Genomic DNA, 55,420 nt, shown 5'->3' with positions numbered 1-55,420 from the left:
TGACCAGCAGGTCTTCACCGTCGACCTTGACGGTGTTGCTGCCGGAGTAGGGGCCGAATACCACCTTGTCACCGACCTTGACGGCCAGCGGACGGACTTCGCCGTTTTCCAGAACCTTACCGGTACCGACGGCAACGACTTCACCCTGGTTCGGCTTCTCGGCGGCCGAACCCGGCAGCACGATGCCGCCTGCGGTTTTGGTCTCTTCTTCGCTGCGACGGATCACGACGCGGTCATGCAGAGGACGAAGCTTCATTGTCGATCTCTCCTAACAATTGAATGGCCAACTTGCCGACTCTTGCTTGGTCGGCGGGTTTGTAAAATCCGGCGAGGCCGGGCGCGGCACGCTGGGCGCACCGCGAAAGTCGGACTGCCTCAGGGGCAGGCACCTTGCGGTGACTGCTACATGTGGGCGGGCAAGGGCATTTCAAGGGGCGGGGATGAAATTTTTTGCGCAGCGCAGGGGGATATCGCACAGAGCAGTTCGTTGCCAGCGTTGCGCTTGAGTAGAAGCCGACTTGCCGGCGATCAGCCAGGGAGATCGCCGGCAAGCCGGCTCCTACAGGTGCTTGGAGATCAGTCGCGACGCTCGTACTCGCCCTCGAGAACATTGGGGCGGGTTTGCCCGGAGCGGGCGGCCTGGTCATCGAAGAAGGCGCGCTGGCGCAGGGCCTGTTCCTCGGCGCGGCGGCGAATCTTGCCGACCAGCAGGCGACGGGTGAAGGGAATCAGGCAGAGCGCGCCGAAGACGTCGCTGATGAAACCCGGCAGCAACAGCAGGCCGCCACCAACGGCGATCAGCAGGCCTTCGAGCATTTCCTGCTCGGGCAGCTCGCCGCGCGACAGTCTTTCCCGGGCGCGCCAGGCGGTAGCGACGCCCGCCACGCGCAGCAGCACGCTGCCGAGTATGGCGGTGCCGATCACCAGCATCAGCGTCGGCAGCACGCCGATGGCGCTGCCGACCTTGATCAGCAGGGCCAGTTCGATGATCGGAAACAGCAGAAAGAGGAACAGAAACGCGCGCATGAGTCGAAGTGTCCTTGGCGGAAGACAGGCTTCCCGTAGAAGTTAAATATGGCGCTCTGCGCTTAATTCAAGCTGAAGGCTCGCCGCTGGTCGGCCAGCTCTCGGCTCGGGCCAGTTGCACCAAGGCCTGGCGTACCGCGCCGGGGTTGCTGCAGGGCGCGGGAAACGGCAGCCAGTGCAGGCTCTGGCCGATGCGCAGGTGAAAGCCTTCGCTGTCGATGCCGGCCATCTGCGCCGGTTCGTGCCGGGGCAGGCCGGCCAGTTCGACGTAATGGGCGATGGCATTGGCGTGGTCGTCGTTCATGTGCTCGACCATGCTCGCTTCGCTGCCGTCCGTCGCGAAGGGATTGGCCAGGGCGACCTGATCGAGCCAATGAATGGCGCCGAAGCCGCCGATAAAGCGCCAGCGCACCGGCTCCAGCCGCCAGAAATCGAAGTCATGCGCCCGATGGTAGTCGCGCGACTGAGGGAAAAAGCGGTAATAACGCTGTGCGGCCGCTTCGATTTCGCTTTCGTCATGCAACTGTCTTGCTTCGGCGAGCAAAGTAAGGCGGCCGACCGCCTGCACATCCTCTGCGCCGCGCTCGCCGACCAGTAGCGAGCATTTGGCGTCCTGCCCGAGATTATGGGTGTGCTGGGCGATGCGGCTGATCAGGATCAGCGGCCGGCCCTCGGCGTCCAGGCAGTAGGGCACCACCGATCCGAAAGGGAAACCCGGCATGGCCTTGGAGTGGGTGCTGAGCACGCCACGGTATTCCTTGAGCAGCAATTCTCGTGCATGCTTGCCGGCTTTCACGCTCACCTTATGACTCCTCGCAAAGAATCCGTCAGAAACGGACAGACGCCCTAGCATAGCGGTTTGCGGGCATCAGCGGGGTCGGTAAATGCTGCACCTTGAGGGGATAACGCGATGCAACTGAAAGACAAAGTCATCATCATCACTGGCGGCTGCCAGGGGCTGGGCCGCGCCATGGGTGAGTACCTCGCGGCCAAGGGCGCCAAGCTGGCGCTGGTCGATCTGAACCAGGAAAAACTCGACGAAGCCGTGGCCGCCTGCAAGGCCGCCGGTGGCGACGCCCGTGCCTACCTGTGCAACGTGGCCAATGAAGAGCAGGTCACGCACATGGTCGCCCAGGTGGCCGAAGACTTCGGCGCCATCAACGGCCTGGTCAACAATGCCGGCATCCTGCGCGATGGCCTGACCATCCGCGTCAAGGACGGTGAGATGACCAAGATGAGCCTGGCGCAGTGGCAGGCGGTGATCGACGTCAACCTGACCGGCGTGTTCCTCTGCACCCGCGAAGTGGCGGCGAAGATGATCGAGCTGGGCAACCAGGGCGCCATCGTCAACATTTCCTCGATCTCCCGTGCCGGCAACATGGGCCAGGCCAACTACTCCGCGGCCAAGGCCGGCGTCGCTGCCGACACCGTGGTCTGGGCCAAGGAGCTGGCGCGCTACGGCATTCGCGTGGCGGGCGTGGCGCCGGGCTTCATCGAAACCGAGATGACCGGCAGCATGAAGCCGGAAGCCCTGGAGAAGATGACCTCGGGCATTCCGCTCAAGCGCATGGGCAAGCCGGCCGAGATCGCGCATTCGGTGGCCTACATCCTGGAAAACGACTACTACACCGGTCGTATCCTGGAGCTGGATGGCGGCCTGCGCCTGTAATCGGCTGCGCCTGAACGCAAAACGCCCCGACTGGTTCGGGGCGTTTTCGTTTCCGGCTGCTGGTACGCACGGCGCGCCCTATGGGCATGATGCGTGCGGCTTTCCGTAGGGTGCGCCGGGCGCACCGCTGCTTTCAATGCGTACGAGCGACAGCGAAACGGCTCAGCTCGATCAGCGCATCGCGATACTCGCCGGCCGGCAGCACGTCCAGACAGGCGATGGCGCGTTCGGCGTAGTCACGGGCGAGACGGGCGGTGTAGTCCAGGGCGCCAGCGGCATCCACGGCGGCGCGGATGCTTTCCAGGTCTTCGATACCGCCTTTCTGAATGGCGCGGCGCACCAGAGCGGCCTGCTCCTCGCTGCCTTCGCGCATGGTGTAGATCAGCGGCAGGGTCGGTTTGCCTTCGGCCAGGTCGTCGCCGACGTTCTTGCCGAGCTCCGCCGCATCGCCCTTGTAATCGAGCAGGTCGTCGACCAGCTGGAAGGCGATGCCCAGGTGGTCGCCGAAGGTGCGCAGGGCTTCGCGCTGCGCCTCGTTGGCGCCGGCCAGCGCCGCGGCGCTGTGGGTCGAGGCCTCGAACAGCATCGCGGTCTTGCCGCGGATGACTTCCATATAGGTCTCTTCCGTGGTGCTGGCGTCGCGCACCTTGGACAGCTGCAGCACTTCGCCCTCGGCGATCACGCGGGTGGCGTGGGAGAGAATCTTCATCACCGGCATGGAGCCGAGCTCGACCATCATTTCGAACGAGCGCGAATAAAGGAAGTCGCCCACCAGCACGCTCGGCGCATTGCCCCACTGGGCATTGGCGGTGCTGCGGCCACGGCGCATGTCGGACATATCGACCACGTCGTCATGCAGCAGGGTGGCGGTGTGCAGGAATTCGATGGTGGCGGCCAGCAGACGCAGGTCGTCGGCCTGGTAGCCCAGTGCGCGACCGCTGAGCAGTACCAGCAGTGGCCGCAGGCGCTTGCCGCCGGCGGAGATGATATAGTCGCCGATCTTTTCCACCAGTGGCACGCGGGAAACCACCTGTTGGCGAATGATGCCATCGACGGCGGTGAAATCGTCCGCTACCACGCGGTAGAAAGCCTGGGGTTGCATCGGCGACTGGTGCTCCTTTGAGGTTGCGCGGCATGCTAGGTGGCAGGGTATGGGCTGTCAAGGCAAGCACCTGCAGCCCTTGCGTGGCGTCACGGCCTTGCGTACAATCGCGCACCCTGAACTTCCCCCTGGGCATTTCCCTGCCTTACGCAATTGCAAGGGTGTCACTTCCGGCCCCGAGCAGCCATGCCAGCCAATAACGACTTTTCTAAAGCGCTGGGTGAGCAGGATCAACGGAGATTTACCATGTACGCAGTAATTGTTACTGGTGGCAAGCAATACAAAGTCACCGAAGGCGAATTCCTCAAGATCGAGAAGCTCGAAGTCGCTACCGGCGAAGCCGTGACTTTCGATCGCGTTCTGCTGATCGGCAATGGCGACGACGTCAAGATCGGCGCTCCGGTCGTAGACGGCGCCAAAGTGGTTGCAGAAGTCGTTTCGCAAGGCCGTCACGACAAAGTGCGCATCATCAAGTTCCGCCGTCGTAAGCACCACATGAAGCGTCAGGGCCACCGTCAGTGGTTCACTGAGATCAAAATCACCGGTATCCAGGCCTGATTCGTCGGCCCCGATCCCTTTATAGGAGTATTGACTCATGGCACACAAAAAAGCTGGCGGTTCTACCCGTAACGGCCGCGATTCCGAAAGTAAACGCCTTGGCGTGAAGATGTACGGTGGTCAGGTCATCAAGGCCGGCAACATCATCGTTCGTCAGCGCGGCACCGAGTTCCACCCGGGTTTCGGCGTGGGCATGGGCAAGGATCACACCCTCTTCGCCAAGATCGAAGGCGTGGTCAAGTTCGAAGTGAAGGGCGCTTTCGGCCGTCGCTACGTGAGCGTCGTTCAGGCCTAATCGCCTGCGCGCTGGAAAAGCCCTGTCCGTAGGACGGGGCTTTTTTATTGGCCCGCCGTCCATGGCGGCAACCCTCCGGGCCGTCGCAAGCGACGTTAAAAAACGCTCCAGGCGTTTTTTTTGTTTCTGTATCCTTGGGTTCTTGCCCGATGACCCGTAACGCCACGCTGACTGCGTGGGGTCATCCGGCAAGGGCCTTTACGTTGTTCTGTTGACCCGCAGCTCTTGCGGGAGGCGTATCCATGAAATTTGTCGACGAAGTTTCGATTTTTGTAAAAGCCGGTGACGGCGGTAACGGCATGATGAGCTTCCGTCGCGAGAAGTTCATCGAGAAGGGCGGCCCCAACGGCGGGGACGGCGGCGACGGTGGCTCGGTATTCCTCGAGGCCGACGAGAACCTCAACACCCTGATCGATTACCGCTACACCCGCAAATTCCACGCGCAGAACGGCGAGAAGGGCGGCAGCACCGACTGCACCGGCGCCAAGGGCGAGGATCTGATCCTGCCGGTACCGGTCGGCACCACGGTGATCGACGTGGCGACCCAGGAAGTGATCGGCGATCTGGTCAAGCCTGGCCAGCGCCTGATGGTCGCTCAGGGCGGCTGGCATGGCCTGGGCAACACCCGCTTCAAGTCCAGCACCAACCGCGCGCCGCGTCAGACCACGCCGGGCAAGCCGGGCGAGTCGCGCGATCTCAAACTGGAGCTGAAAGTGCTGGCCGACGTCGGCCTGCTCGGCCTGCCCAATGCCGGCAAGAGCACCTTCATTCGCGCCGTGTCCGCGGCCAAGCCGAAAGTCGCCGATTATCCCTTCACCACCCTGGTGCCGAACCTGGGCGTGGTCAGCGTCGACCGCTTCAAGAGCTTCGTCGTCGCCGACATCCCCGGCCTGATCGAGGGCGCCTCCGAAGGTGCCGGTCTGGGCATTCGCTTCCTCAAGCACCTGGCGCGTACTCGCCTGCTGCTGCACCTGGTGGACATGGCGCCGCTGGACGAGAGCGATCCGGCCGAGTCCGCGCAGGTGATCATCGACGAGCTGGGTCGCTTCAGCCCGGCGCTGGCCGAGCGCGATCGCTGGCTGGTGCTGAACAAGATGGACCAGATCCCGGAAGACGAGCGCGAGGCGCGCAAGGCCGATATCGTCGCCCGTCTGGGCTGGCAGGGCCCGGTCTACGTGGTGTCGGCCATCAGCCGCGACGGCACCGAGCGCATCTGCCGCGACATCATGCATTACCTGGAAGTGCGTGCCGAACGCATCGCCGAAGATCCGGTATTCGCCGAGGAACTGGCCGAGCTGGATCAGCGCATCGAGGACGAGGCCCGCGCCCGTCTGCAGGCGCTGGACGATCAGCGTGCGCTGCGTAAATCCGGCGTGCGCAGTGTCGACGATATCGACGAAGACGATGATTTCTTCGACGATGAAGACGACGACGGCCCGGAAATCATTTACGTCCGGGATTAAGCAAATTTCCAACGCCGCTTAATTGCGGCGTTTTTGTAGGTGGGGCGGAACCCATCGTTTTCTGGCTAAGGTTGGAAGATCATGCGTGACAAGGTGACCGGCGCACGGCGCTGGGTGGTGAAGATCGGCAGTGCGCTGCTGACCGCCGACGGGCGTGGCCTGGATCGTGCGGCCATGGCGGTGTGGGTCAAGCAGATGGTGGCGCTGCGCGAGCAGGGCGTCGAACTGGTGCTGGTGTCCTCCGGCGCCGTGGCGGCCGGCATGAGCCGCCTGGGCTGGACCAGCCGACCTAGCGCGATGCACGAACTGCAGGCCGCCGCCGCGATCGGCCAGATGGCGCTGGTGCAGGCCTGGGAGTCGAGCTTCGCCGAACATGGCCGGCGCACCGCGCAGGTTCTGCTGACCCACGATGACCTCTCCGACCGCAAGCGCTACCTCAACGCGCGCAGCACCCTGCGCACCCTGGTCGGCCTGGACGTGATCCCGGTGATCAACGAGAACGACACCGTGGTCACCGACGAGATCCGCTTCGGCGACAACGACACCTTGGCCGCGCTGGTGGCCAACCTGGTGGAGGCCGATCTGCTGGTGATCCTCACCGACCGCGACGGCATGTACACCGCCGATCCGCGGCACAACCCCGATGCCGAGCTGATCCATGAGGCGCGTGCCGACGACCCGGCGCTGGATGCTGTGGCCGGTGGCGTCGGCGGCGCGCTGGGGCGTGGCGGCATGCAGACCAAGCTGCGCGCTTCGCGCCTGGCGGCGCGTTCCGGTGCGCACACCGTCATCGTCGGCGGTGCCATCGAGCAGGTGCTGGCGCGGCTCAAGGCCGGCGAACGCCTGGGTACCCTGCTGGCGCCCGAGCGCGGCCTGCTGGCGGCGCGCAAGCAATGGCTGGCCGGCCATCTGCAGACCCGCGGCACCCTGGTGCTGGACGCCGGTGCGGTGAAGGCGCTGAGCCAGGATCGCAAGAGCCTGCTGCCGGTCGGCGTGAAGGCCGTGCAGGGCAGCTTCCGCCGTGGCGAGATGGTGGTCTGCGTTGCGCCGGACGGTCGCGAGGTCGCCCGCGGCCTGGTCAACTACAGCGCGCTGGAGGCGCAGAAGATCATCGGCCAGCCGTCCGATGCCATCGAGAAGCTGCTGGGCTATGTCGATGAGCCGGAGCTGGTGCATCGCGACAATCTGATCCTCGTTTAAGGAGCATGCATGCGTCCGTTCAAGGGAGTGTTGCTGGGGCTGCTGATGCTGCCCGGCCTGGCACTGGCCGAAACCATTGGTGAGGTCTCTACGGTGTTCAAGTGGGTGGGGCCGAATGACAAGATCGTCGTCGAGGCTTTCGATGATCCCAAGGTGGCGGGCGTGACCTGCTACCTGTCGCGCGCCAAGACCGGCGGCGTGAAGGGTGGCCTGGGGCTGGCCGAGGATCGCGCCGAGGCCTCCATCGCCTGTCGCCAGGTCGGCCCCATCGAGTTCAAGGGCAAGCTCAAGGACGGCGAGGAAGTCTTCAAGGAGCGCACCTCGCTGGTGTTCAAGACCATGCAGGTGGTGCGCTTCTTCGACGCCAGGCGCAACACGCTGGTGTATCTGGTCTACAGCGACCGGGTGATCGAAGGCAGCCCGCAGAATGCGGTGACCGCCATTCCGATCCTGCCCTGGGGCCAGTAGGGTGCGCCGTGCGCACCGGCTCAGGCGCTAGGACGTGCGTACGCAAGGTCATAAAAAACCGCCCCGAGGGGCGGTTTTTTCATGCGTGGCGATTAGCTCGGTACATCCAGCTGCAGGCGCTTGTTCGATTGCGTCTGCACCTCGCGGTAGCGCTCGGCATCCTTGGACAGAACGTCGGCCATGGCCGGGAAAATCTCGTCCAGCTTGCTGCGCCAGCCTTCGCTCCTGGCCTGCTCGGGGAAGCAGCGGCGAATCAGGTCGAGCATGATCGACACGGTCACCGAGGCACCCGGCGAGGCACCGAGCAGGGCGGCGATGGTGCCGTCGGCAGCCGCCACCAGTTCGGTACCGAACTGCAGGATGCCGCCGTTCTTGGCGTCCTTCTTGATGATCTGTACGCGCTGACCGGCCACTTCCAGGCGCCAGTCCTCGGCCTTGGCCTGCGGATAGAAGCCGCGCAGGGTTTCCAGGCGCTGCGCTTCGGACTGCATCACTTCCTTGATCAGGTAGCGGGTCAGGTCCATGTTGTCGCGCGCCACCGCCAGCATCGGGCCGAGGTTGTTGGGGCGTACCGACAGCGGCAGATCGAGGAACGAGCCGTGCTTGAGGAACTTGGTGGTGAAGCCGGCATAGGGGCCGAACAACAGGGACTTCTTGCCGTCCACCACGCGGGTGTCGAGGTGCGGCACGGACATGGGCGGCGAGCCCACGGCGGCCTGGCTGTAGACCTTGGCCTGGTGCTGCTTGACGATTTCCGGGTTGTCGCAGCGCAGCCACTGGCCGCTCACCGGGAAGCCGCCGAAGCCCTTGCCTTCCGGAATGCCGGACAGTTGCAGCAGCGGCAGCGCGCCGCCACCAGCGCCGAGGAAGACGAACTTGCTCTTGAGCTTGCGCGTGGCACCGGAGCGGGTGTCCTTGATGTCCACCAGCCAGCCTTCACCGTCGCGCTTGAGGTCGGTGACCTTCTGGTTGCAGGTGACCTTGGCGTTGGGCTGGCTGGTCAGGTAGGCGAGCATCTGCTCGGTGACCGCGCCGAAGTTGACGTCGGTACCGGCCTGCACGCGAGTCATCGCCAACGGTTCGCTGGCATCGCGGCCCGGGATCAGCAGCGGCGCCCATTCGGCGATGGTGGCGCGATCCTCGGTGTACTCCATCTCGGTGAAGGCGTGATGCTGACGCAGGGCTTCGAAACGCTTCTTGAGGAAGGCGATGCCGCTGTTGCCACGCACGAAGCTCATGTGCGGAACCGGGTTGATGAAGGTCTTCGGCGCGTTGATCGCGCCCTTCTCGATCAGGTAGGCCCAGAACTGCTTGGACTCCTCGAACTGGGCGTTGATGGTCACCGACTTCTTGATGTCGATGCTGCCATCTGCCCCTTCCGGGGTGTAGTTCAGCTCGCACAGCGCGGCGTGACCGGTGCCGGCGTTGTTCCAGGGGTTGGAGCTCTCCACCGCGCCGGACTCGCGCAGCTCCACCACTTCCAGGGTGATGCCGGGGTTGAGTTCCTTGAGCAGTACGCCCAGGGTCGCGCTCATGATGCCGGCGCCAACCAGCACCACATCTACGCTTTGGTAATCGTTATGCGCCATTAACCTCTCTCCAAGAAAAACTGCACCAGACGGACGGCCGTTCGGCCTTTAAGGGCGGAACCGGCAGACTCAGGCGTGATGCCCTGTCGTTCGGCGGGGAGGGTCAAGGCTGGGGTTTGCGGACGCAAAACTGTTCATCTGTTCGCCACACTCTTGTGAAGTTTGTAAAAACCGTTTTTTCACGCTCTTTTGGAGCGGTGAACCTCAAAAGCTCGACTGCCTAGGCGCGCTTTTGCCCGTGCAGAACATGCAATGCATGGCTGCTATCGGCTCTGCATATGGGCTAAGAAGCGGCTGGCCAGGCCTGGCAGCGCGAAGTGGGCGACTCTCTGAGGCGGGGCGATGACGTTGCATCGGCGAGGTCGTGCGGCCCGATCAGGAGACGTCCTTATAATCGGGGCGTGATTATAGCGGTGAATGGGGGGAAATTGATCGCCCCCGCGTGACTTTTATTCTTCCGCCGGTCAGGCCGCCAACGGGCGAGTGGCGCGTGCGTGCGTGACGACCGGTGTGATGCGGGCTCCGGCAGGCAGGGGAGCGCCCAGCCAGGAGAGCTGCGGTTCACGCACTTCCACCCAGCCGGCCTGGCCCGGATGTTCCTGCATCTGGCGCAGCGCGCAGCACAGACCCTGGGCGTCGATCAGGGCGAAATGGCGCATCGGACGAGAGTGGCTGAACAGGCGGCGCAACAGCATGGCGGAAGGCTCCGGCGTGGTGACAGTTGTCTTTATGCCAGGGGGCAGTGACAGGCTGATGACAGGAACCGCAACGGCCCGCCGACTGTCCCATGCAGCGCTACTGTCGGCCTCAGGCCGCGCTGGGTATACTGCCGGCCACTTTTTACCTCACTCGGAGAGATGAGCATGCTGCACCGTGCGTTGATCGCCTTGCTTGCTGCCGCCAGCCTGACTCTGGCCGGTTGCGCCCTCAGCCCTCAGCAACTCACCCCGCAACCCAAGCTCACCAGCTCGCTGACCCCGGTGGGTCAGGGCCAGCCGGTGGTGGTGCGTGTGGTCGATGGTCGTCCTTCGCCGGTGCTGGGCACCCGCGGCGGCCTTTACCCGGAAACCAGCTCCATCAGCGTCAGTGCCGACTATGTCCTGCCCCGTCTGCAGGCCGAGGCCGAGGCGGCTGTACGCCTGCTGGGTTTTACCCCGTCGCCGAACGCCTACAACGCGCCGCAACTGACCATCACCCTGGCGGAGCTGAAGTATCAGTCGCCGAAAGAGGGCATGTACGTGACCGAGGCGGATATCTCCGCTTCGATTCGCGCTGACGTACAGGGCGGCAGCCGCCGCTACACCGGTCGTTACGGTGCCTCGCTGAATCAGCGCTTCGGCAGCGCGCCGAACCAGCAGACCAACTCCAAGCTGGTGGGCGATGTGCTCAGCGATGCACTGACCCGCGCCTTCAAGGATCCGACCATTGGCCAGATCCTGCTGCAGTAGCTCGTAGCTGCTACAAAAACGCCCCGCATTGCGGGGCGTTTTCATTTGTCAGGGCTTCACGCCGCTTCGGCGTAGAACTCCGGCAGGCTCATGCCGGTACGGTTGTCGATGTCCGGCAGGTCGTAATGCTCATGGCCGCCAAGGGCGCAGTACACCAGCCAGTGCTGGTCCTGCACGTTGAAGGAGAGTTCGTCGACCACGGCGTCCACTTCATCCAGCGAGTCGATCAGGTAATCGCGATCCAGCGGTTGTGCATTGAGCATGGCAGGTCCTCCGAGGACATAGGGGATTGGCTCCAGCAACAGTCGTGACTGTTTGGTCACTGTCGGAGATACAAACCCTAGGCCAGGCATATGACAGTTTTCAGACGATTTCGGGATAGCCGGCTGCGTTCGTCGGAAACGAACCTTATAAAAGCGGGTTTTCAGTACACTGCGCGGCGACTTTTTAGCGGGCTGAGACGCAGCTTTTTCAGCCGAAATCCCCATTCTGGTGCGGTGGCGCGGTTGCTGCACCATGCTGTTCTCGAGGTGTTGCATGTCGCTGCAGATGTTGTGGTCGCTGTTTCTCGCCCATCCGGCCGGGGTCGTGAACTCGCTGGCCTTGTTCTTCGCCGTGGCCGGTAGCTGGCTGTGGCTGATGACCCGTTTGCGCGAGCAGCGTGGCCTGGTGCGCGCGCTGGTTCAGGGTGAGCTGGACGACATCGAAGTACAGGATGAGCGCACCCTGCGCATCAATCGCTTCTTCTATCGCTTCGGTAGCATCTGCCTGGGCGCGGCGCTGCTGCTGTCCTGGTTCAGCACGCGACTTTGATGCCCGAGCGATAAACGAAAACGGCAGCCATCAGGCTGCCGTTTTCGTTCATGGCGACGCCCTCTACAGAGGCAGGCCGGTCCTGATCCGGTACTGATTTCGCACCGGGTTGGCGTACTGCAGGATCAGGAACGGCTTTTCCTCGGCGCTGCAGGCGTTCAAGCGCTTTTGCCACTCGGCTTCGGCCTTGGCCAGCTCCGCGGCCGGGAACAGCTCGCTTGCCGCCGGCACGTTCAGCTCGGCCTCGCGCCCCTCCCACATGGCGTACGCCAGGTAGTGCACGGGGAACAGGCGGTATTGGCCGAGAATGTGGCGATCCAGTGCCTGCGCCAGTTGCTTGGTGTCCTCCAGGCCCTCTACCGGCGGGCCGAAGTGCAGGTGCACACGGCCCTTGTAGCCGGTGATGCCCAGGGCGATGCTGGCGTCGTCTTCGCCCGGTGCCTTGGTGTAGCTGCCGGTGGCGGCGCGTACGCAGAGTTCGCGGGCCTTGGCCAGGTCGCAGGGATCGTACTCGTAGCTGATCGACACCGGGATCAGGTTGAGCGAGTCGATCACCGCTGCGAACGGTTCGTCCTTGCGGCTCATGTGGAACATCTTGAGGATGGCCGAGTCGGTGCGGTCGTCACCGTCCTTGGCGCGGCCTTCGGCCTGGGCGATCCAGATCGATTCGCCATCTTCGCGAATCGAGTGGTTGATGTAGGCCGAGAGCAACTGGTAAGCCGCCAGCTTCTCGCGTCGGCCGCTGATCGAGCGGTGCACGATGAAGCTCTTGTTCAGGCGCATCAGGTCGCTGACGAAGGGGCGCTGCAGCAGGTTGTCGCCGATGGCGATACGTGGCGTCTGCAGGCCGGCATGGTAGACGGCGTAGTTGACGAAGGCCGGATCCATGACGATGTCGCGGTGGTTGGCCAGGTACAGGTAGGGTTTGCCCGGTTGCAGGTGTTCCAGGCCGGAGTAGCTGATGCCGTCGCTGGCGTGCTCGATGGTGCGATCGATATAGGGTTCGATCCTCGCCTGCAGCTTGGCGACCGAATCGATGCTGGCGAATTCGCTGCGCAGGCGTGCGGCGATCAGCGGCTTGAGCAGCCAGCCCAGGGGGCCGGCCAGTCGCGGGAAGCGAAAGCGGGTAAGGGTACCGAGAAACGCGGGGTCGGCGAGCAGGCGCGCCAGTACGGGGCGCACTTCTGCATCGGCATAGGGTCGGATGGCATCGAATGCGCCCATCATGCTCTCTTGTTCTAGAACGGCCAAGGTTGAAGTGAAGTCTGTTTGAAAGGGTGAGCAGTAGACCGGCGATTATACCGCCAAGTCACACGCAATCAGCGAAGCCCGATCCGTACGCGGGCAGCGGGGGCGCGCAGGTGCTGCCCGTGACCTGTTCGCGAGGCGGGAAGATCGGCCGTGGGGAATAGGCGATCCTCAGAGCGGCCGATAAAAAAATCCCGGTTTGGAGGCGATCCAAACCGGGACTTTCAGGCTGTCTCTGAGCGGTAAAAGCGGCTAACTACTGACCATTGAGCTTGCGCATTTCCCACATTCTTGAACAGCGAGTGCGATAAATAGGCTGATTGGCAAAGGTCGGAAGAATCTTGGGTCCGTAGTTCTGTACGGCTTTAATGACTTCTTCCTGGCTCTTCATTTCAGAAAGTTCAAACTTAATGGAACGAGCAACCTCTTGTATCAAACAGCTATGGTCGACGACACGCCTGATCTTGCGATCTCCCTGCTTTACCGAGATAAGAAGAGAGCCATCTGGTCGGGGGCTGGCGGTCACGACACAATCGCTTGCCAATGGTTCAGCTTTCTTTTCCGCGGATGTAGACATTTAAGTTCCCTCAATGGATTTTAAATGACTGAGCCAGAGCGGAACGTAGTGGATAAAAAAACGCATGCAACTCCAGACGACGAATGGTAATTATTGCCATTATTATGATTGCGTGTTGTATAGGCTTTGTTGAGCTTTATAACTGTCTGTATCGTCCATGTATAAATATGCCGCTTCGCTGCAAAGCGAAACGCAGTGCCTACACTGTGGGATGTTGATTTGATTTTTTTGCAGTCAGGCGCGTTGGTAATGAAATCAGGGCGCCAGGAGGCCGCGATGCTGGAAAGCGAGTCGTATCATTGCCCCTATTGTGGCGAACCGGCCGAGGCGTTGCTCGATCTGTCGGCCGGCGATCAGTCCTATATCGAGGACTGCCCGGTGTGTTGCCGGCCCATCGAGTTCGAGCTGCGTACCGATGGGGGCGAGTGGCAACTGGACGTGCGCGCGGAGAACGACTGATGCAACGAATCTACGAGCCGGAAAATCTTCTGGAAGGCCAGATGCTGGTGGACATGCTGGCCAGCGAAGGGGTCGAGGCGCACCTGCTCGGTCAGCATCTGGTCGGTGCGGTGGGCGAGTTGCCGGCGTGCGGCCTGCTCGGTCTGCTGGTCGCCGATAGCGACGCGCAGCGGGCGCGTGCGCTGATCGCCGAGTACAATGCCGCGCAACCCGTGCCTGGCGACGAGCCAGAGTCTTTCCAGGGTGTGTTGCTCTGCTGACCCGCCCCCTGCCTGTCGAGCCGTTTCATGTGTGGACGTTACGCCCTGTTCCGCTGGTCGCCCGCTTTTGCCGCGCTGCCCGGTTTTCCCGCTGATCAGCAACCACACTGGAATCTGGCGCCCAACGGCCAGGTGCTGATGCTGCGTGCCGGTGAGAGCGGGCCGCAGGCCGCCACTGCACGGTGGGGGCTGACGCCGGCTTGGCTCGAGGATCTGTCCAGGACCCCGGCGCATGCGCGTGCCGAAACCCTCGCCGAACAGCCGATGTTTCGCGAACCCTTTCGTCAGCGTCGCGCCCTGCTGCCGGCCAACGGTTTCTATGAATGGCGTGGAGCGGCGCGCAAGCGGCCGTACTGGATGACCAATGGCGACTCGCTGATGTATTTCGCGGCGCTGTGGGAGGTCTATCCGGTCGGCGGGCATGAATACCTGAGTGTGGCGCTGATTACCCAGGAAGCGGCGACGCTGCGCCGCCCCTTGATCCTTGGTGAGCATGAGCAGGCCCTGTGGTTGAGCGCCGACACGCCGTCCGAGCAACTGAGGGCGCTGCTGGCCAAGCCGCAGGTTGCGCTACGTGAGCGCGCCCTGGCCACGCTGGTCAACGATCCGAAGCTGGATGCGCCGGAGTGCCTGACTCCGGCGTAGGGTACGCACCGTGACGGATGGACACTTGGCTTGATGCTGGTGCGCACGGCGCACCCTGCCTCCCTTACACCTTGAACTGGTTGATCAGCCTGCGTTGCTGTTCGGCCAGCTTGGTCAGCTGGGCGCTGGCCTGGCTGGCTTCGTCGGCGCCGCCGGCCACCTCATTGGCAACCTGGCCGATGTTGGTGACGTTGCGGTTGATGTCTTCGGCTACCGCGCTCTGCTCCTCGGCTGCGCTGGCGATCTGGGTGTTCATGTCGTTGATCACCGAGACGGCCTGAGTGATGGACTCCAGCGATTGCGCAGCCTGGTTGGCATGCCCCACGCTGTCGTCGGTCTTGCTCTGGCTCTGCTCCATCACCTTGACCACTTCGCGGGTGCCCTGCTGCAGCTGCTGGATCATGTTCTGGATCTCTTCCGTGGCCTGCTGGGTCTTCTGCGCCAGGTTGCGTACCTCGTCGGCGACCACGGCGAAGCCGCGCCCCTGTTCGCCGGCGCGGGCGGCCTCGATGGCGGCGTTGAGCGCCAGCAGGTTGGTCTGCTCGGCGATGCCGCGAATGGCAACGAGGATGGCATTGATGTTCTCGCTGTCCTTGGCCAGGTTCTGCACCACGCCCACGGCGCGGCCGATCTCGCTGGCCAGTGCGGCGATGGCGGTGGAAGTCTGTTGCACCACCTGTTTGCCCTGGTTGGCCGCGCGGTCTGCGTGGTTGGCTGCTTCCGCGGCATGCGTGGCGTTGCGTGCCACATCCTGTGCGGTGGCGGTCATCTCGTGCACCGCAGTGGCCACCAGCTCGATCTCGGCCAGTTGCTTCTGCACGCCCTGGTTGGTGCGGATGGCGATGTCGGCCGTGTGCTCCGAGGAGTCGCTGACTTGCTGAACCGAGGTCACCACCGCGGCGATCATGGTTTGCAGTTTGGCCAGGAAGGCGTTGAAGCCCGCCGCGATCTGTCCCAGTTCGTCCTTGCGCTCGACCTTCAGGCGTACGGTGAGATCGCCGTCGCCCTTGGCGATATCGTCGAGCATGCCGACCATCTGCCGCAGCGGACGGGCGATGCCATAACCGACGAACCAGATCACCAGCAGGCCGAGGCCGGCGATCAGCAGGCCGACCAGGGTCATGCCCAGGGTGTCGCCCTCACGTTGCGCGGCCAGGTCGGCCTGCAACTGGTAAAGGTCAGCCATCACCGCCTTCAGCGGTAGCACCAGCATCAACACCCAGCGGGTGTCGCTCTGACCGATGTTGAAGCTGAGGAACAACTCGATATGGCTGTGCTCGGGATCGTCCTGAGCGTCGACGGAGTACAGCGGCTGGCCGGGCTGCAGCTTGCCGAGGTTGGCCACTTCGTTGGCGTCGAGCAGCACCGTTGCCGGCTCGCCGAGCTTGTCCGGCGCCTTGGTCGATGCCACCAGGCGACCATTGCTGGCGATCAGGGCAATCTCGCCAGCGCCGCCATAGAGCTGGGCGTCGGCCTTGACCAGCAGGTCCTGAATGAAATTGACCGCCAGATCGGCGCCGGCGATGCCGCGGAACTCGCCATTGACCAGAATCGGCGAGGTGAAGGAGGCGAGCATGGTCATCTTGCCGCCGACGTCATAGGGCGCCGGGTCGATCACGCAAGGGCGCTTGCGCTCCTTGGCGCAGAGGTAGTACTCGCCCTCACGCACGCCGGTGGGCAGCGGCTTCTCGCTTTCCATCGAGCCGATGGCGTCGATGCCGAGGCTGCCGTCGGCATTGCGATACCACCAGGGCAGGAAGCGGCCGGTGCCGTCATAGCCGTTTTCCTGGCTGCCTGCATAGATGTCGTCGCTGGCATCGAAGGCATTCGGCTCCCACCCCAGGTAACTGCCGAGCAGCTTGGGATTCTGCGCCGTGGTTTCATGTACCAGATTGGCCAGCTCCTCGCGGCTGATGCTGAGCAGGGGGCTGCCCTTGTCGTCGGTCATGCCGAGCATGGCGTTGACCCGCGCCAGATCGGCGGTGATCAGCAGGGGCGCTTCCAGCTCACGTTGAATTTCGCTGGCCTGCGCTTGCGCCAGTGCGTAAAGGCGCTGCTCGATGACCTGCTCCAGCAGCGCCTGGGTGCGTTGTTGCACCAGATTCTGGGTTCGTCCGCTGGCGAACAGGGCGTACAGCACCAGGGCCACGACCACCGCGAGTACGCTGGCTCCGGCAAGGAAGGCGACGGAAAACTGGATCGACTTGAACTTCATGGGAGCTCCCGGACGCAGAATGCACCTGTCACGGCCTATCGGCTGCGGCAGACCAAACCTTAATGGCCTGGTGCTGACGAACAGGCGGGTGTCGTATTCAGCAAAGATGTCGCCCGCCCATCGCGCAAGTGCTGCGGTTGCCTGTACCGAGGCGGCGACCTAGCATAGTGCGCTCGATTCAAGGAGATCGCTCGATGAGCAAGGTTCTATATCTGGGTGGCCTGGCGGCGGCCGTGCTGCTGGCAGGCTGTCAGGCCGTCAATACCACCAGCGGCGGTGCGGTTGGCGTGGAGCGCAAGCAGTACATGTTCAGCATGCTGTCAGCCGAAGAAGTCAATCGGATGTACGCGCAGTCCTATCAGCAAACGCTGAGTGAAGCGTCGAGCAAGGGCATCCTGGACAAGACCAGCAACAACGCCAAGCGCCTGCAGACCATCGCCGGGCGTCTGATTCCGCAGGCGCCGCGCTTTCGTCCGGACGCGGCCAACTGGCAGTGGGAAGTCAATCTGATCAAGAGCCCCGAGCTCAATGCCAACTGCGGCCCGGGCGGCAAGATCATTTTCTACAGCGGCATCATCGAGCAGCTCAAGCTGACCGATGACGAGATCGCCGCGATCATGGGCCATGAGATGGCGCATGCCCTGCGCGAGCACAGCCGCGAGGCGATGTCCAAGGCCTATGGTATCCAGGTGGCCAGGCAGGGGGCCGGCGCCTTGCTCGGCCTCGGCGAGAGCAGCATGGCGCTGGCCGATACCGTGGTGCAGTACAGCCTGACGCTGCCCAACAGTCGCAGTAACGAGAACGAGGCCGATCTGATCGGCCTGGAGCTGGCGGCTCGTGCCGGCTACGACCCGAACGCAGCCATCAGCCTGTGGCAGAAGATGGAAGCCGCCGGCGGTGGCGCGCCGCCCGAGTTCATGAGCACGCACCCCTCGTCCAGCAGCCGAATCGCTTCATTGCAGGCGGCGATTCCCAAGGTCATGCCACTCTACGAGCAGGCCAAGGCCGGGCGTTGATTCGCGAGGTCGAAAAAAACGGCGCGACGTGAACATCACGGCGCGCCGTTTTCGTTTCAGGGCAGGGCCGTTTCGGCCAGCGGACGGGTTTGCAGGCCCAGTTGGGCGCGGAAGCTTTCCATGTCGAACATGGTGCAGATTTCCCGAATCTCATTGCCGGGCGTCAGGCTCCAGTAAGCCATGGCCGATATGCTCAGCACCTTGTCACTGGGCGGGTAGCCCAGCGCAGGTTTCTGGATAGTGCCGATCAGCGTGCTCCAGGTCATGACCTTGTAGCCTTCGGCGACGCACTCCTCGACCACCACCTGCAGGTCCGGCATGGCGTGGCGGATGTCCTGCACCATCCGCGAGAAGCCGGCGCTGTCGAGCGGGCGGCCGATGAACGAGCTCTTGTAGAGAAAGTCGCTGCTGTGCAGCTGCTCGGCCAGTGCCAGGCGGCCCTTGTTCCAGGCAAGGTCGATATGCTGACAAACCACCTTCTTGCGATCATCCACTGACATGACGCCCTCCAGACTGCTGGCTCAAATTGCCTGACGTGCTGCGCAATTTAGCAGCAGGCGGGAGGGGGCTGGGATTGGCCGAAATGCCGCTTCGCTGGCGTCAGCGATGTGTCATAGCAGGCCGCTCAGCTTCAGCGCCTGGTAACCGGCATACACGGCCAGTGCCGCGAAGGCGCAGGCCGCCAGGCGACGAATCAGGGTCAGCGGCAGGCGCTCGGCGGCGAAGTTGCCCGCCAGTACCACTGGCACGTTGGCAATCAGCATGCCCAGCGTGGTGCCGATCACCACCAGGATGAAGTGTGGGTACTGGGCGGCCAGCATCACCGTGGCGACCTGGGTCTTGTCGCCCATTTCGGCGAGGAAGAAGGCGATCAGCGTGGTGAGGAAGGGGCCGTACTTCTTCAGGCCCGACTCTTCATCTTCATCCAGCTTGTCCGGCACCAGGGTCCAGGCCGCCACGGCGACGAAGCTGGCGGCAAGGATCCAGCTCAGGGTGGCGGGGGAGAAGAAGCCGGCGACCCAGTTACCGACAGCGCCCGCGGCGAAGTGGTTGGCCAGGGTGGCGACGACGATGCCCCAGATGATCGGCCAGGGTTTGCGAAAGCGAGCGGCCAGCAGCAGGGCGAGCAACTGGGTCTTGTCGCCAATTTCGGCGAGAGCAACGATCAGAGTGGGGACGAACAGGGATTCCAGCATCAGGTTTCCTAAAGGGGCGGGTCGACACGGCTTATGACACGAACGACCTTCCCGCCCCGGGTGAGGTTGTGCGTGTCATAGGTCTTGTCAAACCGCAGGCCTCTCTGTGAAGGCCTTGGGTCGCATGCGCCATGCTCTGCGGAGCAAGTGTGTTGACGCATGCCGGGCGAGCAGGGCGCTCGCGGGAGACTACTCCCCTAGGACGGGCGCCATTGTGCCCAAGCGTTGCGCTCGGAGCAACCCCGCTCAGCGCCGCGCGCTGTAGATGCGAAAACCCTCGGCCTCGGCCAGGGTGCGGCAGGGGCCGAGATGACGCTCGATCAGAGGCGGATACTTGAGGAAGCTGTTGGCCACCAGACGCAACTCGCCACCTTTGCCCAGATGGTGCGCCGCCTGGGTCAGCAGGTTCTCGCTGGCCTGATAGTCGGTGTGCACGCCCTGATGGAATGGCGGGTTGCTGACGATGGCGCTCAGCCCCTCGGGCGCCGATTCGATACCGCTGCCGGCGATCAGGTTGGCCGTCAGGCCATTGCGCGCGAGGGTCAGGCGGCTGCTTTCCAGGGCGAAGGCATCGACATCCAGCAGGCTCAGTTCGCTATCCGGGTAACGTCTTTTGAGCGCCGCGCCGAGCACGCCGGCGCCGCAACCGAAGTCCAGCAGGTGACCGCTCGGCAGGTCATGCAGATGCTCCAGCAGCAATGCGCTGCCGCGATCGAGCCGGCCATGAGCGAACACGCCGGGCAGGGTGACGATCTCCAGCGCGCCGTCGCTCAGTTGCAACGGGTAACACTGCGCCAGCGCATGCAGGTCGGGCACTGGCGGCGCCTGATTCACCTCCACGCACCAGAGCTGACAGTGCCTGGCGCTATCGAGTTTGCGCGGCTTGCCGTAGGCAGCCAATTGCTTCGACGCACGTTCGATGCCGCCACGTTTTTCGCCGACCAGATACAGCGGCTTGCCGGCCAGGCACGAGGCCAGGGCCTGCAGCAGGTAGTCGGTCAGCTCGCGCGACTTGGGCAGAAACAGCACGGCGGCGTGGTAGTGACCCTCTGGCATACGCGTGCCGAAGTGGCTACGACCAGCAAAGCGCGCCGCGAGCAGCGCCTGATCGCCCGCGTGCCAGTTCCAGCCGCAGGCCTGCGGCAGCGTACCGAGCAGATCGTCGGCCGGCAGGCCGGCCAGCAACAGCTCGCCTTCGAACAGCTCGGCCTGGCGCAGGAGAACTTCGCTTCGCGGGTCCATGGGGCTTCCTACAAATCTGTGATGCGTAAAGGCAAGAGGGCCGGGAGCACGAAACCGTGGCATTGCTGCCAAGGCGCAGCGCCGGCCCGTCGCTCCCGAAAAAGCTGCGCAGCTTACCCGACGACTCGCAGCGGCGCACCGGCGAAGAAGCCGGCCGCGTTCGCTGCCATCTGACCGACGATGCGCTGGCGCGCCTCCTGGCTGCCCCAGGCGCTGTGCGGCGTGATGATCAGGCGCGGGATATCGGCGGCCAGTAGCGGGTTGCCGTCCTTCGGCGGCTCCTGCGTCAGCACGTCGGTGGCAGCGCCGCCCAGATGACCGCTGCGCAGGGCATCGGCCAGTGCGTGTTCGTTCACCAGGCCGCCGCGGGCGGTGTTGATCAGGAAGGCTCGCGGTTTCATCAGCACCAGTTCCTGCGCGCCGATCAGGTTGCGCGTCTGTTCGTTGAGCGGGCAGTGCAGGGTCAGAGCGTCGATCTGTGGTAGCAGCTCGTGCAGCGGCAGACGATCGGCGCGCGGTGGGCGGCCGGGCAACTGGCCGAGCAGTACGCGCATGCCGAAAGCTTCCGCCAGGCGCGCAACAGCGCCGCCCAGTTCGCCATGGCCAAGCATGCCCAGAGTCTTGCCCTCGAGTTCGACGATGGGATGGTCGAGCAGGCAGAACTGGCTGGCCTGCTGCCAGCGGCCGGCGGCTATGTCGCGCTGGTAATCGGGCAGGCGCGTGGCCAGGGCCAGGAGCAGCATCAGCGTGTGTTGCGCCACGGACGGTGTGCCGTAGCCCTGGCAGTTGCAGACGGTCACCCCATGAGCGCTGGCGGCCTTCAGGTCGATGTTGTTGGTGCCGGTGGCAGCCACCAGCACCAGCTTCAGTTCGGGGCAGGCGGCGAAGGTGGTGGCGTCCAGCGGCACCTTGTTGCTGATGGCGACCTGGGCGCCCTGCAGGCGTTCGGCGACCTGATCCGGACGCGTGTGTGCGTGCAGGGTCAGCTCGGCGAAGGCCTGATGCAGCGGTTGCATGTCGAGGTCGCCAAGGTCGAGGGAGGCGTGGTCGAGAAACACGGCGCGTGGGCTGTTGCTCATCAGCTGTACCTTTTCGCTGGAGGGTCGCAGGAGTAGATTGGCGAGCCTACCAGACCTTCACCGTCGCTGCGGAGCCGCCATGTACTGGACCGAATTTCTCACCGTTGCCCTGATTCATCTGCTGGCAGTGGCCAGCCCCGGGCCTGATTTCGCCATTGTCGTGCGCGAAAGCGTCGGTTATGGCCGCCGTGCCGGGCTGTTCACCGCTTTCGGGGTGGGCACCGGCATTCTGGTGCACGTGACCTATTCGCTGCTCGGCATCGGCCTGATCGTTTCGCAGTCCATCGTGCTGTTCAACGCGCTGAAATGGCTGGCAGCCGCCTACCTGCTGTATATCGGCATCAAGGCGCTGCGTGCGCGTCCGGCCGATCCGGCAGGCGCCGAGCTGAACCTGGCGGCCGGTGAGCGCAGTGGCCGTGGCGCCTTCGTCACGGGGTTCATCACCAATGGCCTTAACCCCAAGGCGACACTGTTCTTTCTGTCGCTGTTCACCGTGGTGATAAATCCGCATACCCCGGTGGCGGTGCAGGCCGGTTACGGCCTCTATCTGGCCCTGGCCACCGCGTTCTGGTTCTGCCTGGTGGCCTGGCTGTTCAGCCAGCAGCGCGTACGCGCCGGTTTCGCCCGCATGGGACACTGGTTCGATCGGCTGATGGGCACGGTGCTAGTGGGTATCGGCGTGAAGCTGGCGTTGACCGAGATGCGCTAACGAAAGAGCCCCGCGACTGCGGGGCTCTTGGCTGATGGGCTGGCTTACAGCAGTTCGATCGCCACCGCGGTGGCTTCGCCGCCACCGATGCACAGCGAGGCGATACCGCGCTTGCCGCCTTTCTTCTGCAGGGCATTGATCAGGGTCAGGATGATCCGCGAGCCGGTGGAGCCGACCGGGTGCCCCTGGGCGCAGGCGCCACCGAAGACGTTGACCTTGGTGTGATCCAGGCCGTGCTCGCGCATGGCCAGCATGGTCACCATGGCGAAGGCTTCGTTGATCTCGAACAGGTCGACCTCGTCCTTGTTCCAGCCGGTCTTCTTCAGCAGGTTGCTCATGGCGCCGATGGGGGCCAGGGTGAACTCGCTCGGGTCCTGACTCTGGGTGGCGTGCGCAACCACCCGGGCCAGCGGCTTGAGGCCGCGTTTGGCGGCTTCCTCGGCAGTCATCAGCAGCAGGGCGCTGGCGCCATCGGAGATCGAGCTGGCGTTGGCGGCGGTGATGGTGCCGTCTTTCCTGAAGGCGGGTTTGAGCGCAGGAATCTTGTCCAGATTGGCCGTCAGCGGCTGCTCGTCATCCTTGACCAGCACCTCGCCCTTGCGCGAGGTAACGGTGATCGGAACGATCTCTGCCTCCAGCGAGCCGTCCTGGATCGCTGCCTGGGCACGCTTGAGCGACTCAATGGCATAGGCGTCCATTTCCTCGCGGGTGATGCCGTACTTGTCGGCCGTTTCCTGGGCGAAGGAGCCCATCAGGCGGCCGGTGCGCGCGTCTTCCAGGCCGTCGAGGAACATGTGGTCCTTGATCTCGCCATGGCCCATGCGCAGGCCGGTACGGGCCTTTTCCAGCACATAGGGGGCGTTGGACATGCTTTCCATGCCGCCGGCGATCATCACCTGGTTGCTGCCGGCCTTCAGCGAGTCGAAGGCCATCATCACCGCCTTCATGCCCGAGCCGCACAGCTTGTTGATGGTGGTGCAGCCGGTGGCACTAGGCAGGCCGGCATTGAGCGACGCCTGGCGCGCCGGGCCTTGCTTGAGGCCGGCGGGCAGCACGCAGCCCATGATCACTTCCTGCACCTCGGCCGGCTCGATACCGGCGCGCTTGACCGCTTCACGGATGGCAGCAGCGCCCAGGTCGACGGCCGCTACGCTGGCCAGGCTGCCTTGAAAGCCGCCCATGGGGGTACGGGCGCCGCTGACGATGACGATATCGGACATGGTGTTACCTCGAACGAAAGAGTGGCTCGGTGCAGGCTTTTTTCAGAACTGCCTGGTTGTCTCGATTCTAACCGGTGACCAGAAGTGGCCATAGGGTCACGTTGCAAATCATTCTTTGGGCTGATTTCGCTGTGCAGGCGCCGCTCTAGAGTCGCTGCATCATAAATCCTGGCGTGCCCAAGGTGACTTCATGCTGCAGACCCGACTGATCCCTTCCGCTACCAATGCCCACGCTTATCCGCTGCTGATCAAGCACCTGCTGCTGTCCGGCAGCCGCTACGAGAAGACCCGCGAAATCGTCTATCGCGACAAGCTGCGTTACAGCTACGCCACCTTCAACGAGCGCGTCGCCCGTCTGGCCAACGTGCTCAGCGAGGCTGGGGTCAAGGCCGGCGATACCGTGGCGGTGATGGATTGGGACAGCCACCGCTATCTGGAATGCATGTTCGCCATTCCCATGCTCGGCGCGGTGCTGCACACCATCAACATTCGCCTGTCGCCGGACCAGATTCTCTACACCATGAACCATGCCGAGGACCGCTTCGTGCTGGTCAACAGCGAATTCGTGCCGCTGTACAACGGCATCGCCGGGCAACTGACCACCGTCGAGAAGACCCTGCTGCTCACCGATGGCGAGAGCAGGAGCGCCGACCTGCCGAACCTCGTCGGTGAGTACGAGAGCCTGCTGGCGGCGGCCAGCGCGCATTACGACTTCGCCGACTTCGACGAGAACTCGGTCGCCACCACCTTCTATACCACCGGCACCACCGGCAATCCCAAGGGCGTGTACTTCACCCACCGGCAACTGGTGCTGCACACCCTGTCGATGGCGACCACCATGGGCGGCCTGGACAGCATCCGTCTGCTGGGCAACGACGATGTCTACATGCCCATCACGCCGATGTTCCACGTGCACGCCTGGGGCGTGCCGTACGTGGCCACCATGCTCGGGGTCAAGCAGGTGTACCCGGGGCGCTACGAGCCGGACATGCTCTGCCGGCTGATCAAGGAGGAGAAGGTCAGCTTCTCCCACTGCGTACCGACCATCCTGCAGATGGTGCTCAATGCCGAAGGGGCGCAGGGCCACGACTTCGGCGGCATGAAGATGATCATCGGCGGCAGCGCGCTGAACCGTTCGCTGTACGAGGCGGCCAAGGCGCGCGGCATCCAGCTCACTGCCGCCTACGGCATGTCTGAAACCTGTCCGCTGATTTCCTGCGCCTACCTCAACGAGGAGCTGCGCGCCGGCGGCGAGGACGAGCGCACCACCTACCGGATCAAGGCCGGCATTCCGGTGCCGCTGGTAGAGGCGGCGATCATGGATGCGGACGGCAAGCTGCTGCCCAGTGACGGCGAGTCGCAGGGCGAACTGGTGCTGCGCGCGCCCTGGCTGACGCAGGGCTATTTCCGCGAGCCGGAGAAGGGCGAGGAATTGTGGACCCACGGCTGGCTGCATACCGGCGATGTCGCGACCATCGATGGCATGGGCTTCATCGAGATTCGTGATCGCATCAAGGATGTGATCAAGACCGGCGGCGAATGGATTTCTTCCCTGGAGCTGGAGGACCTGATCAGCCGGCACCCGGCCGTGCGTGAAGTGGCCGTGGTCGGCGTGCCGGACCCGCAGTGGGGGGAACGCCCGTTCGCGCTCCTAGTGTTGCGCGACGAGCACGGGCTGGATGCCAAGGGCCTGAAGGAGCACCTCAAACCCTTCGTCGAGCAGGGCCACATCAACAAGTGGGCGATTCCCACGCAGATCGCGCTTGTTACTGAAATTCCCAAGACCAGTGTCGGCAAACTGGACAAGAAGCGCATCCGCGTGGAAATCGCCCAGTGGCAGGAGGCTGGCAGCGCATTCCTGTCCACGCTGTGAGGTGCGAATTGACTGGGCGGTGAAAGTGACCGCTCAGTCAAACAAGCGTTTGGCTTGCTAATTGCTGTTTCACGTCCATGCTTGGCTAGGGGCAGGGTCTGAAACCTGCGAGCCAGAGTGGCTGGGGGCTGCAAATCACACTTTCGAGGGATCAAGCAGTACCACCTGCTGGCTATAGTCCAAGCATCCATAACAAAAAACACATGGAGTAGCGTCGATGACAAAAACAACACCCTACTGGCGCCTGGCAAAACTGCCGCTGGCCGTCAGCCTCGCTTCCACCCTTGCCGCTCCGGCTTTCGGCGTCACTTTCAATATCGGTGAAATCGAAGGGCAGTTCGATTCGTCTCTGTCCGTAGGTGCCAGTTGGTCGACCTCCAAGGCAGACAAGGACCTGATTGGCAGGAACAACGGTGGCGATGGTCTCTCGCAGACTTCCGATGACTCGAAGCTCAATTTCAAACGTGGTGAAACCTTTTCCAAGATCTTCAAGGGTATTCACGACCTCGAGCTCAAGTACGGTGACACCGGCGTATTCGTTCGCGGCAAGTACTGGTACGACTTCGAGCTGAAGGATGAGAGCCGTCTGTTCAAGGACATTGATGACAGCAATCGCAAGGAGGGTGCGAAGGCATCCGGCGCGGAGTTACTGGACGCCTTCGTCTATCACAACTACGCCATTGGTAATCAACCCGGTTCGGTACGCCTGGGCAAGCAGGTGGTCAGTTGGGGTGAAAGCACGTTCATCCAGAACAGCATCAACGCCATCAACCCGGTAGATGCCGCTGCCTTCCGTCGGCCTGGCGCAGAAATCAAAGAGGGTTTGATTCCGGTCAACATGTTCTACGTGGCGCAGAGTCTGACCGACAACCTCTCCATGGAGACGTTCTATCAACTGGAGTGGGATCAGACGGTCGTAGACAACTGCGGTACTTTCTTCGCCCAGCCTGACATCGTTGCTGATGGCTGTGATAACAACCTGGCTGTTCTTACGAACCCTGGCGCAGGCACGCTGGCATTTCTCAACTCGACCTTTGCACCTGTTCCGGGTTTCCGGCCAATCACGGGGACCAGCGAAGGCATCATTGTTCCGCGTAGCGGTGATCGCGACGCGCGCGATAGCGGCCAATGGGGTCTGGCCTTCCGCTACATGTTCGAGCCGCTGGACACCGAGTTCGGTGCCTACTTCATCAACTACCATAGTCGTACGCCGATTTTCAGCGCCACGGCGGCACCTAACAGTGTCTACACAGTCGCTCCGGGGGCGGGTGCTGCAGCTCCCCTTGTTATTGCGGCAAACTCGAATTATTTCATGGAGTACCCCGAGGATATCCGTCTTTACGGGTTGAGCTTTTCCACCACCTTGCCCACCGGTACGGCGTGGTCGGGTGAGTTGAGTTATCGGCCGAATGCTCCGGTTCAAATCAACTCCACTGACATTCTCTATGGCGGCGTCAAGTTGCTGGGTGGCGCATTTGCCAATGCCTCCTTGGCCAACGGTGCGCGTGGAGAGGATCTGCATGGTTATAACCGCAAGGAAATCACTCAGTTCCAGACCACATTCACACACTTCTTCGATCAGGTGATGGGGGCCTCGCGTCTGACCTTGGTTGGTGAGATCGGTGTCGTGCACATTGGCGGCCTGGAAAGTAGCGACAAGGTTCGTTACGGCCGTGATCCTAGCTACGGTCCGGGCCCGCTGCCTCCCACTCAGGTAGCGCCTGGCGTGTTCCGCGAGACGTGCTCGCAGATCCTCAACGGCAACACCGGCAAGAATGTGAGTCGCTTCTGCGAGGATGATGGCTTCGCTACCAGTACTGCATGGGGCTATCGCGCCCGTGCTATCTGGGACTACCCGAACGCTATTGTCGGTGTGAATCTGCGTCCAAGCGTGTCCTGGTCTCACGACGTTGACGGTTACGGTCCGAATGGCTTGTTTACCGAGGGGGCTAAGGCAGTCAGCCTGGGTCTGGATGGCGACTATCAGAATACCTACACCGCTAGCCTTTCCTACACCAACTTCTTCGACGGCAAGTACAACACCTCCGTTGACCGCGACTTCGTTGCGCTCAGCTTCGGTATGAACTTCTAAGCGGTCAGGAATTTCGAGGAATCATGATGCAAATGAAAACAACAAAAAAACTGTGGCAAAGCGGTGTCCTGACCCTGTCTCTGCTGGCGACCAGCGTGATGGCGGCAGTGTCGCCCGATGAAGCGGCGAAACTGGGCAATAGCCTGACTCCGGTCGGTGCCGAAATGGCGGGCAATGCCGATGGTTCGATTCCAGCCTGGACCGGCGGCCTGCCGGCCAACGCGGGCAGTGTGGACGGCAAGGGCTTCCTGTCCGACCCGTTCGCCAACGAGCAGCCGCTGTTCACCATCACCGCGCAGAACGTCGAGCAGTACAAGGACAAGCTGACCCCCGGCCAGCTGGCGATGTTCAAGCGCTATCCGGAAAGCTACAAGATGCCGGTCTACCCGACCCACCGTTCGGCCAGCCTGCCGGCTTCGGTGCTCGAGGCGACCAAGCAGAACGCGGTCAACACCCGTATGGTCGAGGGCGGTAACGGGCTGGAGAACTTCAAGACTGCCAACCCCTTCCCGATCCCGCAGAACGGCCTGGAAGCGATCTGGAACCACATCACCCGCTACCGCGGTGGCAGCGTGCGTCGTCTGGTGACCCAGGCGACTCCGCAGCCTAACGGTTCCTACTCGCTGGTCTACTTCCAGGACGAGTTCACCTTCCGCGACGCGCTGACCGACTTCGATCCGAGCAAGGAAAGCAACGTACTGTTCTACTTCAAGCAGCGCGTGACCGCTCCTTCGCGTCTGGCCGGTAACGTGCTGCTGGTGCACGAAACCCTCAACCAGGTGAAGGAGCCGCGCCTGGCGTGGCTGTACAACGCCGGTCAACGTCGTGTGCGTCGTGCGCCGCAGGTGTCCTACGACGGTCCGGGTACCGCGGCCGACGGTCTGCGTACCTCCGACAACTTCGACATGTACAACGGTGCGCCGGATCGTTACGACTGGAAGCTCAACGGCAAGAAGGAGATCTACATCCCCTACAACGCCTACAAGCTCGATTCGCCGAACCTGAAGTACTCCGACATCATCAAGGCCGGCCACATCAACCAGGACCTGACTCGTTACGAGCTGCACCGCGTCTGGCACGTGACCGCGACCCTGAAGTCGGGCGAGCGCCACATCTACGCCAAGCGTGACTTCTTCATCGACGAGGATACCTGGCAGGCCGCACTGATCGACCACTACGACGGTCGCGGTACCCTGTGGCGCGTAGCCGAGGCGCACGCCCAGTACTACTACGACAAGCAGGTGCCCTGGTACACCCTGGAGTCTCTCTATGACCTGCTGTCCGGGCGTTACCTGGCCCTGGGGATGAAGAACGAGGAGAAACAGGCCTACGACTTCAACTACAAGGCTGCCAGCAGCGACTACACCCCTGCTGCTCTGCGTCAGGCCGGCGTTCGCTGATGCCTGCCCCGCGCAACGCGACGAAGCCGGCCTTGTGCCGGCTTTTTCGTTACGGACTGTAGCGGGTGCTTCAAATGGCCATTGCAAGTCGCTAGGCTGAGTCGGGATCGAGCCCGCTCATGCACTCAGAAGACTTCCAAGAATAGGCCGATGACAGACCTTTCCCGTTCGTCAGCTTTTCCCTACACGCCGGCCACGCCGGTGGAAGCGCGTTTCTATCGCCCGCCACTGCCGGCAGGGCACATGCCGCGGCCCCGATTGTGCGAGCGTCTGGAGGAAGGTCTGCAGGGGCGCTTGCTGCTGGTCAGCGCGCCGGCCGGCTTCGGCAAGAGTTCCCTGGCCATCGAGTTCTGCGAACGGCTGCCCGAGCACTGGCACAGCCTCTGGCTCGGCCTGAGCGAGCGTGATCGCGACCCCGGGCGTTTTCTCGAGCGCCTGTTGCAGGGGCTGCAGCAGTTCCATCCGGGCCTTGGCGAGGAAGCCCTCGGCCTGCTGAAGATGCGCCAGCGCCACCAGCCCTTCGCCTTCGAGCAATGGCTCGACGGCCTGCTCGACGAGCTGACGCAGCGACTCGACGATGGCCAGCCGCTGTTGCTGGTGCTGGACGACTACCATCTGGCGCAGGGGCCGGTGCTCGATCGTTGCCTGCAATTCTTTCTCAATCACCTGCCGCCTGGCGTGCTGCTGCTGGTCACCAGTCGGCAGCGGCCGGACTGGCATCTGGCGCGTCTGCGCCTGTCGCGGCAACTGCTCGAGCTCAACGAACAGGACCTGCGCCTGACGGCGGGCGAGCTGGACGCGTTGCTGGCGAGTCAGGGCGCGCACCTCGAGCGGCAGCAGGTCGCCGGAATCCTGCAGCGCAGCGAGGGCTGGATCGCGGGCTTGCGCCTGTGGCTGCTGGCGATGGAAGAACTGGCGGAGGCCGGCGAGGGGCTGCAGCTGCACGGCGGTGAGAGGCTGATTCGCGAGTACCTGCTCGAGGAGGTCATCGAACGGCAGCCGGCCGAGGTGCAGCAGTTTCTCTATGACACCGCCTGCCTGGAGCGCTTCTGCGCCGAGCTGTGCGATGCGGTTCGTGACAGCCATGACAGCGCCGCAATCATCCGCCAGCTGCAGGCCAACCAGGTGTTTCTGGTGCCGCTTGACGAGCAGGGGCGCTGGTTTCGCTACCATCACCTGTTTTCCGACCTGCTCAATGCGCGGCCAGCCGATGGGTTGAGTCGCTCGCGCGGCAGCACTCACCTGCGCGCCTGTCGCTGGTTCGCGGCGCAGGGCATGCTGGATGCCGCCATCGAGCAGGCCTTGCTGGCCGGGCAGGCCGATGTCGCGGCGAGTCTGGTGCAGAACCTTTCCGAAGAGCAGATGCTGGCCGAGCAGAACGTCGCCATGCTGCTGCGCTGGAAGACCAACCTGCCGGATGACCTGCTGGCCAGCACGCCGCGGCTGATCATGCTATACGGCTGGGCGCTGGCGCTGGCCTGTCAGCTGGACGCCGCGCAGGAGCTGCTCGATCAGCTCGGCCGCTTCCTGCCGGCAGCCGACCCGCTCAGCCAGCGCAGCCTGCTGGCGCAGTGGCAGGCGCTCGATGGGGTGATCGCTCGCGGGCGTGGCGATGGCGCACGTGCCGAGCAGCAGTGCAGCGAGGCATTGACCGGTTTGCCGGCCGAGCGCTACGGCCCGCATTTCATGTGCCTGTCGGCGCTGTCCAACCTGGCCATGGTGCGCGGCGACCTGTGGCGCGCACGCGGACTGAACCGCGACGCGCTGGAGCTGGCCCAGCGTATCGACAATCCCCTGTTCGAGGCGCTGGCTCACTACGAACGCGCCCGCGTACTGCAAGGGCGCGGCGAGGTGCAGCGGGCGCAGGAGGAAGTGCATCACGGCTTGCAGCTGGTGCAACGCTTGCCGGCGCAGCGCAGCTACTCGGTGCGGGCGCGGCTGACCATCTATGACGGCTACCTGCTCAGCCTGCGCCTGCAGCCCGGGGCCGTCGAGCGTTTGCGCACCGGTGTCGCCGAGGCCAGGGCCTGCCGCGATGTCGGTGCACTGATCGGTTACTGCGTGTTGGCCAGCCTGGAAGGACGGGAAGGGCGCTGCGCCGAGGCGTTCGCCCTGCTTGGCGAGGCCGAGCGCCTGATGCATGTCTGGGACGTACCGGCGATCTACTACCTGGCGATGATCACGCTGATGAAATGCGAGCTGTGGTTGCGTCAGGGCCAGGTCGAACTGGCTGCCGCCTGGCTGCCGCAACTGGCGGAAACCTACGGCGAGGGGCGTGCGCTGGCGCCGGAGTTCCATCCGCAGCTGGCGCTGCACATCGATCTGCAGCAGGCTGCACTCGAACGTCTGCAGGGCGGTTCGGAAAATGCCGAACGGCGCCTGCGTGCCTTGCAGCAGCGCGCCCAGGGGCTGGGTGGTCAACTGGTCAGCCTGGCGGCGCAGGCGCAGCTTGCCCAGTTGCTGAAGCAGACCGGGCGCGCGCGCGAGGCGCGTCAACAGCTCGATGGCTGTCTGGATCTCGCGCAGGGCGGTGCGCTGCTGCCGTTCATCGAGCTGGTGCAGCATCAGCCGCAGTGGCTGCGTGAGTGCCTGCAGGAGCGTGCCTCGTCCTGTCTGGTTCGTGATGCCCTACTCGCACTGCTGCCGGCGCAGCAGCACAGTGCCGAGTCGTCCGAAGCCGAGCCGGGGCCACTGACCGAAAAGCTCAGCGGCCGCGAGCTGGCCGTGCTGCAGCTGATCGCCCGTGGTTGTTCGAACCAGGAGATCAGCGAGCGCCTGTTCATCTCCCTGCACACGGTCAAGACCCACGCCCGGCACATCAACAGCAAGCTCGGCGTCGAACGGCGCACCCAGGCCGTCGCGCGTGCCAAGGGGCTCGGGCTATTGCGCTGAGGTCGGCGCCGAGAGGTCCAGTGTGGGGGCCTTGACCGCTGGTTTCACGGGTTGCGCCAGTTTTGCCTGCACGTCCTGATGAATCATCTGCAGCACCGGCAGCAGGGCGGCCATGTCCTGGCCGACCTGCGGGTAACGATGGCCGGTGCTGAGCTCCTCGATACGTGCCAGCAGCTGAGCCTGCACCTCGGCAGGCAGGTGGACGAACAATTCCGGTAATTGCTGGCTCAGCTCGGCGCTGTACAGCAGCAGTTCGTCGCGGCCGAAGGCCTGGGTCAATTCCAGATAATCCAGCGCGCTGCCGCTGAGCATGGCGGCGGCGGCCTTGGTTTCCTGCAGGCCCTGCAGACGAACCGGATTGCTCTGCTCGCCTTGCGACAGTGTCATCCAGAACTCGGTGGTGAGGGTGAACAGAATGGCCTGCTGGCGCAGCGAATAGGTCATCAGACCAAGCGCCTCGGCGGCATAGGGCTGCTGCTTGGCGCGGAAGTCGAAATACAGGCGCATCAGCTCCTTGAGTTCGAACAGCACCTCGCGCGCCTCGTTCTGGCGCAGTTCCAGCGGAGCATAGATGTTCAGCTGCGGGCGGAAGTTTTCCGGCGAAACCATGCGCTGATAGATCGGCCCGGTGAATTCGCCGCTGCGTCGCGGCAGCGCATTGGCCTGGCTGCTGTCGACCTTTTCCAGGGCGTCGCGCAGTTGTCGGTAGTCGCTGCTGCGCCAGGGTTTGTGGATGTCCGGAATGCGCTGGCCGAGGTAGAACAGCTCGGCTGCGCCAAGCGGCGGCAGCCAGACCAGCAAAAGGATGGCCAGCGGCCAGAGCAGGCGACGTGCTAGGGTGGGCGACACGATGAACATCCGCGGCAAGAGGCGGCTCCAGAGTACTCAGCTGGGGGCGTCACGTCACCCGCGCCTTGGTTGGGAAAGCTGCATGGACGAGTTGGCCGGGCACGGTGCGATACGGGCGGTTTTCGAGGATCTGGGCGGTTACGGCGCGCTCGCCTCGCAACAGGGCGCAGCCGGTGACGGGCCGCTGGTTGGCCATCTGCAGCGCACCAACATTCAGCTTGCGGCCATCGGCGTGTTCGCTCGCAAGGGGCTGGAGCAGGCAACGGTGAATGATCTGCTCGACGCTGCGCAGGTATCGCGGCGTACCTTCTACAAGTATTTCGCCAACAAGATGGAGGTGCTCGAAGGCATCTACCAGACCTCGGTGATGTTGCTGCTCGCGCGCTTTCGCGAGATGCAGCAGGTCGCCGGCAGTCCGCAGGAATGGTTGCGGGCGATGGTCGGGCGCTTCTTCGACTATCACCTGGCCGTCGGGCCGATCATCCGCCTGATGCAGGAAGAGGCCTTGCGCGCGCAATCGCCGCTGGCCGCCCACCGTCAGCGCGCGCATCAGGAGATGCTGCGCCTGCTGGTGGAACGCCTCGAGCCGGAGCTTGCGCCGCGTGATCCGCTGGTTTACCAGGCGCTGATCTGGGCGCTCGAAGCGGCTTCTCTCGACCTGCTTGGGCGAAGCGCCAGCCGTCAGGAAATCGAGCAGGCCAAGACGGTGCTGGGGGATCTGCTGATCGCCTCGTTGTGCCCGCGTGCATAGGCGGGGCGGCCTCGTCGTCCGAACAGTCCCAAGGTTGGGCGCTGATCTGCGGCGCTGCATGCTTTGATGCGCGATACCTACAACAAGAACCGAGGTATCCCGCATGACCGCCAACAGCCTGTCACTGCAACCGCCGCTGGCTGCCGGTTTCGCCCGCTTGGGTTTCGGTGCGCTGCCGCTGGAGCGCCTCAAGGCGCGTTACGGCAATGCCGCCGATGGCTCCCGCTACGTCGAGCTCGATGGCTTCAACATCCACTATCGCGATGAAGGCAGTCGCGACAAACCTGCGCTGGTGATGATCCACGGCGTGGTGGCCTCGCTGCACACCTGGGACGGCTGGGTGCAGGCGTTCGCCTCCGATTACCGCATCATTCGCTTCGATGTCCCCGGCTTCGGTCTGACCGGCCCTGCGCGCGACGGCAAGTACTCGGCCGAACGCATGATTCGCGTGCTCGGCCTGCTGCTCGATTACCTGCAGGTGGGCAAGGCCGATATCGCCGGCAACTCCCTCGGCGGCTATATCGCCTGGAACTTCGCCCTGGCGCAGCCGCAGCGCGTCGGCAAACTGGTTCTGGTCGATCCGGCCGGCTACCCCATGCACAAGGTGCCGTGGATGATCGCCGCCGCTGCGCTGCCCGGTGCGACCATCGCCATGCCGATGTGGATGCCGCGCGCGTTGATCGCCCAGGGCATCAAGGAGGTTTACGGCGAACCGGGGCGGATCAAGCCGGGGGTGGTCGATCGCTACTACGACCTGTCGCGGCGTCCGGGTAACCGCCGCAGCATGATGGACATCTTCCGCGTGCTGCTGAAGGTCAACAAGGAGGAGCTCCATGCGACGCCCTCGCGGGTCGCGCAGATTCAGGCGCCCACCCTGCTGATGTGGGGCGAGCATGATCGCTGGATTTCACCGAAGCACGTGCCACTGTGGCAGCGTGATCTGCCGGGGCTTCAGGTCAAGGTCTATCCAGGTGTCGGGCATATCCCGATGGAAGAAATTCCCGAGCAGAGCGCAGCCGACGCGATGAAGTTCCTGCGTGGCTGAGAGCAGCACATGCTCCTAAAGAGAGGCATGAAAAAGCCCGGACAGGTTCCGTAATGCTGTTCACTTGAGGTTGTACACGCTTCGTTCCCCTCTCACATTTATGGGAGAGGGGTTAGGGGAGAGGGTCGAAAACACCGTGGAACAGCCATTTTCCCCTTTCCGCAGAGGGGCGAGGGGACTGATTGCGTTCGACCCCTTTCTTAATAGCATTCCGGATCGCTTCCGGGTTTTTTCCTTTGCGTTTTGGCCGGCAACTGCAGTTCAGGCTGCGCTGGCCTGCGCTTGCTGGGGGCCATCGAACTCCACGCGCGTGGCATGCAGCAGATCCAGGTTGTTGTGCTCCCAGGGGTGGAAGCCATCCTTGAAGAAGTCCAGATAGGTGCGGATCAGCGGGCGGAACACGCCTTCCTTGCCCCACATCCAGCGAATGCCGTCGCGCCATACGCGCCAGTTCCAGAGCAGGCCGTCGACCTTGAGCATGTGTGCCAGGCCGCGGGTGGTGTCGAGCACGAAGAAGAAGGTGCCCATGACCATTGCCCGGCGCAGCAGCTTGCGACTGCCGCACACCTGGTTATAGACGTCGAAGGCCACCGCCTTGTGCTCGGTTTCCTCCAGCGCATGCCAGCGCCACAGGCGGGCCATGGTCGGGTGAGCGGCAGCCATGTAGGCGCCATTTCTCAGCAGGCCATCGGCCATGATCGCAGTGATGTGTTCCAGCGCTGCGGTCGCGGCCAGCTGGCGCTGTGGCGAGAACTTCTTCTGGGTGTAGCGGATGCGTGCGCGGGCACGCTTCTCCATGCGCTCGATGTCGTAACCCAGCTCGCGCAGGCGCTGGCTGTATTCCAGGTGCTCGCGGCTATGGTGGCCTTCCTGACCGATGAAGCCCCGAATCTGTTCCTTGAGGACCGGGTCCTCGATACGGTCGCGGAACTGACGCACCGAGTCGATGAAGAAACGCTCGCCATCGGGAAACAACACCGACATGGCGTCGAAAAGGTGGGTCTTGAAGGCGTCACCGCCGTTCCAGTGGCGCGGCAGCGGGTTGGGCAGCTGGAAATCCATGTGCCTGGGGCGAATCTGCAGTCCTTGCGGAGTAGTGCTGGCCATGAGGAGGCTCCATTGCGCTGTTTGACTGCTTGTCACTATGGGCTTTGCGTGCTCCGGGGCACAGGTTCGTAACAGCCAAGGTTGCAGTCATATCCGGCCAACGGTGTTTTGCCGGAAAAAAGTTGGGGCCTTGCAAGCTGCGAGTGAAACGGTTCGGTCGATTGGTCTGGCTTTAGATTTTCCCCCAAGGCAATACGCAGCGGGTGTTTCGAGAGTCATCGGCAGTCCGGGCAATCGTGCGAAAAGCCTGCGCCGGCCCGACGGAGGTTGATGGAGCGTTGCCGGCAAGGTTAAGGTTTTCCAACACAGGGGTTATATGCGGCCAGCCGCCAGAACAACAAGCCCATGAAGCAAACCCTCAATTTCACCGCCGAACTGGTTCCGGTGGCCTATGCCGAGGCCCTGCTGGCACTGGCCGAGGAACTTGGTCTGCCGCGCGCCGAGCTGTTCGCCGCAGCGCGGGTGCGCCCGGAAGTGCTGGGCAGCCCGAACGGCCGCCTGTCCTTCCTGGACTTTCACCTGCTCACCCAGGCCGCCCTGGAGCGCTGCGGCGAACCTGCGCTGGGTCTCGTGCTGGGCCAGCGTCTTAATGTCTCCACCCACGGCATTCTCGGCTACGCGGTACTGTCCAGCGCCAATCTGGGCAAGGCGCTGCAGTTCGCCCTGAAGTACTACCGGGTGCTTGGCCTGTCATTCGAGCTGGAGCTGGTGGAGCAGGGGGAGGACCTGCAGTTGCGTGCAGTCGAATCCTTTCCCATGGGGCCGCAATCGCGCTTCGCCGCCGAAGGCCTGCTGACCAGCATCCACACCATCGCCCGTTTTCTCCTGGGTGAAGAATTGCAGGGCGTGGCTGTCGGTTTCGCTCATCCCGCGCCGGACTACGCCGCGCGTTACGCCGAGGTATTCGGCGTGGCAGCGCAGTTCGAGCAGCCCTATCACTGGCTGCGTGTGCCGCGGCATTATCTGCAGCGGCCCATGGCCCTGGCCAATCCGGCCACGGTGCAGATGTGCGAGCAGCAGTGCGAGGCGCTGTTGGCCAGCCTCGACGTGCAGGACGGCCTGCTCACTCGCGTGCGGCGTCTGCTGCTGGCGCGCCCCGGCGATTTTCCCGACCTCGAAAGCGCCGCCAGCGCCCTGCACACCAGCGGACGCACCCTGCGCCGGCACCTGGCGCAGATGGGTACCAGCTACCAGCAGGTGCTCGATGAGGTACGCAAGCGCCTGGCCCTGCAGTACCTGACCACCACGCATTTGCCGCTGTATGAGATCGCCCAGTTGCTGGGCTTCAGCGACCCGTCCAACTTCCGCCGTGCATTCCGCAAATGGACCGGTAAACTGCCCGGCGACTACCGCAACGAGGCCCCCTGATGAGCACCGCCGAACGCCCCACCCTGATCCGCGAAACCTTCCCCGTCGGGCCTTTGCAGTGCAACTGCGTTTATCGGTTCTGATCTAGAGTGTTGATTTAGAAGCGTTTTCCTGGATTTTCCCTTTTCAATCAAAAGCTTGCAGAGTTGCAGTGTTGAGCATCTTTTGGCGCTTTTTTGCAGTATGCAGCACGCTGTGTGTGCCAGATTTGTGCCGGAGAAAGTAGGGTAACAATCCATTTTTTGGCCATTCCCAAGAGGGTGGGTGGCTGAAAGGGCACACCTCCGATTTTCTATCCTTCAAGTGTCAATATTGCGCCGTATCTCGGCTCATCCAGCCTCAGAGATCATCGGTATTGGTCCTGACTCCAGTGGTAAGAAACAGAGGAGTTTCCTACCTTCTGAACTGCACTGCATTGCACGAACCTGACGGCATTCGCAAACCCCTGCAGCCTTGAGCATGATGTATGCCCTGGCTGAGACGAGTGCCAGCCCATGCAAGCTCTGCTTACTGTCGATCAGCTTTCTACCTACCTGCATAAGTCTGTTGCCAGCATTCGCAGTGACGTTACGCGCAATCCTCAGGCGCTGCCGCCGCTGTGTCGGTTGCCCGGCACCAAGCGCTTACTCTGGCGCGTTGAAGATGTAGAGCGGTGGTTGGCAGAGCATGTGGTTGTAGCCGCAGTGGCTATATCTGCCAGCGCTGAACCGCGTCGAGGCCGTCCGACCAAGGCGGAGCAAATTGCCAAGCAGCGCCAGCTGTCCCGATGAGTCAGGAGGCAGAAACTGCCCCGCGATCTCTTGCTGCTCGTTTGGAGAGTATCCGTAGGTCATCGCTTCCTAAGCAGCCCCCAGAGAATTTACCTCATCAGTTGTTCTTACCTGGGCTGAGTGAGCTGTATCGGGCAATTCCCAATCATATTGCGCGCTCTAGTCTGTTCGCTCCGGTCGCTCGCGGCAGCAAGCGCATGCACAAGGCGACGGTTCTATTCAGCCGCAAGGATGCAGTAATCACTTTTTGGGGCGAGCAGCTGGACGAAACTCAGGCCGATGTCTGGATGCAGTTAATGTACGAGGCAGTCAAAGTACCGCTGGGCGAGCCTGTTCCGATTAATCGGGCCAAGCTGCTACGTGCTATCGGCAGGCAAACAGGAAACTACGAATACCAGTGGCTGCATCGAACGATGGAGGCACTGACTTTTGCGATGTTGATTGCGCAAGTTACAAAGCAGGGAAAACTCAAATTTGAAGTTGGTCGAAGTGAATCTCTGCACATGATCGACAAGTTTGCCTTTGACCCAGGGCGAGAGTGCTACACCGTCAGTGTCGACCCCCGTTGGCGGCATCTGTTCAGTAATCGGGAATTTGCGCTGATCGACTGGCATAAGCGGTTGCAGATTCGAAAAGGGCAGGATATGGCCAGAGCCTTACAGCGTTTGGTGGCTACTTCAAACGAGGCTGTGCAGCGTTATTCGCTTGTTTGGCTTAAAGAGTTACTACAGTACTTTAGCCCTATGCGCAAATTTCGCGCTTCTCTATTGGCTGCGATGCGTGAATTGGAGCGGGTTGAGGTGATTGCAGCGGGGCGTATCGAGAAAAGTAGCAAAGGAGAAGAACAAGCTGTCTGGCAGCGGCTGTGAATGCCTCGGGGTTGGATTCCTCCTCCATCGGGGTTGGGTTCCCTGCTGTCGGGGTTGGATTCCGCTTCTTCGGGGTTGCGTTCCTCAGTGTGAGTTCAACGCAAGGAGGGACGGGGTCTCCAGACTGATCAATGGCTCTCTACCTTTCTTCTACCTTTTTCTACCAAGGCCAGAGTGTGGATAACCGGACTATGCCCTACAGCCAGACGCCTAGCTCAACCATTCGGTCTTGCACGGATCGTTGACCGAAAGGGTTGAGGGCATACTGGGCGATGTCGCTGGCTCCAGTGCTCATGCGATAAAACGACTCATCTCTAAGTCGTGAAATTTCAGTTTTTGTGAGTTCTAGATATATGAAGTCATATATGCCTAGCTCCTTTAGCTCAGAAGATATATTTTCAGCGTCCAGGCACATCTTTATACAGCGGTAGGGCGATATTTCTTCTGTTTTATGGATTTTGTTGATTGTCTGGTGAATTTTGTATAGGGCAATTGATTCGCTGAGATCGCTTAAGGTGTAGGGTTCGCTGTTTAGTAATTTTGATATTAAATTTATTTCAAAATTGGTTGCGGATTCTCTGAAAAATATAGTGTTCCCCGTCATGACGTCGAGGCTGCCTTCCTCGTCGCCCTCAAATGCGCAGCATGTATAAGTGCAGATGCTCCATAGCTCTTCTGTTGAGTCTGACCAAAGAGCAGTCCAGAGTCGTTCTGGCCCTTCGTGAAATAGACCTGCGCAATCTGGGAATAGTGACCCAAGTAGGTGCAGTATCCGCGTGGGGTTCTGGACGACATCGCCCTTGAAGTACTTGTACCACTTGTTTGAGTCTTTTGTATCTGTCCAGCCGAGGTGGACTGTCTCTCTGTCAAACCAGTCGCTGAACTGACATGGATTTTGTGCGCCAACTCGGATTCTTAAGGAGTTCATGAGTGCAACGGTTTTTAACTGAAGGCGCTGCTTTTCCTTAGAGTTTCGAGGGCGAGCCATGTCCGAGTCCTTGGTAAAAAAATATAAATAATCATACCGGGCATCAGCTAACAGTCAAATGCTAAATATGCCTATCAATGCCAGTTGTTAGCAGATGAGGCGATTCTATGAGTTCTGTTTTGGTGAAGCTTGAAGAGAAGTACGGCCCCTTGATGACGGTCGAGCAGATTGCACAGGTGCTTAGTAGGAAAACCAGCGGCTTAAGGGCGGTTCTGCAATGCCCTACGGAGCAGTGGATGTTTGAGCTGAATAGTGTCAAGCGAAGAATCGGGCGGCGTATATATTTTCCGACGGAGTCAGTAGCTGCCTTGTTAAATGGAGAGTTTGATCCAAGCCATAAAGCGATCCTTGAAGATCAGTCTTCATAAGAGGTGTTTATGTCCAAGAGCTTATCTGAGCGAGTTGCGGATCACGTTAAAGCAAAAGCTGCAGCCAGCCAGGCCTCACGAAATAGGGCCGCGTTTCTGATGCATCGGCAGGGGGTTGAGTCAGCATTGGCAGATGGCTGGTCACTGTTGGCGATCTGGCAATTACTCCATGAGGAAGGCCAGATCGTATTCAGCTACCAAGCGTTTCGGCGTTATGCGAAGTCCTTGCTCTTGCTTCCAGGTCAAGAACATTTACGCCCAGGTAGGAAAAATCCACAGGATGTAGATGATTCTGCCGCTCCTTCTGCGCAGAAGTCTTTTGCTATCAGCCAAAAGCCTTCGCAGAAGTAACCATGACGAACAATATCCGTTCAATCTTTACTGTTCTTGCGTTGTATAAGGCCAATTGCAGCCTATTTGGCGTGCAGTGGTCGGAAATCAGCCTTTCCCTTGGCGTTCAAATTTTCTGCCGGCTTTTTTCGCCATAGGTGTGCCAGAAGAATCGCGGTTTAAAGGCTTTGCTACTCAGGGCAAGACAGGTGAAGTTAGCTAACCGGCAAGCCGGCTAACTAACTTCACTTCCCTAATTCGCGCTACGCGCTCAATCGGGGTCTTGCTCTGCGAGGCTGGACGGCTACCGCCGTCTTCAAGCGAAAGAGCAGAGAGTGGTGAGGAAGCTATGAAGCACGACAAAGTGACCAGAAAGCACACGCATCTACGAGTGCCGGTACTTCCAGAAGAAAAGGCGTTGATTGAGAAGCAAGCGAAGGCGGCTGGCAGATCAGTTGCGGCTTATCTGCGTGCGCTCGGGATGGGATACGAAGTGGGCAGCATCCTTGACGCTTGTATGGTCGGGGACCTGGTGAAGATCAATGCCGATCAGGGGCGTTTAGGCGGACTGCTGAAAATGTGGCTGACCAATGACGAGCGCTTCGCAGGCTTCGAGGAAGCACAGATGCGCCGAACCATTGGGGTGGTGCTGTCAAAAATCGAGGAAACGCAGCAGGCGCTATTGCAACTGGCCATGAAAGTGTATGGAGACGACGATGAAAATTTTAGCGGCTAAAAAACTGTGGCTTCTAGCCTGCATCACCAGCTCGTTCATCAGTTTGAACGCCAAGGCGGGCATTCCCGTCATCGACGGCGGCAATCTCACCCAAAACGTGCTGACTGCCATGGAAAGCGTGGCGCAGACACTGAAACAGATCGAGCAATATCAGACGCAGTTGCAGCAATACGAAAATATGCTGCAGAACACGGCCGCACCCACGGCCTACATCTGGGACCAGGCCAGCCAAACGATGGACAGGCTGCGCAGCGCCATCGACACCCTGGACTACTACAAGCGCAGCTTGGGCAGCATCGACGGCTACCTCGGCAAGTTCCAGGACGTCGCCTACTACAGAGCATCACCTTGCTTCTCCAACGCCGGCTGCAGCGAAGCCGAGTGGGCGGCGATGAACGAGAACCGGCGCCTTGCCTCCGAGTCGCAGAAAAGGGCCAACGACGCGCTGTTTCGTGGCCTGGATCAGCAGCAGGCTGCGCTGCAGCATGACGCCGACACGCTGCAGCAATTGCAACGCCAGGCTCAGGGCGCGACCGGTCAGATGCAGGCCATCGGCTACGCCAACCAACTGGCCAGCCAGCAAGCCAATCAGCTGCTGCAGATTCGCGGCCTGCTAGTCGCCCAGCAAAACGTCATTGCCACACGCATGCAGGCCGAGGCCGACCTGGAGGCCAAGCAGCAAGCCGCCCACGCCGCCTCGACTGAGGGGCGCATAGCGCCCACCCAGGCCCCCAAGAACTGGTTGGACATGAACCGCTAAGGAGAGCTCGATGAAAAAACTAACCCCGCTACTACTCACCCTTCTGGCGCTTGTCGGATGCGATGACCAGCCAAACGGCCAAGCCATTCCCGAAGTCAGCGATGCCAACTGCACCCTGGAGGAGATCAACCAGATCGAGGACAGGACGGCCCGGGCAGAGTTTGCCGGCCAGTGCTCCAGACGTTCGGGCGCCATCCAGCCTACCGAGCAACCCAAGAACTGGCTCGAACTGAACAGCTCTCAGGGGTGACCGCATGAAAACGCTCAAGAACACCAGCCTGATCGGCTGCTGTCTGCTGTTTGTCCTTTACTCCGGTAGCGCCGCAGCCCAACTCACCAACCAGGGCATGCTGGATCAGGTCATTACCGAGTTCAGCAGCCGTGCTTCCACTTGGCAGGCTGTCATCCTCAGTGCTGCGTCCTGGTTGTTCTGGACGCTGGGTACCATATCCCTCGCCTGGACATTCGGCATGATGGCCTTGCGCAAGGCCGACCTGGCCGAGTTCTTCGCCGAGTTCTGCCGTTTCATCCTGTTCTTCGGCTTCTACCTGTGGCTACTCAGGAACGGGCCGGAGTTTGCGTCCTCGATAATTCGATCGCTGCAGAAGCTGGGCGAACAGGCATCCGGCATAAGCTCGGTGACACCATCCGGCATCGTGGATATCGGGTTCATGCTGTGGAAGCAGACGCTCGCCGCGCTATCGGCCTGGAGTCCAGTAGATAGCCTGATCGGTGTCCTCTTAAGCCTGGCCATCACTGTCATGCTTGCGCTCATCGCGATCAACATGTTGATAATGTTGGTGTCCGGCTGGTTGCTGATCTATGCCGGCATCTTCTTCCTGGGCTTCGGCGGCTCCCGCTGGACGTCCGACATGGCCATCAACTACTACAAGACCGTCCTGGGTGTGGCCGTCCAATTGTTTGCCATGGTGCTGCTGGTTGGCATTGGCAGCGACCTGCTCACCAGTTTCTACGCCAAGATGACTAGGGGCGTCCTCAACTTCGAGGAGCTGGGGGTCATGCTGATCTTCTGCCTCTGTCTGCTGCTTCTGACCAATAAGGTGCCGCCTATGCTCGCCGGCATCATCACGGGGAGCAGTTCGGGCACTGGGGGCATTGGCAACTTCGGGGCCGGCGCAGCGGTCGGAGCAGCAATGGGAACGGTCGGCATGGCTTCTGCCGCGATGAGCATGGCAGGTTCCACTGCCATGGCCGGAGCCCAGAATGTGGCCGGGGGTGTTTCAGCCATCAAAGCAGCAATGCAGAAGGCGCAGGGAGCAATGGATAACGGCGGCATGCCCATTTTCCAAGGCTCTGCAGGGCAAGGTGACAACAGATCGGACAGCCCGCTGGCCGAAGCCATGGGGGACTCTGGCGGCAGTGCGCTACAGCAAGCCGCCAAACTGGCCGTAGACACCACTGCTGAACTTGCCAAAGGTGCAGGTGCAGTCATCGGGGAGAAAGCTGCCAAGCTCAGCAGTAACTTTATGGGGCAAGCCCAGCAGACCCTCGGCGGCCAGATGGCAGCAGCCATTCGGGGCCAAGAAGACGATCAGCTCAACAGCATCGGTCCAGGAAGCGAAAGCGGTGACTCGCCAGAGGACGAGATTGCCGAGTTCGTTAATCGCGGCCGCCGAGACGAAAAATTTTAGCGGCTAAAATTAGGTAGCCCCGCCCGGGGCCACCACCGCTATGCCACTGGAACAGATTTCCAGTGAGAGAGGTCCAACGCAGCAATCTCTGCCGCAATTTCCGACTCAGTCGGTGGCTCTGTATCACCGAGGCCAAGCCGCCTGTTCTCGCGAATCGCGTTGGCTACTGCAGCTTTCACAAGGATACTGCGTCTCAGCACACCGGTATGTCCGTCTCGATTATGCATACTGATACCTCACTACTAGTCAAAATTTAGCAGCTAAATCTCTCGACGATTTTAGCCGCTAAAATCTAGTCGCTCCAAAGAGCGGTTAGCGCTGGTAGATTGCGGCACTGAATGAGCAGCCGAAAGGCTAGATAAAGGATTTGCCCACCAATACCAAGGTGGAAGGCTTCAAGTTGAACAAGGAAATGACGCAATGACTAGTTATGAAGATGAACCGGCCTTTTTGGACGATGAGGGGGCGAGTGAGGAACTTCCCATGTTTATTTCTACAACCAACGCTCAAGAGCTATTTGGATTGAGAGAGGGCGAAACTGTGCTGGAAGCCATAGCTAGGAGCACGTTGATTGATACATATAGCTACGTCGATAATCTACCTAAGTGAGCCACCGCTTGGCTCACTTAGGTCGCGATATTATTAGTTCTCTTGACGCAAGCGGTTGCTCAGAGCGGTTCGAATGTCGGAAATTTCTACGCCGGATGCCTGCAGCTGCTGGCGAACCTCGTCAAAGACTCGACCATTGCCTTTGGGGTCGCTAATGGTCATGACAGTAGAAAACGGTACACCTTCTTCTGGAAGAGTAAATCCATTTCTGTTTAGTGGTTCCAAGACTAAACGCCATTGCGAAGACTCCCCGACACCTCGCGGGAATGTGGTTTCAAAAGTTTTTACAGGCCACCATTTGGCTCCATGAGCAATTCGCTCTTTCTCTATACTTTTGTCAGCCTCGGTCTTCAGGCGCCCTTTGAAAGATACCTCTCCTGTTTTCTTGTCTATAACTTCTTGTCGTAGCCAGGTGTCAATGTTGGTTAGAATGAACTCGGCGCCAAAATTTCTATCAATGGCTGGGCTGTAGACTGTGGTTACTTTTACTTTTCCGGTGCATGCACCATTTTTGACTAGGCATGCAGGCCATGTAAAGTCGAATACCAATTCATGGCTTGGTTTGAGTATGCCATTGAATACTAGTGTTATCTGGTTGTCATCTATTTCCAAGGAGCGGGCTGCTTGGCTTGGTATTCCAGCTCCAACGAAATCCTTTGCTATTCTAGAAAGTTTTTTAGATGTCATCCAGTCTGGAACTTTTGAGTTGTGGATTAGAAGGGCGGACAGCGCTTCTCTTGGAACTTTACCTTCAATTAAGTGATCTAGAGTCGCAAGACTCTTCGCTACGAGTGGAGCAGCAAAGCTAGTTCCGCAGTTTGAAGAGACGCCGCCTCTTGGGGTTAATGAGTATAGTCCGTGGTCTGGCTCCAGTTTGCCGCCAATATGAGCAACATCTGGCTTTGCGCCTAACGATGGGCCAGGGCCTCGTCTAGTGTATCGAGATGGCTTGAGTGCCCCTTCTTTGCTCGCAGGGTCAAGAGCACCAACTGTGATTGATCTTACACTGTCGGCTGGTTGGAAGATTCTATCCTTGCCTTGATGTCTGTATTCAGCAAGAAGTTTAAGGCACTGATCTTCATCGTCTGGCCATGCTTCCCGTGCGGTTGCTCCGTCTAGGTTTCCAGACGGAAGTACAAAGATGACATCGTGGCGATCAGCGATTTGGTCAAGGATATTTGCGAACAGACTATAGCTAGAATCTTCAACGGGAAGAGTCACAGAAAGACTCATGTTGAATACTCTTACTCCTTGCTGGGCTGCGGTAACGATCTCTGCATCAAGCTGCTCCAGGAAGTCAAAAAAGCCTCGCGGGTAATAGCTCTCATAATCGTATGTGGGGTGTAGCCCTAAGTCGTAAAATTTGCAGTCAGCTTCATCAAGTTCTGTACTAGGATTTAGGTGTTTACCTCCGGCGATAAGGCCGGCAATAAATGTTCCGTGAGAGGTATCTTGAAATGCGGGGTCTATAAAGTCAGTAGCCCCTGCCTGCCATGGGGCCAGGTGATTAATTGCGGATACGCCGGTGTCGATAATCCCTACAATAGGGTAGGCTCTTTCTTGTGAAATGCTTGGGAATGTTTTAAGGCTTGTCTCTTCTTGGTTCGTGTTGGAAGACTGTAGAACTGGAGGGAGTAGGATTGCTCGAACTATTGGGTGCGAATCAATAAAATTAATAAGTCTTTTGTGGGCGTCTATTTGGCTTCTATATGGCTCTTTCAGTTGAGCGATAAATATTTGATTCTTAGTCCACTCGCTTTTTAATCTGCTTATTTCAATGGGAAGCTCTAGCTTGCCGATGCCTCGCATAAGATCTTCTAGGAGGGCGTTTTCTTCAGAGGCTCTCTTTGATTTGCTATCTTCTAGGCTGTCGGTGGGGATAAATGTCTCAACATAATATGCGCCACCCGTTCTAGGGTCTGATAGCCATTGAACGGCCTGCTCTATACTGAACTTTCTTCTGTCGTGGTCAGAGTAGAGTCTGATTTCTTTGATTGCCCCTACTTCGCTTCTGAGCCTTGAAGGTTTAGGTACTAGCTTCTCTGACTTAGGGTCTTTCTCCCATCGTGTTTCATTCTCTGCAGAGATGATCTTTTCTCGAATTGTCTTAATGTCTGATGGTGCTAGCTCTACAATTAAGGTTCCCAGTGCGTTGCCAGGCGTGGAGCGTATCTTGCTCTTCGGAAAAACCTGGTTTACTGGTCGATGGCTTTTTGCCCACGCTGTCTCTTGCAGCTCCACGTGGGCAAAAACCAACGGACTTTCGGTTAGCTTGCTTGGTATCAATGTATCAAGTGACTGCGCCAGTGCGTCTTTATGTTGCTTGAAGTCAGAGTCCCGGCCTGCGAAGAAGTCTTTATTACTTCCTCCTGGGACTATTTCTGCTCTTTGGACATAGTTTTGAGCGTTTAGTACGATCTGCACTGGATTGTTTGCCACTTTCTATTACTCCTTGTGTTTCTTTTCGCTCTTCAGCCATCGACTGATAGTGGATTGAGCTTTCCCAAATAACTCAGCAAGTGCCTCTTGAGACATGGAGTGCTCAGGGTCTCTATTTAATTCTATAGCTAGTTCTTCTGGTCGGCCTATAACTGCCTGACGCCTATTATTTTCCTGGTCTTTGGCGCTCAGGATTATGTAGGAGCGTACTGTCTCAAAAAAATCAAATTTACTTCCTTGTATTGCTATCTTTCTCTTTATGAAGTTTGATAATTTTGCGATGTCTGAGCCGCTATAGCCATCTGTTATCCAGGTTAGAAAATTTATCTGAGATTTTTTTAGTTTCAGATTCTTTGGGAGGTTGCGCAGCAGTATTTGCTCTCTTGTTTGGTGTATCGGCTTGGGTATCTCGATTCTGATGTCGAAGCGTCGCCAAATAGCTGGGTCTAATAGTGCTTCATGGTTCGTAATGGAAATGGTGAAGCCTATGTTGTTCCTGGTATCTAGGCATTGAAGAAGAGTGTTGACAACTCTTTTTAGTTCTCCTAGCTCATTTGGGTCGTCGCGGAGCTTGGCAACAGCATCGAACTCGTCCAGTAGAAGTATGCATTTATATCTATTAGCAAAGGCAAAAAGGTTAGATATGTTTCTGGCGGTTGTTCCTAGAAAGGAGGAAATCAGGCCGTCTAGTTTTGCTACTACTAGGGGGTAATTTAACTCTCGGGCTATGTGGTGGGCTAAAAAAGTTTTCCCTGTGCCCGGGGCGCCAAATAGCATTAACGCAAGAGCGGGATTTATTCCTGACCCTTTAAGTTTGTCAATGTTCTTCCATTCTTCCAGAAGGCTATCGATGCTGGCGGATAAGTTCTCTTCGAATATAGGGTGAGCGTCGAGCGTCTCGCTAGGGAAGACTATTTCGGCTAGAGGGGCGCTGGTCTCCTTGTCGACTGGGGGCTTGACGCTTGGGGTAAGCATCTCGCCTCCCATCGCGGCCAGCGAAAGCACAACTCTGCTGGGTTGGATTGCAACGCTTTTTCCCGTGTTGCGAACCAGCTTGTTGAGCCCGTCGGCTTGCTCGGCTTGCCCGTCCTTTTCTAGCGCCTTTATGAGGCGGCGCAAATGATTCTCCACCGCAGTGTTAGGTGTCTGCAGGGCTGCCCTGCTCAGCGCGAGGACGATTGGGTAGTGTTCCATGGGTGCTCCATCCGCATTTCGCAAATATTATGCATATATGCGTAAAAATATGCACGGACTTGGATGGTAGCCCTATACTGTACGTATTTCCAGTATTTTTTCTTGGCTACCGGAGCTTCTGGGCTAGGTCTTCTATTCGGGGGTGGTAGTAGCGCATCAGCATGCGAGTGTCTTGATGGCCGGTGATCTTTGTCAGCTCAAGGAGGGGAAAGGTTTCGGCTAGGCGTGAGGTGGCCTCATGGCGCAGGTCGTGAAAGCGGAGGTTGACCAAGAAAGGAGTGCTATCGATCAGTTGATTGATCTTTGACGGAGGGAGCCCTTCGTCCTGAAGTCGAAGAGTGAGTCCTTTCACATAGGCTTGGCGTGCATTGGCTAATGCATCGTTGAAGGCCTTTGTAATGGTGTCGGGCCTGCTCTTGAATACTCGGCCATCATCGAGCTTGGGTTGGCTCTTGATTATTTCAACCGCTTGGCTTGAGAGCGGGACGCCGCGGGCAGAGCCATTCTTGGTGAGTGGCAGCATCGCAGTGCGTTTCTTCACATCGATGTTGGTTCGTACCAAGCTCGCAATCTCGCTACGGCGCATGCCGGTTTCGACGGCGAACCGAACGATCTGGGGTAGCTCGGTCGAGCGCGAGTGGCGACAGATCATTTCCAGCTCGTCCAGGTGCTCGCTAATCAGTACGCCGTTCCGCAGTGTCCAGACGTCTGCGCTCAAGATGCGTCTATCTCTAGCGTCATCAACACTGGGCTGGCGAATCAGCTCCACGGGGTTGCTCAAGGACTCCATTCGCCACTCTTTGCGTGCGATGGTGAAGACATGAGAAATCAAAGCAAGCTCGCGGCGCACGGTGGCCGCTGCCAGCCCCTCTCTGAGGCGTTGATCGCGGTAGCTGGCCATGTCGGCGCCGCGAATGCTGGCCAGCGATCTCAGGGCCAGTGGGTGGCGCTGCAGGGCCTGGATGCGTGATAGCTCGGAATCGCTACTGCGTTTCTTGCTAGTCACCTGCTCGGCGTACATCTGCAGGGCTTTGGCGAAGGAGGTCGATTCCGCTTCGTTGCGGCTGACGAATACGCCGGCGTCCATTTCGCGCTCGATCATTGTTGCCCAAGCCTTCGCCTCTGCCTGGGTGTTGAAAGTGCGGGTCTGTTGGGGCCACCCTTTACGCCTGATTTGGGCGTGCCACTGGTATGGGCCTTTCTTCCTGATCGTCGCCATCGTCAATCGCACTGTGCCAAAAATGTGCCATTAATCCTACAGGAATACCCATGGAACCCGCAAAACCCCTGCTAATCCGCGAAACCTTTCCAGTCGGGCCTTTGCAGTGCAACTGCACCATCATCGGCGACCCGCTGACGAAGAAGGCCATCGTGGTCGATCCCGGCGGGAATCCTGATCTGATCATGGCGCGCCTGGAGGCCCATGGCCTCAAGGTGGTGAGCATTATCCACACCCATGCCCATCTTGATCACTTCCTTGCCTCGGGGCAGATGAAGGAGAAGACCGGCGCCACGCTGCACCTGCACAAGGAGGATCAGTTCCTCTGGGACAACCTGGAGATGCAGTGCCGCATGTTCGGCGTGCCCTACACCCCGGTGCCGGCGCCGGACCAGTGGCTGGCCGATGACGAGGAGCTGGCCTGCGGCTGTGGTGTAGCCCTGCACACGCCCGGGCACACGCCGGGTTCGATGAGCTTCTGGTTCGCCGATGCCAAGCTGCTGATCGCCGGTGACACCCTGTTCCGTCGCGGTATCGGCCGTACCGACCTGTGGGGCGGCGACTACGCCACCATCGAGCGTTCGATCAGGCAGCGCCTGTATCGCCTCGACGAGGACGCGACCGTGGTCACCGGCCATGGCCCGGACACGCGCCTGGGCGACGAGATGCGCGAGAACCCGTTTATCCGTGCCTGAACCCGCTGTCGCGGGCGCTGTCTACACTGGCATTCTGCCGTCCCTCGAGGAGAAATCGCCATGCCCCGTCTATCCCTGATCGCTGCTTGCTCCGCTGCACTGCTGCTGGCCGGCTGTGCCTCGCAGAATCCTTATGACCAGAGCGCCCCGAGTTCGAACAGGACGGCCACCTATGGCGGTCTGGGCGCCCTGGCCGGCGCTGCCGCTGGCGCCCTGATCAATCACGACAACCGCGGCAAGGGCGCGCTGATCGGCGCTGCGGTGGGCGGTGCGGCCGGTGCCGGTTATGGCTACTACGCCGACAGGCAGGAGGCCGAGCTGCGCCGGCAGATGCAGGGCACCGGGGTCGAGGTGCAGCGCCAGGGCGACGTCATCCAACTGATCATGCCGGGCAACATCACCTTCGCCACCGATTCGGCAGAAATCGCCAACAGCTTCTACGCCCCGCTGAACAACCTGGCCAACTCCTTCCGTCAGTACAACCAGAACAGCATCGAGGTGGTCGGCCACACCGACAGCACCGGCTCGCACAGCTACAACATGAGCCTGTCGCAGCGTCGCGCGCAGAGCGTGGCCAGCTATCTGATCGCCCAGGGCGTCGACGGCAGCCGGGTCAGCACGCGTGGCATGGGGCCTGACCAGCCGGTGGCGACCAATGCCACTGCCGAAGGGCGTGCGCAGAACCGTCGTGTCGAGGTCACCCTGCGGCCGCTGCCGGGCGTGCAGTGACGCACGCGCCACGGACCTGCTGCAGATCGCAGTTCTCGTCCGCCCAGGCTGTTAAGCTTGGGCGGAACTTCGCCGCGCCCTGTTAGCTCGAAGGCTGCGGCAAGTCTGCCCATACCAAGAATCTGCAAGGAAATCCTATGAAGACCAGGCGTAATCTGATCGCAGCCACTGCGGTCATGGCCCTGTTGGCTGGCTGTACCACCAATCCCTATACCGGCGAAAGCCAGGCTAGCAAGGCCGGTATCTATGGCGGCATCGGCGCTGCGACCGGGGCCGTGATCGGCGCGGCCACCTCGAGCAAGAAGGACCGTACCAAGGGCGCGCTGATCGGTGCGGCTGTCGGCGGCGCCGCCGGTGGTGGTTATGGCTATTACGTCGATACCCAGGAAGCCAAGCTGCGTCAGACCCTGCAGGGCACCGGCGTACAGGTGCAGCGCAACGGCGATGACCTGAAGCTGATCATGCCGGGCAACATTACCTTCGCCAGCAACTCGGCGGATATTTCCAGCAGCTTCTACCCGACCCTCAATTCGCTGGTGCTGGTGTTCAAGGAATTCGACAAGAACGGCGTGAATATCGTCGGCCATACCGACAGCACCGGCTCCCAGGAGCTGAACCAGAGCCTGTCGCAGCGTCGCGCGCAGAGCGTGGCCAACTACCTGACCGCCAACGGCGTGCCGGGGCAGCGCATCTCCGCTTACGGCGCCGGCCCGAGCCAGCCGATCGCCAGCAACGCCACCGATGCCGGGCGCGCGCAGAACCGTCGCGTCGAGATCAATCTGCGTCCGCTCTGAGTCGCCGATTCGCTGCAACGAAGCCCTCGCTTGCGAGGGCTTTTTTCTGGCTCTTCGCATTCTCGCGGGGAAGGTACGCTTGACACCGGACTGGCAAGTTTGTGTGCGTATCGCTTGCTGACTTAGCACTATCCATTACCGCGTGTACTGAGCGTTTGGGTTGCGCCCCTTACGGGCGCCACACCTTTCTTGCTTGCCCAAGAAAGGTGTGCCAAAGAAGGGCACCCCGACATCCGGGTTTCGCTACGCGAAACTTCCCTCGTTCCGGCGCCGCTCCGGGGGCCGGCTTACATGGGCCATCCCTGGCCCATTAAGCCTTTCGCCGCATCCATGCGGCTCATCCCCCTACGCAACACCTCCACTCGGCCTCCTGAAGGGGACCGGGTCGCGGGCTTGCGACATCTCCGCAAGATCAAAGTCGGCAGCGTTTGGCTTTTGCTCTTGAAGCGCGGATCTCACAGACGACGCCCAAATCCCCTTCAGGAGGCCGAGTGGAATCACCGTGGAAGGGGTTGAGCGACATGGATGTCGCGAGAGCCGTGATGGGCCAGGGATGGCCCTTCATCGGTGGGCCGCATCCGGTCGTGCCCCTGTAACGGTGATGGAGCGAGGGAACCCCGGCGCAGCCGGGGCCGGATGAACGGGGTGTGTTTCTTTGCTTACTTTCTTTGCACAAGCAAAGAAAGTGAGTCGCCCGTCAGGGGCGAAACCCATCAGATCAGACGACACGCTAAGGAATAGTGCCAAGTCATCGACAGCTAACACGTTATTGCCAGTCCGGTGTCAACCCGCACTTTCCCAAATATGCGAAGAACCTTTTTTCTGCCCGCTCGTTGCGCACGGACTTCATCAGCGGCCACTCCGGCGACCGCCTGTCGTCTCCGTTCTGGCAAGAGGCCGGTCATTCGAAAACTGACTAGACTGCTTTCTGGGGTTCTGTGAAGTCCGCGTGCGGGGTGCCCGTGCGCGCTGGTTCTGGATGACCGAGGGAGTGCGAATGGAGGACAGAGCTGTCGAGCGGCCGCCCATGCCGTGGATGCCGCTGCTGGTGGGGCTTGGCTTGTTGATCGGTCTGGGTGGCCTGATCTTCTGGCAGTGGAGCACGTTGCAGGAGCGCGAGCGGGAGAACAGCCACCGCCGCTTTCAGCTGGAGGCCCAGGAGGTTGGACAGCGCGTGCTGGCGCGCATGCGCACCTACGAGATGGTCCTGCGTGGCGTATCCGGGTTGATGATAGGCAGCGATCATGTCTCGCTGGACGAGTGGCAGCGCGCGCTGGATCAGTTGCAGGTCCAGGACCGCTACCCCGGTATACAGGCGGTGGCCTGGGCCCGTTACCTGGTGCCGGAGCAGTTTGCCGACTTCGAGGCCGAGGTGAAGGCCAGCGGCCGTCTCGACTATCAGATATTCCCGCCTGGCGAACGCGAGCAGTACCTGCCCATCGAATACGTCAGCCCGCTGGACTGGCGCAATCGTCGTGCCCTTGGTTTCGACATGCTCAGCGAGACGGCGCGGCGAGTGGCGATCGAGCGCAGTATCGAAACCGGCGAGGCCAGCCTCAGCGGCCCGCTGATACTGCGCCAGGAGGTCGAGGTCGACGTGCAATCCGGCGTGCTGCTCTATCTGCCGGTGTTTCGTCCAGGAATGCCGGTCAATACCGCCGAGCAGAGACGCTCCGCATTGCTGGGCATGGTGCATGGCGCCTTTCGTAGCCATGACCTGATCGATGGCATTCTCGGAACGCAGGCGCGGTCGTTCTATATCGTCCTGAAAGACCCGCAGGCGACCGACCTGCAGCTGATCACCGGCGAGCCCAGAAGCAATGGCTGGCGCCCGCGCTTTCGTAGCCAGCAGGAGCTGTCGCTGTACGGGCGCACCTGGGCGCTGGAGGTGATCGGCACGCCTGAATACGAGCGCAATGTGCAGGACCGCAGCGGCACCTTCGGGCTGTGGGCCGGGCTGGCTGCGACGCTGCTGCTGGCGTTGCTGCTGGGTGGTTTTCTCTACCAGCGCGAACGCAAGCTGCAGGTCAGCGAGCGGGCCGCCCTGGCGCTGCGCGAGCGCGAGGAGCGTTTTCGCCTGCTGGTCGAACGCCTGCCGGTGGCGACCCTGCTGTGCGACGACAAGGGGCGCATCGAGATGGCGAACCGCAGCGCTGCCGAGCTGTTCGACTGCCCACTCAATGCGCTGCCCGGCGAAACCATACTGCGGGTGCTGCCCAACATCGAATCACCGAAAGACCTGCAGGCGCAGCTGGCCGAGAGTGATGAGCGCATGGTGCGCACCTTACGCGGCGAGTCGATCCCGGTCAGCATCAGCCTCAACCCGTTGCACGAAGGCAGCAGCTACCTGATCAACCTGGTGGATCTGCGTGCGCGCAAGGTCGCCGAAGAGCGTTTTCGTCTGGTGGTCGAGGCCTCGCCCAATGCCATCGTTCTGGTCGATGGTCTGGGGCGCATTGCCATGGTCAACCGGCAGACCGAGCTGCTGTTCGGTTACGAGCGACAGATGCTGCTCGGCGAACCGGTGGAAATGCTCCTGCCGGCGGCACAACGCGGCAGCCACGTGGCGCTGCGTCGCGGTTACCAGGCCATGCCCGAACAGCGGCGCATGGGCGGCAATCGCGAGTTGTTCGGCCTGCATCGCGAGGGCCGCATGATTCCCCTGGAAGTCGGTCTGTCGCCGATTCGCAGTGGCGACGAGAACCTGGTGCAGGCCGTGATCATCGATATCAGCGAGCGCAAGGCGGCCGAGCAGAAGCTGCACGAGCAGGCCGAGCAATTGCTGTTGGCCAACCGCTACAAATCCGAATTTCTCGCCAACATGTCCCATGAGCTGCGCACGCCGCTCAACAGCATCCTGATCCTCAGCGATCAACTGCGTCAGAACCTGGCGGGCAACCTCACCGAGAAACAGACCAAGCACGCGGACATCGTGCACCGCGCCGGTAGCGACCTGCTGCAGTTGATCAACGACGTGCTCGACCTGGCCAAGGTCGAGTCCGGGCGCATGCAGCTCAAGCTCGAGCCGATCAACATGCAGGACGTGCTGGTGGAGCTGGACGCCAGCCTGCGGCCGATGGCCGAACTCAAGGGCCTGCGTCTGCACACCGAACTGGAGGCCGGCGTGCCGCGGGTCATCCACACCGATCGGGTGCGCCTGCATCAGATCCTGCGCAACCTGCTGTCCAACGCCCTGAAGTTCACCGATCAGGGCGAGGTTACCCTGAGCGTCAGCAGCCAGGGCCGCCAGGAGGACGAACGCGAGCTGCTCTGCTTCAGTGTGCGCGACACGGGGGTTGGCATCGACCCGGCGCAACACGAGCAGATCTTCCAGGCCTTCCAGCAGCTCGACGGCTCCACCAGCCGGCGTTTCGGCGGTACCGGCCTGGGACTGGCCATTACCCGTCAGCTGGTGCTGGCGCTGGAGGGCGACATTAGCCTGCAGAGTGCGCCTGGCCAGGGTTCCACCTTCACCGTCAGATTGCCGGTGCAGACCGCTGCGCTCAGCGTCGAAGCACCGGCCGAGGGGCCGCTGCGGGCTGGTGAGGGGCCACCGCTACTGATCATCGAGGACGACGTCAACTTCGCCTCGGTGATCGCCGAGGAGGCGCATGCCCACGGCTTCTCCAGCGTGCATTGCCGTACCGGCCTGCAGGCCCTGGCTCTGCTGCAGCAGGAGTCGTTCCATGCGGTGATCCTCGACATCCTGCTGCCTGATCTCAGCGGCTGGCAGCTGTTCCGCCGTCTGCGCGCCCAGCCGACCCATCGTCACACCCCGGTGCATATCATTTCCTGCGTGCCGCAACCGACCGGCTGGAACGACGACGGCACGCGCTATCTGGTCAAACCCATCGGCCGCGATGAACTGGAGCAGGTTTTCCTCGAGCTGCAGCATGGCCGGCATCAGGAGCAGGCCCTGCTGCTGGTTGAGGACGTCGAGGTGGAACGCGAACACTATCGCCAACAGCTCACGGAGCTGGGGTTTCAGGTAATCGCCTGCGCCGATGGCGAACAGGCGCGCACGGCCTATGCGCAGGGCCAGTTCTGCGCGCTGGTGATCGACCTCGACCTGCCGGACCAGGATGGCTTTGCCCTGCTCGAGAGCCTCAATCAGCTGCGTCCGCTGCAAGGCATGCGCGTGGTCATCAACACTGGTGTGGACGTCACCCAGCAGACCCTGCAGCGTCTGCGCCGCTACAGCGCCGTGGTGGTGCGCAAGCACGGCGACGACACCGGCGCATTGTGCCAGGCGGTGCAGGGTTTTCTCGGCGACGTACGTGCGCCGCAATCGTCCCATGCACGGCTCAACCCGCTGCACGGCAAACGCGTGCTGCTGGTGGATGACGATGTGCGTAACGTCTATGCACTGACGGCGCTGCTCGATGAGGTGGGGC

Annotated in this window: 54 protein-coding genes, 1 pseudogene and 1 riboswitch (2 of these 56 only partly in view); of the genes and pseudogenes, 34 read left to right on the top strand and 21 right to left on the bottom strand. The window is 61.1% G+C overall.

Annotated elements, in window-relative coordinates:
* The 3 genes from BLS61_RS19470 to BLS61_RS19460 all read right to left on the bottom strand — a co-directional run.
* Window positions 1-256, bottom strand: partial view of a co-chaperone GroES gene (locus BLS61_RS19470; RefSeq protein WP_003240414.1) — the 5' portion only. It extends 38 nt beyond the left edge of the window; the window shows 256 of its 294 coding nt (coding positions 1-256); it begins with the start codon at window positions 254-256; the stop codon falls past the left edge of the window.
* Between the two features lie 320 nt (window positions 257-576).
* Entirely contained in the window at window positions 577-1,026 is a 450-nt protein-coding gene (locus tag BLS61_RS19465) for an FxsA family protein (RefSeq protein WP_012019625.1), read from the bottom strand.
* A gap of 67 nt (window positions 1,027-1,093) precedes the next feature.
* Window positions 1,094-1,828, bottom strand: coding sequence for a HugZ family pyridoxamine 5'-phosphate oxidase (locus tag BLS61_RS19460; RefSeq protein ID WP_090433621.1), 735 nt, complete (start codon window positions 1,826-1,828; stop codon window positions 1,094-1,096).
* Window positions 1,829-1,936: 108 nt separating this feature from the next.
* Here BLS61_RS19460 and BLS61_RS19455 point away from each other — a divergent pair, with 108 nt between their 5' ends.
* Window positions 1,937-2,695 carry an SDR family oxidoreductase gene (locus BLS61_RS19455; RefSeq protein ID WP_003240420.1) on the top strand — a complete coding sequence of 253 codons (759 nt, stop codon included), beginning with the start codon at window positions 1,937-1,939 and terminating at the stop codon, window positions 2,693-2,695.
* 133 nt (window positions 2,696-2,828) lie between these two features.
* Here the strand turns inward: BLS61_RS19455 and BLS61_RS19450 are convergent, their stop codons facing one another.
* Entirely contained in the window at window positions 2,829-3,797 is a 969-nt protein-coding gene (locus tag BLS61_RS19450; protein WP_003240422.1) for a polyprenyl synthetase family protein, read from the bottom strand.
* 246 nt (window positions 3,798-4,043) lie between these two features.
* Here BLS61_RS19450 and rplU point away from each other — a divergent pair, with 246 nt between their 5' ends.
* From rplU to BLS61_RS19425, 5 genes are all read left to right on the top strand, one after another.
* Window positions 4,044-4,355, top strand: coding sequence for a 50S ribosomal protein L21 (gene rplU / locus BLS61_RS19445; RefSeq protein WP_021445340.1), 312 nt, complete (start codon window positions 4,044-4,046; stop codon window positions 4,353-4,355).
* A 37-nt stretch (window positions 4,356-4,392) separates the two neighbouring features.
* The gene (rpmA, locus tag BLS61_RS19440; protein WP_003240427.1) at window positions 4,393-4,650 is read left to right on the top strand and encodes a 50S ribosomal protein L27; all 258 of its coding nucleotides are present in this window, start codon (window positions 4,393-4,395) and stop codon (window positions 4,648-4,650) included.
* A gap of 242 nt (window positions 4,651-4,892) precedes the next feature.
* On the top strand, window positions 4,893-6,113 hold the full coding sequence (cgtA, locus tag BLS61_RS19435; protein WP_090433620.1) for an Obg family GTPase CgtA: 1,221 nt from the start codon (window positions 4,893-4,895) through the stop codon (window positions 6,111-6,113).
* A gap of 81 nt (window positions 6,114-6,194) precedes the next feature.
* Window positions 6,195-7,313 carry a glutamate 5-kinase gene (proB, locus tag BLS61_RS19430; RefSeq protein WP_003240430.1) on the top strand — a complete coding sequence of 373 codons (1,119 nt, stop codon included), beginning with the start codon at window positions 6,195-6,197 and terminating at the stop codon, window positions 7,311-7,313.
* A 9-nt stretch (window positions 7,314-7,322) separates the two neighbouring features.
* Window positions 7,323-7,781: a CreA family protein gene (locus BLS61_RS19425; RefSeq protein WP_012019621.1), complete on the top strand. Its 459-nt coding sequence runs from the start codon at window positions 7,323-7,325 to the stop codon at window positions 7,779-7,781.
* Window positions 7,782-7,873: 92 nt separating this feature from the next.
* On the opposite strand, the gene mqo is transcribed toward BLS61_RS19425, so the two are convergent.
* Together mqo and BLS61_RS19415 are read right to left on the bottom strand one after the other, a co-directional pair.
* Window positions 7,874-9,370 (bottom strand): malate dehydrogenase (quinone), encoded by a 1,497-nt coding sequence (gene mqo / locus BLS61_RS19420; protein WP_090433618.1) that lies wholly within the window; start codon window positions 9,368-9,370, stop codon window positions 7,874-7,876.
* Between the two features lie 464 nt (window positions 9,371-9,834).
* The gene (locus BLS61_RS19415) at window positions 9,835-10,065 is read right to left on the bottom strand and encodes a hypothetical protein (RefSeq protein ID WP_090433616.1); all 231 of its coding nucleotides are present in this window, start codon (window positions 10,063-10,065) and stop codon (window positions 9,835-9,837) included.
* 168 nt (window positions 10,066-10,233) lie between these two features.
* Between BLS61_RS19415 and BLS61_RS19410 the strand changes: the two genes are divergently transcribed.
* Window positions 10,234-10,818 (top strand): YajG family lipoprotein, encoded by a 585-nt coding sequence (locus BLS61_RS19410; RefSeq protein WP_090433613.1) that lies wholly within the window; start codon window positions 10,234-10,236, stop codon window positions 10,816-10,818.
* Between the two features lie 56 nt (window positions 10,819-10,874).
* Here BLS61_RS19410 and BLS61_RS19405 read toward each other — a convergent pair whose 3' ends face one another.
* Complete coding sequence (locus BLS61_RS19405; RefSeq protein ID WP_090433611.1) at window positions 10,875-11,081, bottom strand: hypothetical protein; 207 nt, start codon at window positions 11,079-11,081, stop codon at window positions 10,875-10,877.
* A 274-nt stretch (window positions 11,082-11,355) separates the two neighbouring features.
* Between BLS61_RS19405 and BLS61_RS19400 the strand changes: the two genes are divergently transcribed.
* Window positions 11,356-11,631: a hypothetical protein gene (locus BLS61_RS19400; RefSeq protein ID WP_090433609.1), complete on the top strand. Its 276-nt coding sequence runs from the start codon at window positions 11,356-11,358 to the stop codon at window positions 11,629-11,631.
* A 63-nt stretch (window positions 11,632-11,694) separates the two neighbouring features.
* Here BLS61_RS19400 and BLS61_RS19395 read toward each other — a convergent pair whose 3' ends face one another.
* Together BLS61_RS19395 and BLS61_RS23560 are read right to left on the bottom strand one after the other, a co-directional pair.
* Complete coding sequence (locus BLS61_RS19395) at window positions 11,695-12,858, bottom strand: 1-acyl-sn-glycerol-3-phosphate acyltransferase (protein WP_090433607.1); 1,164 nt, start codon at window positions 12,856-12,858, stop codon at window positions 11,695-11,697.
* Between the two features lie 277 nt (window positions 12,859-13,135).
* A complete protein-coding gene (locus tag BLS61_RS23560; RefSeq protein ID WP_139205575.1) occupies window positions 13,136-13,456 on the bottom strand; it encodes a hypothetical protein in 321 nt (106 codons plus the stop codon).
* A 276-nt stretch (window positions 13,457-13,732) separates the two neighbouring features.
* Between BLS61_RS23560 and BLS61_RS19390 the strand changes: the two genes are divergently transcribed.
* The 3 genes from BLS61_RS19390 to BLS61_RS19380 are packed head-to-tail and all read left to right on the top strand — an operon-like array spanning window position 13,733 to window position 14,820.
* Complete coding sequence (locus tag BLS61_RS19390) at window positions 13,733-13,915, top strand: CPXCG motif-containing cysteine-rich protein (RefSeq protein WP_090433604.1); 183 nt, start codon at window positions 13,733-13,735, stop codon at window positions 13,913-13,915.
* Window positions 13,915-14,175: a putative signal transducing protein gene (locus tag BLS61_RS19385; protein WP_090433602.1), complete on the top strand. Its 261-nt coding sequence runs from the start codon at window positions 13,915-13,917 to the stop codon at window positions 14,173-14,175. Before BLS61_RS19390 ends, BLS61_RS19385 begins: the two co-directional genes overlap by 1 nt.
* Before the next feature lie 27 nt (window positions 14,176-14,202).
* Window positions 14,203-14,820, top strand: coding sequence for an SOS response-associated peptidase (locus tag BLS61_RS19380; RefSeq protein WP_090433600.1), 618 nt, complete (start codon window positions 14,203-14,205; stop codon window positions 14,818-14,820).
* Between the two features lie 64 nt (window positions 14,821-14,884).
* On the opposite strand, the gene BLS61_RS19375 is transcribed toward BLS61_RS19380, so the two are convergent.
* Window positions 14,885-17,035, bottom strand: a complete 2,151-nt coding sequence (locus tag BLS61_RS19375; RefSeq protein ID WP_090433598.1) for a methyl-accepting chemotaxis protein — start codon at window positions 17,033-17,035, stop codon at window positions 14,885-14,887.
* Between the two features lie 194 nt (window positions 17,036-17,229).
* Here BLS61_RS19375 and BLS61_RS19370 point away from each other — a divergent pair, with 194 nt between their 5' ends.
* Window positions 17,230-18,051, top strand: a complete 822-nt coding sequence (locus tag BLS61_RS19370; protein ID WP_090433596.1) for a M48 family metallopeptidase — start codon at window positions 17,230-17,232, stop codon at window positions 18,049-18,051.
* 56 nt (window positions 18,052-18,107) lie between these two features.
* Here BLS61_RS19370 and BLS61_RS19365 read toward each other — a convergent pair whose 3' ends face one another.
* From BLS61_RS19365 to BLS61_RS19350, 4 genes are all read right to left on the bottom strand, one after another.
* Window positions 18,108-18,551, bottom strand: coding sequence for a ketosteroid isomerase-related protein (locus tag BLS61_RS19365; RefSeq protein ID WP_090433594.1), 444 nt, complete (start codon window positions 18,549-18,551; stop codon window positions 18,108-18,110).
* A 111-nt stretch (window positions 18,552-18,662) separates the two neighbouring features.
* Complete coding sequence (locus BLS61_RS19360; RefSeq protein ID WP_090433735.1) at window positions 18,663-19,244, bottom strand: TMEM165/GDT1 family protein; 582 nt, start codon at window positions 19,242-19,244, stop codon at window positions 18,663-18,665.
* A 92-nt stretch (window positions 19,245-19,336) separates the two neighbouring features.
* Window positions 19,337-19,457: riboswitch (yybP-ykoY riboswitch) on the bottom strand.
* Window positions 19,458-19,493: 36 nt separating this feature from the next.
* On the bottom strand, window positions 19,494-20,489 hold the full coding sequence (locus BLS61_RS19355) for a methyltransferase (protein WP_090433592.1): 996 nt from the start codon (window positions 20,487-20,489) through the stop codon (window positions 19,494-19,496).
* A 113-nt stretch (window positions 20,490-20,602) separates the two neighbouring features.
* Entirely contained in the window at window positions 20,603-21,568 is a 966-nt protein-coding gene (locus BLS61_RS19350) for a 2-hydroxyacid dehydrogenase (protein WP_090433590.1), read from the bottom strand.
* Window positions 21,569-21,647: 79 nt separating this feature from the next.
* Here BLS61_RS19350 and BLS61_RS19345 point away from each other — a divergent pair, with 79 nt between their 5' ends.
* Window positions 21,648-22,277, top strand: a complete 630-nt coding sequence (locus BLS61_RS19345; protein WP_090433588.1) for a LysE family translocator — start codon at window positions 21,648-21,650, stop codon at window positions 22,275-22,277.
* A gap of 44 nt (window positions 22,278-22,321) precedes the next feature.
* Here BLS61_RS19345 and BLS61_RS19340 read toward each other — a convergent pair whose 3' ends face one another.
* Window positions 22,322-23,497: a thiolase family protein gene (locus BLS61_RS19340; protein ID WP_090433586.1), complete on the bottom strand. Its 1,176-nt coding sequence runs from the start codon at window positions 23,495-23,497 to the stop codon at window positions 22,322-22,324.
* Window positions 23,498-23,687: 190 nt separating this feature from the next.
* Here BLS61_RS19340 and BLS61_RS19335 point away from each other — a divergent pair, with 190 nt between their 5' ends.
* The 4 genes from BLS61_RS19335 to BLS61_RS19320 all read left to right on the top strand — a co-directional run bounded on the left by BLS61_RS19335 (window position 23,688) and on the right by BLS61_RS19320 (window position 31,754).
* Window positions 23,688-25,370, top strand: coding sequence for a fatty acid--CoA ligase (locus BLS61_RS19335; protein WP_090433585.1), 1,683 nt, complete (start codon window positions 23,688-23,690; stop codon window positions 25,368-25,370).
* Between the two features lie 217 nt (window positions 25,371-25,587).
* A complete protein-coding gene (locus tag BLS61_RS19330) occupies window positions 25,588-27,462 on the top strand; it encodes a DUF1302 domain-containing protein (RefSeq protein ID WP_090433583.1) in 1,875 nt (624 codons plus the stop codon).
* Window positions 27,463-27,494: 32 nt separating this feature from the next.
* Complete coding sequence (locus BLS61_RS19325; RefSeq protein ID WP_090433733.1) at window positions 27,495-28,862, top strand: DUF1329 domain-containing protein; 1,368 nt, start codon at window positions 27,495-27,497, stop codon at window positions 28,860-28,862.
* Window positions 28,863-29,012: 150 nt separating this feature from the next.
* Window positions 29,013-31,754 (top strand): winged helix-turn-helix domain-containing protein, encoded by a 2,742-nt coding sequence (locus tag BLS61_RS19320; RefSeq protein ID WP_090433581.1) that lies wholly within the window; start codon window positions 29,013-29,015, stop codon window positions 31,752-31,754.
* On the opposite strand, the gene BLS61_RS19315 is transcribed toward BLS61_RS19320, so the two are convergent.
* Window positions 31,743-32,612, bottom strand: a complete 870-nt coding sequence (locus BLS61_RS19315) for a hypothetical protein (RefSeq protein ID WP_208598827.1) — start codon at window positions 32,610-32,612, stop codon at window positions 31,743-31,745. The two genes, BLS61_RS19320 and BLS61_RS19315, sit on opposite strands and share 12 nt — an antisense overlap.
* A gap of 73 nt (window positions 32,613-32,685) precedes the next feature.
* Here BLS61_RS19315 and BLS61_RS19310 point away from each other — a divergent pair, with 73 nt between their 5' ends.
* Together BLS61_RS19310 and BLS61_RS19305 are read left to right on the top strand one after the other, a co-directional pair.
* A complete protein-coding gene (locus tag BLS61_RS19310) occupies window positions 32,686-33,354 on the top strand; it encodes a TetR/AcrR family transcriptional regulator (RefSeq protein WP_090433580.1) in 669 nt (222 codons plus the stop codon).
* 103 nt (window positions 33,355-33,457) lie between these two features.
* Complete coding sequence (locus BLS61_RS19305; protein ID WP_090433579.1) at window positions 33,458-34,399, top strand: alpha/beta fold hydrolase; 942 nt, start codon at window positions 33,458-33,460, stop codon at window positions 34,397-34,399.
* A gap of 261 nt (window positions 34,400-34,660) precedes the next feature.
* Here the strand turns inward: BLS61_RS19305 and BLS61_RS19300 are convergent, their stop codons facing one another.
* Window positions 34,661-35,506, bottom strand: a complete 846-nt coding sequence (locus tag BLS61_RS19300; RefSeq protein ID WP_090433577.1) for a metal-dependent hydrolase — start codon at window positions 35,504-35,506, stop codon at window positions 34,661-34,663.
* Window positions 35,507-35,851: 345 nt separating this feature from the next.
* Here BLS61_RS19300 and BLS61_RS19295 point away from each other — a divergent pair, with 345 nt between their 5' ends.
* The 4 genes and pseudogenes from BLS61_RS19295 to trfA all read left to right on the top strand — a co-directional run bounded on the left by BLS61_RS19295 (window position 35,852) and on the right by trfA (window position 38,513).
* On the top strand, window positions 35,852-36,874 hold the full coding sequence (locus BLS61_RS19295) for an AraC family transcriptional regulator (protein WP_090433575.1): 1,023 nt from the start codon (window positions 35,852-35,854) through the stop codon (window positions 36,872-36,874).
* Window positions 36,874-36,942, top strand: a pseudogene (locus tag BLS61_RS24065) (MBL fold metallo-hydrolase); the annotation flags it as partial. The gene BLS61_RS19295 and the pseudogene BLS61_RS24065, both read left to right, overlap by 1 nt.
* Window positions 36,943-37,368: 426 nt before the next feature.
* Window positions 37,369-37,644 (top strand): hypothetical protein, encoded by a 276-nt coding sequence (locus BLS61_RS19290; protein WP_079389535.1) that lies wholly within the window; start codon window positions 37,369-37,371, stop codon window positions 37,642-37,644.
* The gene (gene trfA, locus BLS61_RS19285; protein ID WP_052156664.1) at window positions 37,641-38,513 is read left to right on the top strand and encodes a plasmid replication initiator TrfA; all 873 of its coding nucleotides are present in this window, start codon (window positions 37,641-37,643) and stop codon (window positions 38,511-38,513) included. Before BLS61_RS19290 ends, trfA begins: the two co-directional genes overlap by 4 nt.
* Window positions 38,514-38,709: 196 nt before the next feature.
* Here the strand turns inward: trfA and BLS61_RS23550 are convergent, their stop codons facing one another.
* Window positions 38,710-39,501, bottom strand: a complete 792-nt coding sequence (locus BLS61_RS23550; RefSeq protein WP_139205574.1) for a hypothetical protein — start codon at window positions 39,499-39,501, stop codon at window positions 38,710-38,712.
* Window positions 39,502-39,608: 107 nt separating this feature from the next.
* Here BLS61_RS23550 and BLS61_RS19280 point away from each other — a divergent pair, with 107 nt between their 5' ends.
* The 7 genes from BLS61_RS19280 to BLS61_RS19255 all read left to right on the top strand — a co-directional run bounded on the left by BLS61_RS19280 (window position 39,609) and on the right by BLS61_RS19255 (window position 43,956).
* The gene (locus tag BLS61_RS19280) at window positions 39,609-39,869 is read left to right on the top strand and encodes a hypothetical protein (protein ID WP_052156663.1); all 261 of its coding nucleotides are present in this window, start codon (window positions 39,609-39,611) and stop codon (window positions 39,867-39,869) included.
* A 9-nt stretch (window positions 39,870-39,878) separates the two neighbouring features.
* A complete protein-coding gene (locus tag BLS61_RS23545) occupies window positions 39,879-40,220 on the top strand; it encodes a TraK family protein (RefSeq protein WP_139205573.1) in 342 nt (113 codons plus the stop codon).
* Window positions 40,221-40,548: 328 nt separating this feature from the next.
* Window positions 40,549-40,935, top strand: coding sequence for a conjugal transfer transcriptional regulator TraJ (gene traJ, locus BLS61_RS19275; RefSeq protein ID WP_033970412.1), 387 nt, complete (start codon window positions 40,549-40,551; stop codon window positions 40,933-40,935).
* Window positions 40,904-41,695 (top strand): P-type conjugative transfer protein TrbJ, encoded by a 792-nt coding sequence (gene trbJ, locus BLS61_RS19270; protein ID WP_033970410.1) that lies wholly within the window; start codon window positions 40,904-40,906, stop codon window positions 41,693-41,695. Before traJ ends, trbJ begins: the two co-directional genes overlap by 32 nt.
* A gap of 10 nt (window positions 41,696-41,705) precedes the next feature.
* Window positions 41,706-41,945 carry an entry exclusion lipoprotein TrbK gene (trbK, locus tag BLS61_RS19265; RefSeq protein WP_033970408.1) on the top strand — a complete coding sequence of 80 codons (240 nt, stop codon included), beginning with the start codon at window positions 41,706-41,708 and terminating at the stop codon, window positions 41,943-41,945.
* 4 nt (window positions 41,946-41,949) lie between these two features.
* A complete protein-coding gene (gene trbL, locus BLS61_RS19260; protein ID WP_090433571.1) occupies window positions 41,950-43,347 on the top strand; it encodes a P-type conjugative transfer protein TrbL in 1,398 nt (465 codons plus the stop codon).
* A gap of 420 nt (window positions 43,348-43,767) precedes the next feature.
* Window positions 43,768-43,956: a hypothetical protein gene (locus BLS61_RS19255; RefSeq protein ID WP_052156662.1), complete on the top strand. Its 189-nt coding sequence runs from the start codon at window positions 43,768-43,770 to the stop codon at window positions 43,954-43,956.
* A gap of 33 nt (window positions 43,957-43,989) precedes the next feature.
* Here the strand turns inward: BLS61_RS19255 and BLS61_RS19250 are convergent, their stop codons facing one another.
* The 3 genes from BLS61_RS19250 to BLS61_RS19240 form a co-directional block, all read right to left on the bottom strand.
* The gene (locus BLS61_RS19250) at window positions 43,990-46,395 is read right to left on the bottom strand and encodes a S8 family peptidase (protein ID WP_079389534.1); all 2,406 of its coding nucleotides are present in this window, start codon (window positions 46,393-46,395) and stop codon (window positions 43,990-43,992) included.
* Between the two features lie 6 nt (window positions 46,396-46,401).
* Window positions 46,402-47,589 (bottom strand): AAA family ATPase, encoded by a 1,188-nt coding sequence (locus BLS61_RS19245; RefSeq protein ID WP_079389533.1) that lies wholly within the window; start codon window positions 47,587-47,589, stop codon window positions 46,402-46,404.
* Window positions 47,590-47,695: 106 nt separating this feature from the next.
* The gene (locus BLS61_RS19240; RefSeq protein ID WP_227334511.1) at window positions 47,696-48,691 is read right to left on the bottom strand and encodes a tyrosine-type recombinase/integrase; all 996 of its coding nucleotides are present in this window, start codon (window positions 48,689-48,691) and stop codon (window positions 47,696-47,698) included.
* 167 nt (window positions 48,692-48,858) lie between these two features.
* Between BLS61_RS19240 and BLS61_RS19235 the strand changes: the two genes are divergently transcribed.
* From BLS61_RS19235 to BLS61_RS19220, 4 genes are all read left to right on the top strand, one after another.
* The gene (locus BLS61_RS19235; RefSeq protein ID WP_090433569.1) at window positions 48,859-49,503 is read left to right on the top strand and encodes an MBL fold metallo-hydrolase; all 645 of its coding nucleotides are present in this window, start codon (window positions 48,859-48,861) and stop codon (window positions 49,501-49,503) included.
* A gap of 60 nt (window positions 49,504-49,563) precedes the next feature.
* Window positions 49,564-50,232, top strand: a complete 669-nt coding sequence (locus BLS61_RS19230; RefSeq protein ID WP_090433567.1) for a YiaD family glycine zipper/OmpA-like lipoprotein — start codon at window positions 49,564-49,566, stop codon at window positions 50,230-50,232.
* A 137-nt stretch (window positions 50,233-50,369) separates the two neighbouring features.
* A complete protein-coding gene (locus BLS61_RS19225; RefSeq protein ID WP_090433565.1) occupies window positions 50,370-51,026 on the top strand; it encodes a YiaD family glycine zipper/OmpA-like lipoprotein in 657 nt (218 codons plus the stop codon).
* A 997-nt stretch (window positions 51,027-52,023) separates the two neighbouring features.
* Window positions 52,024-55,420 carry the 5' portion of a response regulator gene (locus BLS61_RS19220; RefSeq protein WP_090433563.1) on the top strand. 320 nt of this gene lie beyond the right edge of the window, so the window shows 3,397 of its 3,717 coding nt (coding positions 1-3,397); the start codon lies at window positions 52,024-52,026; its stop codon lies off the right edge, out of view.

The organism is Ectopseudomonas guguanensis (assembly GCF_900104265.1).
Taxonomy (GTDB): Bacteria; Pseudomonadota; Gammaproteobacteria; order Pseudomonadales; family Pseudomonadaceae; genus Aquipseudomonas; species Aquipseudomonas guguanensis.
Note: the sequence above shows the minus strand (reverse complement) of the source record. Positions and strands in the feature narration are given on the sequence as shown.

Coding starts and splice junctions, on each gene's coding strand:
- BLS61_RS19465 (WP_012019625.1), bottom strand. CDS start 1,026: ATGCGCGCGTTTCTGTTCCTCTTTCTGCTGTTTCCGATCATCGAACTG.
- BLS61_RS19455 (WP_003240420.1), top strand. CDS start 1,937: ATGCAACTGAAAGACAAAGTCATCATCATCACTGGCGGCTGCCAGGGG.
- BLS61_RS19450 (WP_003240422.1), bottom strand. CDS start 3,797: ATGCAACCCCAGGCTTTCTACCGCGTGGTAGCGGACGATTTCACCGCC.
- rplU (WP_021445340.1), top strand. CDS start 4,044: ATGTACGCAGTAATTGTTACTGGTGGCAAGCAATACAAAGTCACCGAA.
- rpmA (WP_003240427.1), top strand. CDS start 4,393: ATGGCACACAAAAAAGCTGGCGGTTCTACCCGTAACGGCCGCGATTCC.
- cgtA (WP_090433620.1), top strand. CDS start 4,893: ATGAAATTTGTCGACGAAGTTTCGATTTTTGTAAAAGCCGGTGACGGC.
- proB (WP_003240430.1), top strand. CDS start 6,195: ATGCGTGACAAGGTGACCGGCGCACGGCGCTGGGTGGTGAAGATCGGC.
- BLS61_RS19425 (WP_012019621.1), top strand. CDS start 7,323: ATGCGTCCGTTCAAGGGAGTGTTGCTGGGGCTGCTGATGCTGCCCGGC.
- mqo (WP_090433618.1), bottom strand. CDS start 9,370: ATGGCGCATAACGATTACCAAAGCGTAGATGTGGTGCTGGTTGGCGCC.
- BLS61_RS19415 (WP_090433616.1), bottom strand. CDS start 10,065: ATGCTGTTGCGCCGCCTGTTCAGCCACTCTCGTCCGATGCGCCATTTC.
- BLS61_RS19410 (WP_090433613.1), top strand. CDS start 10,234: ATGCTGCACCGTGCGTTGATCGCCTTGCTTGCTGCCGCCAGCCTGACT.
- BLS61_RS19405 (WP_090433611.1), bottom strand. CDS start 11,081: ATGCTCAATGCACAACCGCTGGATCGCGATTACCTGATCGACTCGCTG.
- BLS61_RS19400 (WP_090433609.1), top strand. CDS start 11,356: ATGTCGCTGCAGATGTTGTGGTCGCTGTTTCTCGCCCATCCGGCCGGG.
- BLS61_RS19395 (WP_090433607.1), bottom strand. CDS start 12,858: ATGATGGGCGCATTCGATGCCATCCGACCCTATGCCGATGCAGAAGTG.
- BLS61_RS23560 (WP_139205575.1), bottom strand. CDS start 13,456: ATGTCTACATCCGCGGAAAAGAAAGCTGAACCATTGGCAAGCGATTGT.
- BLS61_RS19390 (WP_090433604.1), top strand. CDS start 13,733: ATGCTGGAAAGCGAGTCGTATCATTGCCCCTATTGTGGCGAACCGGCC.
- BLS61_RS19385 (WP_090433602.1), top strand. CDS start 13,915: ATGCAACGAATCTACGAGCCGGAAAATCTTCTGGAAGGCCAGATGCTG.
- BLS61_RS19380 (WP_090433600.1), top strand. CDS start 14,203: ATGTGTGGACGTTACGCCCTGTTCCGCTGGTCGCCCGCTTTTGCCGCG.
- BLS61_RS19375 (WP_090433598.1), bottom strand. CDS start 17,035: ATGAAGTTCAAGTCGATCCAGTTTTCCGTCGCCTTCCTTGCCGGAGCC.
- BLS61_RS19370 (WP_090433596.1), top strand. CDS start 17,230: ATGAGCAAGGTTCTATATCTGGGTGGCCTGGCGGCGGCCGTGCTGCTG.
- BLS61_RS19365 (WP_090433594.1), bottom strand. CDS start 18,551: ATGTCAGTGGATGATCGCAAGAAGGTGGTTTGTCAGCATATCGACCTT.
- BLS61_RS19355 (WP_090433592.1), bottom strand. CDS start 20,489: ATGGACCCGCGAAGCGAAGTTCTCCTGCGCCAGGCCGAGCTGTTCGAA.
- BLS61_RS19350 (WP_090433590.1), bottom strand. CDS start 21,568: ATGAGCAACAGCCCACGCGCCGTGTTTCTCGACCACGCCTCCCTCGAC.
- BLS61_RS19345 (WP_090433588.1), top strand. CDS start 21,648: ATGTACTGGACCGAATTTCTCACCGTTGCCCTGATTCATCTGCTGGCA.
- BLS61_RS19340 (WP_090433586.1), bottom strand. CDS start 23,497: ATGTCCGATATCGTCATCGTCAGCGGCGCCCGTACCCCCATGGGCGGC.
- BLS61_RS19335 (WP_090433585.1), top strand. CDS start 23,688: ATGCTGCAGACCCGACTGATCCCTTCCGCTACCAATGCCCACGCTTAT.
- BLS61_RS19330 (WP_090433583.1), top strand. CDS start 25,588: ATGACAAAAACAACACCCTACTGGCGCCTGGCAAAACTGCCGCTGGCC.
- BLS61_RS19325 (WP_090433733.1), top strand. CDS start 27,495: ATGAAAACAACAAAAAAACTGTGGCAAAGCGGTGTCCTGACCCTGTCT.
- BLS61_RS19320 (WP_090433581.1), top strand. CDS start 29,013: ATGACAGACCTTTCCCGTTCGTCAGCTTTTCCCTACACGCCGGCCACG.
- BLS61_RS19315 (WP_208598827.1), bottom strand. CDS start 32,612: ATGTTCATCGTGTCGCCCACCCTAGCACGTCGCCTGCTCTGGCCGCTG.
- BLS61_RS19310 (WP_090433580.1), top strand. CDS start 32,686: ATGGACGAGTTGGCCGGGCACGGTGCGATACGGGCGGTTTTCGAGGAT.
- BLS61_RS19305 (WP_090433579.1), top strand. CDS start 33,458: ATGACCGCCAACAGCCTGTCACTGCAACCGCCGCTGGCTGCCGGTTTC.
- BLS61_RS19300 (WP_090433577.1), bottom strand. CDS start 35,506: ATGGCCAGCACTACTCCGCAAGGACTGCAGATTCGCCCCAGGCACATG.
- BLS61_RS19295 (WP_090433575.1), top strand. CDS start 35,852: ATGAAGCAAACCCTCAATTTCACCGCCGAACTGGTTCCGGTGGCCTAT.
- BLS61_RS19290 (WP_079389535.1), top strand. CDS start 37,369: ATGCAAGCTCTGCTTACTGTCGATCAGCTTTCTACCTACCTGCATAAG.
- trfA (WP_052156664.1), top strand. CDS start 37,641: ATGAGTCAGGAGGCAGAAACTGCCCCGCGATCTCTTGCTGCTCGTTTG.
- BLS61_RS23550 (WP_139205574.1), bottom strand. CDS start 39,501: ATGGCTCGCCCTCGAAACTCTAAGGAAAAGCAGCGCCTTCAGTTAAAA.
- BLS61_RS19280 (WP_052156663.1), top strand. CDS start 39,609: ATGAGTTCTGTTTTGGTGAAGCTTGAAGAGAAGTACGGCCCCTTGATG.
- BLS61_RS23545 (WP_139205573.1), top strand. CDS start 39,879: ATGTCCAAGAGCTTATCTGAGCGAGTTGCGGATCACGTTAAAGCAAAA.
- traJ (WP_033970412.1), top strand. CDS start 40,549: ATGAAGCACGACAAAGTGACCAGAAAGCACACGCATCTACGAGTGCCG.
- trbJ (WP_033970410.1), top strand. CDS start 40,904: ATGGAGACGACGATGAAAATTTTAGCGGCTAAAAAACTGTGGCTTCTA.
- trbK (WP_033970408.1), top strand. CDS start 41,706: ATGAAAAAACTAACCCCGCTACTACTCACCCTTCTGGCGCTTGTCGGA.
- trbL (WP_090433571.1), top strand. CDS start 41,950: ATGAAAACGCTCAAGAACACCAGCCTGATCGGCTGCTGTCTGCTGTTT.
- BLS61_RS19255 (WP_052156662.1), top strand. CDS start 43,768: ATGACTAGTTATGAAGATGAACCGGCCTTTTTGGACGATGAGGGGGCG.
- BLS61_RS19245 (WP_079389533.1), bottom strand. CDS start 47,589: ATGGAACACTACCCAATCGTCCTCGCGCTGAGCAGGGCAGCCCTGCAG.
- BLS61_RS19240 (WP_227334511.1), bottom strand. CDS start 48,691: ATGATCGAGCGCGAAATGGACGCCGGCGTATTCGTCAGCCGCAACGAA.
- BLS61_RS19235 (WP_090433569.1), top strand. CDS start 48,859: ATGGAACCCGCAAAACCCCTGCTAATCCGCGAAACCTTTCCAGTCGGG.
- BLS61_RS19230 (WP_090433567.1), top strand. CDS start 49,564: ATGCCCCGTCTATCCCTGATCGCTGCTTGCTCCGCTGCACTGCTGCTG.
- BLS61_RS19225 (WP_090433565.1), top strand. CDS start 50,370: ATGAAGACCAGGCGTAATCTGATCGCAGCCACTGCGGTCATGGCCCTG.